The 57,671-nt window shown below is 63.1% G+C and carries 47 protein-coding genes and 3 rRNA genes (2 of these 50 only partly in view); 13 read left to right on the top strand and 37 right to left on the bottom strand.

From position 1 onward, the window contains the following. From ACWA13_RS07465 to ACWA13_RS07435, 7 genes are all read right to left on the bottom strand, one after another. Positions 1 to 961, bottom strand: the 5' portion of a protein-coding gene (locus ACWA13_RS07465; protein WP_463937505.1) for a hypothetical protein. Its footprint begins 728 nt before the window's first position; 961 of the gene's 1,689 nt are visible here — the first part of the coding sequence; its start codon is at positions 959 to 961; the stop codon falls past the left edge of the window. 314 nt (positions 962 to 1,275) lie between these two features. After that, a 5S ribosomal RNA gene (gene rrf, locus ACWA13_RS07460) occupies positions 1,276 to 1,392 on the bottom strand. A gap of 207 nt (positions 1,393 to 1,599) precedes the next feature. Continuing rightward, positions 1,600 to 4,724: ribosomal RNA gene (locus ACWA13_RS07455) — 23S ribosomal RNA — on the bottom strand. Between the two features lie 543 nt (positions 4,725 to 5,267). Then, positions 5,268 to 6,791: ribosomal RNA gene (locus tag ACWA13_RS07450) — 16S ribosomal RNA — on the bottom strand. The 16S, 23S and 5S rRNA genes sit together here, the layout of an rRNA operon. A gap of 518 nt (positions 6,792 to 7,309) precedes the next feature. Continuing rightward, complete coding sequence (tyrS, locus tag ACWA13_RS07445) at positions 7,310 to 8,617, bottom strand: tyrosine--tRNA ligase (RefSeq protein WP_463937504.1); 1,308 nt, start codon at positions 8,615 to 8,617, stop codon at positions 7,310 to 7,312. Between the two features lie 36 nt (positions 8,618 to 8,653). Beyond that, a complete protein-coding gene (locus ACWA13_RS07440) occupies positions 8,654 to 10,882 on the bottom strand; it encodes a HelD family protein (RefSeq protein ID WP_463937503.1) in 2,229 nt (742 codons plus the stop codon). A 127-nt stretch (positions 10,883 to 11,009) separates the two neighbouring features. Then, positions 11,010 to 11,666, bottom strand: coding sequence for a DNA-3-methyladenine glycosylase (locus ACWA13_RS07435; RefSeq protein WP_463937502.1), 657 nt, complete (start codon positions 11,664 to 11,666; stop codon positions 11,010 to 11,012). A 91-nt stretch (positions 11,667 to 11,757) separates the two neighbouring features. Here ACWA13_RS07435 and ACWA13_RS07430 point away from each other — a divergent pair, with 91 nt between their 5' ends. Beyond that, the gene (locus ACWA13_RS07430) at positions 11,758 to 13,278 is read left to right on the top strand and encodes a DNA-3-methyladenine glycosylase 2 family protein (RefSeq protein WP_463937501.1); all 1,521 of its coding nucleotides are present in this window, start codon (positions 11,758 to 11,760) and stop codon (positions 13,276 to 13,278) included. Further along, entirely contained in the window at positions 13,275 to 13,769 is a 495-nt protein-coding gene (locus ACWA13_RS07425) for a methylated-DNA--[protein]-cysteine S-methyltransferase (RefSeq protein WP_463937500.1), read from the top strand. Before ACWA13_RS07430 ends, ACWA13_RS07425 begins: the two co-directional genes overlap by 4 nt. A 56-nt stretch (positions 13,770 to 13,825) precedes the next feature. On the opposite strand, the gene ACWA13_RS07420 is transcribed toward ACWA13_RS07425, so the two are convergent. The 9 genes from ACWA13_RS07420 to argC all read right to left on the bottom strand — a co-directional run bounded on the left by ACWA13_RS07420 (position 13,826) and on the right by argC (position 23,536). Then, on the bottom strand, positions 13,826 to 14,587 hold the full coding sequence (locus ACWA13_RS07420; RefSeq protein WP_463937499.1) for a maleylpyruvate isomerase family mycothiol-dependent enzyme: 762 nt from the start codon (positions 14,585 to 14,587) through the stop codon (positions 13,826 to 13,828). A 112-nt stretch (positions 14,588 to 14,699) separates the two neighbouring features. Continuing rightward, positions 14,700 to 16,154, bottom strand: coding sequence for an argininosuccinate lyase (gene argH / locus ACWA13_RS07415; protein WP_463937867.1), 1,455 nt, complete (start codon positions 16,152 to 16,154; stop codon positions 14,700 to 14,702). A gap of 40 nt (positions 16,155 to 16,194) precedes the next feature. Continuing rightward, complete coding sequence (locus ACWA13_RS07410) at positions 16,195 to 17,400, bottom strand: argininosuccinate synthase (RefSeq protein ID WP_463937498.1); 1,206 nt, start codon at positions 17,398 to 17,400, stop codon at positions 16,195 to 16,197. A 75-nt stretch (positions 17,401 to 17,475) separates the two neighbouring features. Next, positions 17,476 to 18,009 carry an arginine repressor gene (locus ACWA13_RS07405; RefSeq protein WP_463937497.1) on the bottom strand — a complete coding sequence of 178 codons (534 nt, stop codon included), beginning with the start codon at positions 18,007 to 18,009 and terminating at the stop codon, positions 17,476 to 17,478. Further along, positions 18,009 to 19,013, bottom strand: coding sequence for an ornithine carbamoyltransferase (gene argF / locus ACWA13_RS07400; protein ID WP_463937496.1), 1,005 nt, complete (start codon positions 19,011 to 19,013; stop codon positions 18,009 to 18,011). Before argF ends, ACWA13_RS07405 begins: the two co-directional genes overlap by 1 nt. Then, positions 19,010 to 20,353 carry an acetylornithine transaminase gene (locus ACWA13_RS07395; RefSeq protein WP_463937495.1) on the bottom strand — a complete coding sequence of 448 codons (1,344 nt, stop codon included), beginning with the start codon at positions 20,351 to 20,353 and terminating at the stop codon, positions 19,010 to 19,012. Before ACWA13_RS07395 ends, argF begins: the two co-directional genes overlap by 4 nt. Next, on the bottom strand, positions 20,350 to 21,303 hold the full coding sequence (gene argB, locus ACWA13_RS07390) for an acetylglutamate kinase (RefSeq protein WP_463937494.1): 954 nt from the start codon (positions 21,301 to 21,303) through the stop codon (positions 20,350 to 20,352). Before argB ends, ACWA13_RS07395 begins: the two co-directional genes overlap by 4 nt. Positions 21,304 to 21,329: 26 nt before the next feature. Next, the gene (gene argJ / locus ACWA13_RS07385; protein ID WP_463937493.1) at positions 21,330 to 22,496 is read right to left on the bottom strand and encodes a bifunctional glutamate N-acetyltransferase/amino-acid acetyltransferase ArgJ; all 1,167 of its coding nucleotides are present in this window, start codon (positions 22,494 to 22,496) and stop codon (positions 21,330 to 21,332) included. Beyond that, positions 22,493 to 23,536 carry an N-acetyl-gamma-glutamyl-phosphate reductase gene (argC, locus tag ACWA13_RS07380; RefSeq protein ID WP_463937492.1) on the bottom strand — a complete coding sequence of 348 codons (1,044 nt, stop codon included), beginning with the start codon at positions 23,534 to 23,536 and terminating at the stop codon, positions 22,493 to 22,495. Before argC ends, argJ begins: the two co-directional genes overlap by 4 nt. Before the next feature lie 187 nt (positions 23,537 to 23,723). Between argC and ACWA13_RS07375 the strand changes: the two genes are divergently transcribed. The 3 genes from ACWA13_RS07375 to ACWA13_RS07365 all read left to right on the top strand — a co-directional run bounded on the left by ACWA13_RS07375 (position 23,724) and on the right by ACWA13_RS07365 (position 30,266). After that, on the top strand, positions 23,724 to 24,689 hold the full coding sequence (locus ACWA13_RS07375; RefSeq protein WP_463937491.1) for a quinone oxidoreductase family protein: 966 nt from the start codon (positions 23,724 to 23,726) through the stop codon (positions 24,687 to 24,689). 173 nt (positions 24,690 to 24,862) lie between these two features. After that, entirely contained in the window at positions 24,863 to 28,798 is a 3,936-nt protein-coding gene (locus ACWA13_RS07370) for a Pls/PosA family non-ribosomal peptide synthetase (RefSeq protein WP_463937866.1), read from the top strand. A 46-nt stretch (positions 28,799 to 28,844) separates the two neighbouring features. Further along, the gene (locus ACWA13_RS07365; RefSeq protein ID WP_463937490.1) at positions 28,845 to 30,266 is read left to right on the top strand and encodes a M1 family metallopeptidase; all 1,422 of its coding nucleotides are present in this window, start codon (positions 28,845 to 28,847) and stop codon (positions 30,264 to 30,266) included. A gap of 6 nt (positions 30,267 to 30,272) precedes the next feature. Here the strand turns inward: ACWA13_RS07365 and ACWA13_RS07360 are convergent, their stop codons facing one another. Genes ACWA13_RS07360 through pheS form a run of 3 tightly spaced genes read right to left on the bottom strand, consistent with a single transcriptional unit; the run spans position 30,273 to position 34,583 of the window. Beyond that, positions 30,273 to 30,932, bottom strand: coding sequence for a 4'-phosphopantetheinyl transferase family protein (locus ACWA13_RS07360; RefSeq protein WP_463937489.1), 660 nt, complete (start codon positions 30,930 to 30,932; stop codon positions 30,273 to 30,275). Between the two features lie 43 nt (positions 30,933 to 30,975). Further along, positions 30,976 to 33,519, bottom strand: a complete 2,544-nt coding sequence (pheT, locus tag ACWA13_RS07355; protein ID WP_463937488.1) for a phenylalanine--tRNA ligase subunit beta — start codon at positions 33,517 to 33,519, stop codon at positions 30,976 to 30,978. 2 nt (positions 33,520 to 33,521) lie between these two features. After that, positions 33,522 to 34,583: a phenylalanine--tRNA ligase subunit alpha gene (pheS, locus tag ACWA13_RS07350; protein ID WP_463937487.1), complete on the bottom strand. Its 1,062-nt coding sequence runs from the start codon at positions 34,581 to 34,583 to the stop codon at positions 33,522 to 33,524. Positions 34,584 to 34,736: 153 nt separating this feature from the next. Here pheS and ACWA13_RS07345 point away from each other — a divergent pair, with 153 nt between their 5' ends. The 3 genes from ACWA13_RS07345 to ACWA13_RS07335 are packed head-to-tail and all read left to right on the top strand — an operon-like array spanning position 34,737 to position 37,052. Next, on the top strand, positions 34,737 to 35,225 hold the full coding sequence (locus ACWA13_RS07345; protein ID WP_463937486.1) for a hypothetical protein: 489 nt from the start codon (positions 34,737 to 34,739) through the stop codon (positions 35,223 to 35,225). Beyond that, a complete protein-coding gene (locus ACWA13_RS07340; protein ID WP_463937485.1) occupies positions 35,222 to 35,863 on the top strand; it encodes an SIMPL domain-containing protein in 642 nt (213 codons plus the stop codon). Before ACWA13_RS07345 ends, ACWA13_RS07340 begins: the two co-directional genes overlap by 4 nt. 49 nt (positions 35,864 to 35,912) lie before the next feature. Then, complete coding sequence (locus tag ACWA13_RS07335) at positions 35,913 to 37,052, top strand: Rv2578c family radical SAM protein (RefSeq protein ID WP_463937484.1); 1,140 nt, start codon at positions 35,913 to 35,915, stop codon at positions 37,050 to 37,052. Positions 37,053 to 37,129: 77 nt separating this feature from the next. Here the strand turns inward: ACWA13_RS07335 and ACWA13_RS07330 are convergent, their stop codons facing one another. The 4 genes from ACWA13_RS07330 to ACWA13_RS07315 form a co-directional block, all read right to left on the bottom strand. Then, positions 37,130 to 37,936 carry a MetQ/NlpA family ABC transporter substrate-binding protein gene (locus ACWA13_RS07330; RefSeq protein ID WP_463937483.1) on the bottom strand — a complete coding sequence of 269 codons (807 nt, stop codon included), beginning with the start codon at positions 37,934 to 37,936 and terminating at the stop codon, positions 37,130 to 37,132. Between the two features lie 82 nt (positions 37,937 to 38,018). Then, positions 38,019 to 38,720: a methionine ABC transporter permease gene (locus ACWA13_RS07325; protein WP_463937482.1), complete on the bottom strand. Its 702-nt coding sequence runs from the start codon at positions 38,718 to 38,720 to the stop codon at positions 38,019 to 38,021. Continuing rightward, the gene (locus ACWA13_RS07320) at positions 38,717 to 39,697 is read right to left on the bottom strand and encodes a methionine ABC transporter ATP-binding protein (protein ID WP_463937481.1); all 981 of its coding nucleotides are present in this window, start codon (positions 39,695 to 39,697) and stop codon (positions 38,717 to 38,719) included. The genes ACWA13_RS07325 and ACWA13_RS07320 overlap by 4 nt, the downstream gene beginning before the upstream one ends. 180 nt (positions 39,698 to 39,877) lie before the next feature. After that, positions 39,878 to 40,330, bottom strand: coding sequence for a (deoxy)nucleoside triphosphate pyrophosphohydrolase (locus tag ACWA13_RS07315; RefSeq protein WP_463937480.1), 453 nt, complete (start codon positions 40,328 to 40,330; stop codon positions 39,878 to 39,880). Positions 40,331 to 40,473: 143 nt separating this feature from the next. Here ACWA13_RS07315 and ACWA13_RS07310 point away from each other — a divergent pair, with 143 nt between their 5' ends. Further along, complete coding sequence (locus ACWA13_RS07310) at positions 40,474 to 41,682, top strand: MFS transporter (RefSeq protein ID WP_463937479.1); 1,209 nt, start codon at positions 40,474 to 40,476, stop codon at positions 41,680 to 41,682. A gap of 157 nt (positions 41,683 to 41,839) precedes the next feature. After that, positions 41,840 to 42,109, top strand: a complete 270-nt coding sequence (locus ACWA13_RS07305; RefSeq protein WP_330186976.1) for a GlsB/YeaQ/YmgE family stress response membrane protein — start codon at positions 41,840 to 41,842, stop codon at positions 42,107 to 42,109. Between the two features lie 127 nt (positions 42,110 to 42,236). Here ACWA13_RS07305 and ACWA13_RS07300 read toward each other — a convergent pair whose 3' ends face one another. The 4 genes from ACWA13_RS07300 to infC form a co-directional block, all read right to left on the bottom strand. Next, positions 42,237 to 43,136, bottom strand: coding sequence for a TrmH family RNA methyltransferase (locus ACWA13_RS07300; RefSeq protein WP_463937478.1), 900 nt, complete (start codon positions 43,134 to 43,136; stop codon positions 42,237 to 42,239). A 64-nt stretch (positions 43,137 to 43,200) separates the two neighbouring features. Continuing rightward, positions 43,201 to 43,650 (bottom strand): 50S ribosomal protein L20, encoded by a 450-nt coding sequence (rplT, locus tag ACWA13_RS07295; protein WP_463937477.1) that lies wholly within the window; start codon positions 43,648 to 43,650, stop codon positions 43,201 to 43,203. 115 nt (positions 43,651 to 43,765) lie between these two features. Further along, entirely contained in the window at positions 43,766 to 43,960 is a 195-nt protein-coding gene (gene rpmI / locus ACWA13_RS07290) for a 50S ribosomal protein L35 (RefSeq protein WP_003798720.1), read from the bottom strand. Between the two features lie 113 nt (positions 43,961 to 44,073). Next, positions 44,074 to 45,102, bottom strand: a complete 1,029-nt coding sequence (infC, locus tag ACWA13_RS07285; protein ID WP_463937476.1) for a translation initiation factor IF-3 — start codon at positions 45,100 to 45,102, stop codon at positions 44,074 to 44,076. Positions 45,103 to 45,484: 382 nt separating this feature from the next. Here infC and ACWA13_RS07280 point away from each other — a divergent pair, with 382 nt between their 5' ends. After that, complete coding sequence (locus ACWA13_RS07280) at positions 45,485 to 45,874, top strand: DUF1844 domain-containing protein (protein WP_463937475.1); 390 nt, start codon at positions 45,485 to 45,487, stop codon at positions 45,872 to 45,874. An 88-nt stretch (positions 45,875 to 45,962) separates the two neighbouring features. On the opposite strand, the gene ACWA13_RS07275 is transcribed toward ACWA13_RS07280, so the two are convergent. The 8 genes from ACWA13_RS07275 to ACWA13_RS07240 form a co-directional block, all read right to left on the bottom strand. Then, positions 45,963 to 47,267 carry an MFS transporter gene (locus tag ACWA13_RS07275; protein WP_463937474.1) on the bottom strand — a complete coding sequence of 435 codons (1,305 nt, stop codon included), beginning with the start codon at positions 47,265 to 47,267 and terminating at the stop codon, positions 45,963 to 45,965. 58 nt (positions 47,268 to 47,325) lie between these two features. Beyond that, the gene (locus tag ACWA13_RS07270) at positions 47,326 to 48,222 is read right to left on the bottom strand and encodes an SseB family protein (protein ID WP_463937473.1); all 897 of its coding nucleotides are present in this window, start codon (positions 48,220 to 48,222) and stop codon (positions 47,326 to 47,328) included. A gap of 31 nt (positions 48,223 to 48,253) precedes the next feature. After that, positions 48,254 to 49,000: a bifunctional 1-(5-phosphoribosyl)-5-((5-phosphoribosylamino)methylideneamino)imidazole-4-carboxamide isomerase/phosphoribosylanthranilate isomerase PriA gene (gene priA / locus ACWA13_RS07265; RefSeq protein ID WP_463937472.1), complete on the bottom strand. Its 747-nt coding sequence runs from the start codon at positions 48,998 to 49,000 to the stop codon at positions 48,254 to 48,256. A 59-nt stretch (positions 49,001 to 49,059) separates the two neighbouring features. Then, positions 49,060 to 49,218 (bottom strand): hypothetical protein, encoded by a 159-nt coding sequence (locus tag ACWA13_RS07260; protein WP_463937471.1) that lies wholly within the window; start codon positions 49,216 to 49,218, stop codon positions 49,060 to 49,062. Beyond that, positions 49,219 to 49,962 carry an imidazole glycerol phosphate synthase subunit HisH gene (gene hisH, locus ACWA13_RS07255; protein ID WP_463937470.1) on the bottom strand — a complete coding sequence of 248 codons (744 nt, stop codon included), beginning with the start codon at positions 49,960 to 49,962 and terminating at the stop codon, positions 49,219 to 49,221. It lies immediately after the preceding gene. Then, on the bottom strand, positions 49,959 to 50,585 hold the full coding sequence (hisB, locus tag ACWA13_RS07250; RefSeq protein ID WP_463937469.1) for an imidazoleglycerol-phosphate dehydratase HisB: 627 nt from the start codon (positions 50,583 to 50,585) through the stop codon (positions 49,959 to 49,961). The genes hisH and hisB overlap by 4 nt, the downstream gene beginning before the upstream one ends. A gap of 53 nt (positions 50,586 to 50,638) precedes the next feature. Next, complete coding sequence (locus ACWA13_RS07245; protein ID WP_463937468.1) at positions 50,639 to 51,757, bottom strand: histidinol-phosphate transaminase; 1,119 nt, start codon at positions 51,755 to 51,757, stop codon at positions 50,639 to 50,641. Positions 51,758 to 51,845: 88 nt separating this feature from the next. Then, a complete protein-coding gene (locus tag ACWA13_RS07240) occupies positions 51,846 to 52,208 on the bottom strand; it encodes a LysM peptidoglycan-binding domain-containing protein (RefSeq protein WP_463937865.1) in 363 nt (120 codons plus the stop codon). Between the two features lie 368 nt (positions 52,209 to 52,576). Between ACWA13_RS07240 and lexA the strand changes: the two genes are divergently transcribed. Further along, positions 52,577 to 53,320, top strand: coding sequence for a transcriptional repressor LexA (gene lexA / locus ACWA13_RS07235; protein WP_463937467.1), 744 nt, complete (start codon positions 52,577 to 52,579; stop codon positions 53,318 to 53,320). Between the two features lie 51 nt (positions 53,321 to 53,371). Here lexA and ACWA13_RS07230 read toward each other — a convergent pair whose 3' ends face one another. Both ACWA13_RS07230 and hflX read right to left on the bottom strand, forming a co-directional pair. After that, positions 53,372 to 55,435: an ATP-dependent DNA helicase gene (locus tag ACWA13_RS07230; protein WP_463937466.1), complete on the bottom strand. Its 2,064-nt coding sequence runs from the start codon at positions 55,433 to 55,435 to the stop codon at positions 53,372 to 53,374. Further along, the gene (hflX, locus tag ACWA13_RS07225; protein ID WP_463937465.1) at positions 55,428 to 56,999 is read right to left on the bottom strand and encodes a GTPase HflX; all 1,572 of its coding nucleotides are present in this window, start codon (positions 56,997 to 56,999) and stop codon (positions 55,428 to 55,430) included. The genes ACWA13_RS07230 and hflX overlap by 8 nt, the downstream gene beginning before the upstream one ends. A 500-nt stretch (positions 57,000 to 57,499) precedes the next feature. Here hflX and ACWA13_RS07220 point away from each other — a divergent pair, with 500 nt between their 5' ends. Continuing rightward, a protein-coding gene (locus tag ACWA13_RS07220; RefSeq protein WP_463937464.1) for a class I SAM-dependent methyltransferase crosses the window boundary here: on the top strand, positions 57,500 to 57,671 show its 5' portion. The gene runs 443 nt beyond the window's last position; the window shows 172 of its 615 coding nt (coding positions 1-172); the start codon lies at positions 57,500 to 57,502; its stop codon lies off the right edge, out of view.

The raw sequence follows: 57,671 nt of genomic DNA, 5'->3' as shown, positions 1-57,671 counted from the left end.
CGGCGTAAGCGGTCAGGCCAACGGCTTCGCGCACAACGGCCAGGCGGCCGCCACGACGGCTCGCAGCCAGTGCGTGCTGGAATGAGAGCTCGGGCTCGATGTCAATCAGGCGGCCGGCCATCACGAGGTGCCTGGCAACCCATTCGGCGCTGGTGCCTTCGAGTGTCTTAATCTGGTGCTGGGTGGCACGGTCAAGCTCCTTGCCCGTTACGTCCTCGTCGATCTCAGGAGAACGCTCGCGGTCCGGCCGGTTGGAACTGCGCAGATCCGCTGCGTTGGGGACCCGCATGGGACGCGATTCACTACGATCCGAACCGAACTGTCGCGGCCCACGGTCGTTGCGGTCGCCGCGGTTGTCCCTGTCACCAAAGGAACGACGTTCGCCATCACCTTCGCGACGGGGACGGTCGCCAAAAGGCCTGCGGTTGTCACGGCTGTCGCGGTCGCCGAAAGGCTTGCGGTCGCCGCCGCCCTCACGCTGCGGACGGTCACTGAAGGATCGGCGCTCACCGCCACGGCTGTCGCGGTCACCGAAAGATTTGCGGTCGCCGCCGCCTTCACGCTGGGGACGGTCGCCGTAAGGCTTGCGCTCACCGCGGTTGTCGCGGTCACCAAAAGGCTTACGCTCACCGCGGTTGTCGCGGTCACCAAAAGGCTTACGCTCCCCGCCGCCTTCACGCTGGGGACGATCACCGAAGGACTTACGCTCACCGCGGTTGTCGCGGTCGCCAAAAGGCTTACGCTCCCCGCCGCCCTCACGCTGGGGACGATCACCGAACGACTTACGCTCACCGTCACCTTCACGGCGCGGGCGTCCTGCCTGTCCGCCACCATCGCGGTCACGGTCACGGAATCCCCGCGGCTGTCCGCCGGAGTTGTTGGGACCTCGGAAGGCACCACCATGGGGCCGGCGCTCGTTCCCGGAATTCGCGCCTTTGTTGCCGCCGTCGTGCTCAGCCATGATGGATTCCTCCTGTTGTGAGCCGACCGCAGGCATCTGGTGCAGCCGTCCTCATCATTATGTTGTTATTCCTACTGGGCCTGGATCCAGCATTCTTTCACAGGCCCAAACGTCTCATTCAATTCTAGGCGAGAGCCCGTCAGGCCATCACCGTCCAACCCAGCCACCAGGCCTGTTATCCAGCGGCGTCGTGTGTTTTTGGGCACGGTGGTAGCGTCTGGCGTCTGGGCCTTGGGTTGTTTGTGTTTGCGGGTGTGGTGGTGTTAAAGGGGTCAGGCCCCGACACGTGGTGTCGGGGCCTGAGCCTAGTGTTTGTCCGGCGGTGACCTACTCTCCCACACCCTCCCGGGTGCAGTACCATCGGCGCTGTGGGTCTTAGCTTCCGGGTTCGGAATGGGACCGGGCGTTTCCCCCACGCTATGACCGCCGTAACCCTTGTACCCGTCACCCCTTGTTGGGGGTGTGGGAAGTCTGGTGTTACAACTTGTGGTGTTGTTATTTTGTTGTTGGTTCCTGTGCAACGTGCCCGTGGTGCGGGTTTGTTGTTTGGGAACCACATAGTGGACGCAAGCAGTCTTGATCTTTACGCAGTGCTTTGGTGTGAACGTCTTTTGAAGGTTTCGTTCACGCACTGGTGTGTGGTGTAAGTTATCGGCCTATTAGTACCGGTCAGCTTCACGGGTCTTTAGTCCCCGCTTCCACATCCGGCCTATCAACCCAGTGGTCTGGCTGGGGGCCTCTCACACACGAGGTGTATGGAAATCTCATCTTGAAGCGGGCTTCCCGCTTAGATGCTTTCAGCGGTTATCCCATCCGAACGTAGCTAATCAGCGGTGCACTTGGCAGTACAACTGACACACCAGAGGTTCGTCCGTCCCGGTCCTCTCGTACTAAGGACAGCCCTTCTCAAATTTCCTGCGCGCGCAGCGGATAGGGACCGAACTGTCTCACGACGTTCTAAACCCAGCTCGCGTACCGCTTTAATGGGCGAACAGCCCAACCCTTGGGACCTACTCCAGCCCCAGGATGCGACGAGCCGACATCGAGGTGCCAAACCATGCCGTCGATATGGACTCTTGGGCAAGATCAGCCTGTTATCCCCGAGGTACCTTTTATCCGTTGAGCGACGGCCATTCCACAATGTACCGCCGGATCACTAGTCCCGACTTTCGTCCCTGCTTGAGATGTCTCTCTCACAGTCAAGCTCCCTTGTGCACTTACACTCGACACCTGATTGCCAACCAGGCTGAGGGAACCTTTGGGCGCCTCCGTTACTCTTTAGGAGGCAACCGCCCCAGTTAAACTACCCATCAGGCACTGTCCCTGACCCGGATTACGGGCCGAAGTTAGATGTCCAAAGTGACCAGAGTGGTATTTCAACGATGACTCCACCCGAACTGGCGTCCGGGCTTCAACGTCTCCCACCTATCCTACACAAGCCACTCCGAACACCAATACCAAACTATAGTAAAGGTCTCGGGGTCTTTCCGTCCTGCTGCGCGTAACGAGCATCTTTACTCGTACTGCAATTTCGCCGAGTTTATGGTTGAGACAGCGGGGAAGTCGTTACTCCATTCGTGCAGGTCGGAACTTACCCGACAAGGAATTTCGCTACCTTAGGATGGTTATAGTTACCACCGCCGTTTACTGGGGCTTAAATTCTCAGCTTCGCCTTGCGGCTAACCGGTCCTCTTAACCTTCCAGCACCGGGCAGGAGTCAGTCCGTATACATCGTCTTGCGACTTCGCACGGACCTGTGTTTTTAGTAAACAGTCGCTTCCCCCTGGTCTCTGCGGCCCCGATCCCCTCCAGAACGCGTGGTTCTTTCAAGGTTGGGGCCCCCCTTCTCCCGAAGTTACGGGGGCATTTTGCCGAGTTCCTTAACCATAATTCTCTCGATCGCCTTAGTATTCTCTACCTGATCACCTGTGTCGGTTTGGGGTACGGGCGGCTAAAACCTCGCGTCGATGCTTTTCTCGGCAGCATAGGATCACCAAATCCCCCCATACGGGGGTCCCATCAGATCTCAGGCATCACGAACAGCGGATTTACCAACCATTCACCCTACATCCTTAGACCGGGACAACCATCGCCCGGCTTGGCTACCTTCCTGCGTCACACCTGTTAATACGCTTGCCTCCCAGGATCAGGTCCTGCGCTCCACCAAAACCCTCACACCACAAGGGCGATCGGGCAGGCTTCGGGCAGTTAGTATCCCCTGTTCAGCATGGGCGGTTTTTCGCCGGTACGGGAATATCAACCCGTTGTCCATCGACTACGCCTGTCGGCCTCGCCTTAGGTCCCGACTTACCCAGGGCAGATTAGCTTGACCCTGGAACCCTTGATCATTCGGCGGACGGGTTTCTCACCCGTCTTTCGCTACTCATGCCTGCATTCTCACTCGTGTAGGCTCCACCGCTGGTTTACACCGCGACTTCACTGCCCACACGACGCTCCCCTACCACTCCAGACGACTGAACCACGAAGGCTTGTCTACTATCTGAAATCCACAACTTCGGCGGTGTACTTGAGCCCCGCTACATTGTCGGCGCGGAATCACTTGACCAGTGAGCTATTACGCACTCTTTCAAGGATGGCTGCTTCTAAGCCAACCTCCTGGTTGTCTTCGCAACTCCACATCCTTTCCCACTTAGCACACGCTTAGGGGCCTTAGTTGGTGGTCTGGGCTGTTTCCCTCTCGACTATGAAGCTTATCCCCCACAGTCTCACTGCTGCGCTCTCACTTACCGGCATTCGGAGTTTGGCTGACGTCAGTAACCTTGTAGGGCCCATTAGCCATCCAGTAGCTCTACCTCCGGTAAGAAACACGCAACGCTGCACCTAAATGCATTTCGGGGAGAACCAGCTATCACGAAGTTTGATTGGCCTTTCACCCCTACCCACAGCTCATCCCCTCCATTTTCAACTGAAGTGGGTTCGGTCCTCCACGACGTCTTACCGTCGCTTCAACCTGGCCATGGGTAGATCACTTCGCTTCGGGTCTAGATCACGCCACTGCAACGCCCTATTCAGACTCGCTTTCGCTACGGCTTCCCCCCACGGGTTAACCTCGCGACGTAACACTAACTCGCAGGCTCATTCTTCAAAAGGCACGCCGTCACAACTACAAGGTTGCTCCGACGGATTGTAAGCACACGGTTTCAGGTACTGTTTCACTCCCCTCCCGGGGTACTTTTCACCTTTCCCTCACGGTACTGGTCCGCTATCGGTCATTAGGGAGTATTTAGGCTTATCAGGTGGTCCTGACAGATTCACACGGGATTTCTCGGGCCCCGTGCTACTTGGGATACTCTCCAGGCGGCACCAAACATTACGGTTACGGGGCTCACACCCTCTACGGCCGGCCTTTCAAGACCGTTCACCTATGCCAGCACATCACACCTCACTGTCCCGGCAGAGACAGTACGGAAAGTCCCACAACCCCGACCATGCAACGCCCGCCGGCTATCACACATGGAACGGTTTAGCCTGATCCGCGTTCGCTCGCCACTACTGACGGAATCACTATTGTTTTCTCTTCCTGCGGGTACTGAGATGTTTCACTTCCCCGCGTTCCCTCCACGTACCCTATGTGTTCAGATACGGGTCACCAGGTAACTCGCGTTCCTGGCGGGGTTTCCCCATTCGGAGACCCTGGGATCAAAGTCCGGTTATCGACTCCCCCAGGCATATCGCAGATTCCCACGTCCTTCTTCGGCTCCTAATGCCAAGGCATTCACCGTGTGCCCTTAAAAACTTGACCACAAAGATCAATTCAAAACAGATTTTCGAGAGAACCACAGAAACCGTCCCCGCACACCCAAAGGCGCACGGAACCAGATCCAGGTTCATATTCTTGGAAATTGCTTCTTATAAAAGATGCTCGCGTCCACTATGTAGTTCTCAAACAACAACCCCAAACCACACACCCCACACAAGCCCCGCGAACGGGACCACCATGCGATCGATGCAGCCAGGAAACCAGAAACAAACAAACCCGCAAACACCCCCACCCACCCAAAAGAGCAGAAGAAAGCATCCACGGCCCTGTTGCCTCAGGACCCAACAGTGTGCCAAACACTAAACCACCCGCAAACCCCACCACATCGTTCCAAGCAACCACCAACCCCCGCAAAGAGGAAGAACAGTCACCGTACTGGACAAGCGAAACCACAGACAGCCGCTATTTATTGATATTCCACCCATGAGCACCCGCCGCAGAACTAGCGTCTGCGCAACGGGCATATACTCCTGACAAACCCCCACACCACATACGCGGCATGAACAATCTGTAGGTGCTCCTTAGAAAGGAGGTGATCCAGCCGCACCTTCCGGTACGGCTACCTTGTTACGACTTAGTCCCAATCGCCGGTCCCACCTTCGACAGCTCCCTCCCACAAGGGGTTAGGCCACCGGCTTCGGGTGTTACCAACTTTCGTGACTTGACGGGCGGTGTGTACAAGGCCCGGGAACGTATTCACCGCAGCGTTGCTGATCTGCGATTACTAGCGACTCCGACTTCATGGGGTCGAGTTGCAGACCCCAATCCGAACTGAGACCGGCTTTTTGGGATTAGCTCCACCTCACAGTATCGCAACCCTTTGTACCGGCCATTGTAGCATGCGTGAAGCCCAAGACATAAGGGGCATGATGATTTGACGTCGTCCCCACCTTCCTCCGAGTTGACCCCGGCAGTCTCCCATGAGTCCCCGCCATTACGCGCTGGCAACATGGAACGAGGGTTGCGCTCGTTGCGGGACTTAACCCAACATCTCACGACACGAGCTGACGACAACCATGCACCACCTGTAAACCGACCACAAGTGGGGCGCCTGTTTCCAGACGTTTCCGGTTCATGTCAAGCCTTGGTAAGGTTCTTCGCGTTGCATCGAATTAATCCGCATGCTCCGCCGCTTGTGCGGGCCCCCGTCAATTCCTTTGAGTTTTAGCCTTGCGGCCGTACTCCCCAGGCGGGGCACTTAATGCGTTAGCTACGGCGCGGAAAACGTGGAATGTCCCCCACACCTAGTGCCCAACGTTTACGGCATGGACTACCAGGGTATCTAATCCTGTTCGCTCCCCATGCTTTCGCTCCTCAGCGTCAGTTAATGCCCAGAGACCTGCCTTCGCCATCGGTGTTCCTCCTGATATCTGCGCATTTCACCGCTACACCAGGAATTCCAGTCTCCCCTACATCACTCTAGTCTGCCCGTACCCACCGCAGATCCGGAGTTGAGCCCCGGACTTTCACGGCAGACGCGACAAACCGCCTACGAGCTCTTTACGCCCAATAATTCCGGATAACGCTTGCGCCCTACGTATTACCGCGGCTGCTGGCACGTAGTTAGCCGGCGCTTCTTCTGCAGGTACCGTCACTTTCGCTTCTTCCCTACTGAAAGAGGTTTACAACCCGAAGGCCGTCATCCCTCACGCGGCGTCGCTGCATCAGGCTTTCGCCCATTGTGCAATATTCCCCACTGCTGCCTCCCGTAGGAGTCTGGGCCGTGTCTCAGTCCCAGTGTGGCCGGTCACCCTCTCAGGCCGGCTACCCGTCGTCGCCTTGGTGAGCCATTACCTCACCAACAAGCTGATAGGCCGCGAGTCCATCCAAAACCACAAAAAAGCTTTCCACCCCCCACCATGCGATGAGGAGTCATATCCGGTATTAGACCCAGTTTCCCAGGCTTATCCCAGAGTCAAGGGCAGGTTACTCACGTGTTACTCACCCGTTCGCCACTAATCCACCAGCAAGCTGGCATCATCGTTCGACTTGCATGTGTTAAGCACGCCGCCAGCGTTCATCCTGAGCCAGGATCAAACTCTCCGTTGAAGTAAAACAAAAACAGACACAACCACACCCACGGAAATAACGCAGGAAAATGGCTGCACAAAATTTGAAACCAGCTGAAAAAAACCAGACCCACACCACAGGGGCGGCACAGGCCCGGTCAAAAACAACCAATTCATATAAATAAATCGGTATCAATAAACTTGGCACACTATTGAGTTCTCAAACAACAGACACATTCGAATATTCCCGGAACTAATTCATTGCTGAATTTCTTTCCGTATTTCTTCGCTGCGATGTTTCAATCTTATTTCATATCTCTTCACTTTGCAAACCCGGGATATTTACCCGATATTCACTCTCTGAAAAGAATTTCCCCACCAGAATTCGAAGCAATTCTTCATTCCCACGCTTTGCGCGAGCCGAATTGCTTCGTAGTTGTTGGGGGTGGTCACCGCTCAACGGCGGCAACTCAGAAAACATTACACGCTCCCCCGCGGCCGTGCAAGTCGACCAAGGGGAGCGTGTAAATGGAAGTTCAGCGGCCGGAAGGGGCCTGATCAGGCGACCTGAACAGTGGCAAGGTTTTTCTTGCCTTTCCGCAGCAGCAGGTACTTCCCATGCAGGAGCTGGGCGGGGTCAACAACGGCATCCGGATCCGAGATTTTGGCGTTGTTCACGTAGGCACCGCCCTCCCCTACCGTCCGGCGGGCTGCAGACTTGCTTTCAGAAAGACCGGTGGCCACGAGGAGGTCAATGATCCCCAAGCCGGCCCGGTCAACGGCGGCCGAAGGAAGCTCGGACGTCGCTGCTGCCAGGGTGTCCTCGTCCAGCACAGTGAGGTCGCCGTTGCCGAACACCGCAGCGGAAGCAGCGATGACTTTTTCAGTGGCATCTACTCCATGCACCAGCGATGTCACCTCGTACGCGAGGCGGCGCTGGCCTTCACGCGCGAACGGCTTGTCTGCGACCTGCTGTGCCAACGCTTCGATTTCTGCCCGGGAAAGGAAGGTAAAGATCTTAAGTCGGTCAACGACGTCGGCATCAGAAGTGTTCACCCAGAACTGGTAGAAGGCGTAAGGGCTGCACATGGCCGAATCCAGCCAGATGGCATTGCCTTCGCTCTTACCGAACTTGGATCCATCCGCGTTGGTGATCAACGGCGTGCCCAGGGCGTGGACACTCTTTCCCTCAACCTTGCGGATGAGCTCCGTTCCGCTGGTGAGGTTGCCCCACTGATCCGATCCACCGGTCTGCAGGACACAGCCGTAATCACGGTACAGCTGCAGGTAGTCCATACCCTGCAGGATCTGGTAGCTGAACTCCGTGTAGCTGATGCCTTCATCGGAGTTCAGGCGCGACGCCACCGCGTCCTTGCGGAGCATGGTCCCCACGCGGAAGTGCTTGCCGATCTCGCGGAGAAAATCGATAGCGGACAGCGGAGCGGTCCAATCGAGATTGTTCACGATGCGCGCTGCGTTGCCCCCCTCGAAGCTGAGGAAGCGGCTCACCTGGCCCTGGAGGTAGCCGACCCACTCGGTGACGGTGTCCTTGGTGTTCAAGGTGCGTTCCGCCGTCGGACGCGGGTCTCCGATAAGTCCGGTGGAACCACCCACGAGGCCCAGCGGCTTGTGGCCTGCCAACTGCAGGCGGCGAAGCACCAGCAGCTGGACAAGGTTGCCCAGGTGCAGGCTCGGTGCCGTGGGGTCGAATCCGCAGTAATACGTAATGGGGTCACCGGAGAGCAGTTTTTCCAGCTCGGCTTCGTCGGTGGATACGTGGATCAGACCGCGCCATTTGAGTTCCTGCCAGATGTTGGCGAAGGAGGCGTCGTTCTGCTGGGATTCGAGGTTGTTGAGTTGCGGCACGATTCCTAAGTTAGCAGGAATCGTGCCGCCAGGGCCTCAGCGTTCGATGCCTGCCGGCACCTCGCCGGCCGCGATCAGCCGCAGCCGCTGCGTGGGCCGGGTCATGGCAACGTAGAGGTCGCCCACCCGTCCGTGTTCCTGGTTCAACAGCGCTGACGGCTCCAGGATGATGACGCCGTCGAACTCCAGGCCCTTTGCTTCCCTGGGACTGATCACCACAATGTCCTGTGCGTAGCTGCCGGCACCCGTGCCGACCCTGTTGCCATAGGCACTCCGAAGTGCGGAAGCCGCCTGTTGCAGCAGCTCACCCTCTGCGATAACCGCGAGGAGTCCGCCGTCGAGCGCTTCCAGTTCCTCCGGCAGGGCTGCCAGGAGGCTGTCCATCATGGCCTCCGGCGCAACGCGGTCGATGACCGGTGACCACTGGCCCTCGCGGACCGCCTTGGGAGCGGAGACCACCAGGCCGGCGGCGTTGGCCATACGCACGGCAGCTTCGGCAATCTGCGACGGCGTCCGGTAGTTAACCGTCAATTCCTCCATTTGCCAGCGGTCGCCAAAGAGCGGACCAAGTGCCGACTGCCATGAGTTGGCGCCCGCCACCGAGCTGGTCTGCGCGATGTCGCCAACGATCGTGAAGGATTTGAGCGGGCAACGGCGGACCAGGAGACGCCACTGCATGGGCGACAACTCCTGTGCCTCATCCACCACAATGTGGCCGAACGCCCAGGTCCTGTCGCTGGTGGCGCGCTCCGCCGCTGTCTGGCGGGTCTCACGCTCCTGGTTCTGGTCCATCAGCTCTTCGGCCGTCATCAACACGTTGTAGCCGGCCTCTTCCATGTTGACCAGGGTCTGCTTGGCGTTGGCCAGATCGCGGGCGCGGTCGTTCTCCTGCTGCGCCAGGCTGCGGCCGGCCGCAGGATCAAGTTCGCCAAGGAGCTCGGCGGCCTCATCCAGCAACGGAACGTCGGACTCGGTCCACGGTGCATCCACGGGGCGGGCCAGCAGGGCCCGTTCCGCAGGCGTCAAACGAGGAGTGCAGGCCTCGAGGATGGCCGGCTTGCTGAACAGTTCCGCAATGAGCTTGGTGGGCGTCATCGGCATCCAGCACAGGTTCAGGGCAATCCGGACATCCTTGGCGCTGCGAACATCCTCGGCCAAGTAGGAACGGTCAGCGTTGTTGCCCAGGCTGCCGGCCTCCACGAGCTCGGTGAGCTGTTCGGTCAGCTCACGGAGCAGGATCTTCACAAACGTGAGCCTGGCCTCGTTGTGCGGCTTCCCGGTGGAACGGGCGCGGTCGCGGGCCCGGCGGACCTGGCGCGGAGTGAGGACCAGGCGCCGGCCGTCAACTTCGAGGATCCGGTTTTCAGCAGGAATGCGCTGCCGGTTGGCAACAGCGTTGGCCACGACATCGGCCATGTCCAGCCGGCCCTTGAGCGCAGCAACTGATCCTTCCGGTTCAGCTTCCGCCTGAATGCCGGGCATCAGGCGGCCCAGGCTGGCCATGACCACGCCGGTCTCGCCGAGAGACGGCAGGACCCTTTCGATGTACTTCATAAACGACGACGATGGGCCCACTAGCAGCACGCCGGCGGTCTTCAGGCGTTCGCGGTGGGTATACAGCAAGTAGGCGGCGCGGTGCAGCGCAACAGCCGTCTTGCCCGTTCCGGGCCCGCCCTGGACAACAAGGGCACCCGAGATGGACGAGCGGATGATGCGGTCCTGTTCGGACTGGATGGTGCCGACAATGTCAGACATGCGTCCGGTGCGCTTGGAATTCAGGGCCGCAAGCAGGGCCCCCTCGCCCTGCAGCGAATCGGCATCGGAGAGCATGTCCGGATCCAGGACGTCGTCCTCAATGGCCTTCACTTCACGGCCTTGGAGAATCAGGTGGCGTCGGCGGCGCACGCCCTGCCGGTCGAAGGCCGTGGCCTGGTAGAAATGTCCGGCTTCGGGTGCACGCCAGTCCACCATGAGCCGCTGCAGGTCCTCCGTAGTCAGCCCGATCCTGCCGATGTACTGGGCTTCGCCCGAGTCCAGATCCAGGCGGCCGAAGACAAGCCGGTCGTCGACGGCGTCGAGCTGGGCGAGGCGGTCCTCGTACAGTGCTGCGAAGGCGTCACGTTCGGAAACGTTCTGCATGGTGCCCACACCGCCGGCGCGGCGCACCTTGGCCAGCTGGTCGCGTTTTTCCGCGCGCAATTCATCAAGCCGGGCATACAAACCGGCAACGTAGGTCCGTTCGTGGACCAAATCAGCGTCGAGCATCGAGGCGTTCCCCTATCGCAAAATACGGACCGTCCATTCTACAGCCATTTTGATTAACGCGGCGGAAACAGCACAGATTTTCCTCGGCGCCCCGAAACGCGTTCAGCATCGGCGCCACCGGCTCGAGCTACTGCACTGAGCGCGGCCGGGCAGCCTTGTACTTGGAGACTGAGGGATCGTCCGGCAACCAGTACCGCCATGGATAGCTGTCGGTTCCGCCATGGCCGGAGACCCCCACCCGCGGCCCGGTTTCCACCTCCGGTGCCGGCTGCGAGGGAAGTACCAGCTCGAAAGGGTACGCCAGGGCATCCCGGCCGCTGTCCGCCGTCGTTACTCCCAGAACAGTGGCCAGCCGCGCGGGCCCGCTGGCGAGGTCGGCATCGCGCTTTGACGCAGGGCGGCGGGCGCGCGCCAGCTCCAGACCCTCCACCACGGTCCCGGCGCGCAGAAGAACTCCCGACGCGGCGCCTTCAGGACCGCAAACGAGGTTGGCACAGTGATGCATCCCGTACGTGAAGTAGACGTACAGGTGGCCGGGAGGGCCGAACATGGGCGCATTGCGCGGCGTTTGGCCCCGGTAGGTATGAGAGCCCGGATCGGGGAACTCCGAATCATGCGGGCCAAGGTAAGCCTCCACCTCGGACAAACGGACTGACACAGTTCCTGCACGGCCATGATGGGTCAGGACAGCACCCAACAGCCGGGCAGCCACCTCCCGGGCGTCTCCGGACAACACGCTCCGCAGCGCCTCAGGTGTGCTGCACTTGCCTTGCGTTTCACTCATCCTCCGACTCTAACCGGCACCGCGATCACCGTTACAGCAGTGTCCGATTTCCGCTAGCCCTGGGTGCTGGACGGCTGGCAGGATGGAACCCATGGACTTCTGGCAGCGCTACCGGGCAATTGATACCCGCGATACCCGTTTTGATGGCCAGTTCTTCACCGCAGTGCGGAGCACCGGCATCTATTGCCGTCCCTCCTGCCCCGCCCGGACGCCGAAAGCCGCAAACGTTACGTTTTACGAGACCTCGGCGGCAGCCCACGAGGCCGGCTACCGCGCCTGCAAGCGTTGCCTCCCCGAGGCCGTCCCGGGAACTCCGGCCTGGAACGTTCGGCAGGATATTGCCGGCCGGGCCATGCGCCTGATCAATGACGGCGTCATCAACCGCGACGGCGTCGAAGGCCTCGCGGCCCGGCTTGGCTATTCCGCCCGGCAGCTGAACCGGATATTGAGCCAGGAACTCGGCGCAGGACCCCTCTCGCTGGCGCGCGCCAGCCGGGCGCAGACGGCGCGCACACTGCTGGTGTCGACGCCGATGAGGATCGTGGACGTCGCCTTCGCGGCGGGATTCAGCAGCGTCCGGCAGTTCAACGAGACCATCGGCGAGGTGTTTGCCATGACGCCCACGGCGTTACGGGCAACCGCACGCCACCCACGGGCCTCTGCGGAGATTGCCACCACCACAGCCCTGACGCTAAACCTGCCCGTCCGGAAACCGTTCGACCCCGGGATCTTCAGCTTCCTGGCGGTCCGCGCCATTGCGCGAATCGAGTCGGGAAGCGAAACCGGCTACGCGAGAACCCTACGGCTCCCGCACGGTGACGCCGCCTTCCACGTGGAGTATGACGGCGGCATGCGGCCGGCCGGTGACAGCCAACTGACGCTGACGGTGGACGCCGTAGACCTACGCGACCTGGCAGCCCTGCTCAGCCGCGTCCGCAGGCTGTTCGACCTGGACGCCGATCCGCAGGCAGTGGATGCCGTACTGGCCACAGACCACCGCCTGGCAGCGTCCGTAGCCGCCTTTCCCGGGATGCGGATGCCCGGCGCCGTAGACCCGCAGGAACTGCTGGTCCGGGCCATGATCGGCCAGCAGATTACAGTTGCAGCAGCAAGGACGGCACTCACGGAACTCTCGGCCGTTGGCAGTGCCAGCCAGGCACCGTCCGAAGGACTGGACCGGTTGTTCCCCACAGCGGCGGAGATCGCCGCGAACGGACGCGGCGCCCTGCGGGGACCGCAACGACGGATCGATTCCCTTATTACCGCCGCCGAACGGATGGCTTCCGGCGAACTGGACTTCGGCTACGGTGATGACCTCCCAGGGCTCCAGGCAAAGCTCCTGCCGCTTCCCGGCGTCGGGCCCTGGACAGTTGGCTATGCCGCCATGCGGATCCTCGGTTCGCCTGACATTTTCCTGGCCAACGACGCCGCCGTCCGGAACGGCGTGCGGCGGCTGGCAGGAACCGCAGGAACCGCAGGAACCGAAGGATCATCAGCAAGCACCGGGCTCTCCCCCGATTTCCTGGAAGTCAGCCCCTGGCGCTCCTACGCAACAATGCACTTGTGGCGTGCCGCGATCAAGACTCCCCCAACCACGAAGGTAAAACCATGACCGCACAGCTCCTCACCATGAACACCACGGACGGACCGTTCACGATCATCGCCCGTGACGGCATAGTGCTGTCCTCGGGCTGGACGGCCGATCCCGCACAACTGATGGGCCAGATCCACCCGAACCTGCTGCCTGCGGAACTGAAGGCCGTGGGCTCGCTGGGCGATATATCGGAGGCCGTCGAGGCCTTTTACGCCGGCGATCCCGTTCCGGCCATGCGGGTGCCCGTACTGCAGAAATCCGGCCCGTTCCGCAGCAATGCCTGGGACATCCTGCGAACCGTCCGCCCCGGGAAGCCGGTGACTTACACCGAATATGCTGCCCTGGCCGGTAACGCCAAGGCGGTCCGGGCAGCCGCCAGCGCCTGTGCCTTCAACGCAGCAGCGCTGTTCGTGCCCTGCCACAGGGTGATCCGCACCGACGGGTCACTGGGCGGCTTCCGCTGGGGCCTCGCCGTGAAGGAAAGCCTGCTGGCCCGCGAGGCAGCGTAGGGCGGGCCCGAACAAGCTCGACGACCGGCCTGTTCCCTGCTTGCTGCTGCTTCCTGCTATTGAGCTGCCGGAGTACCGGCCGGCCACGGCAGCAGTCCCGGAAGTTCGACGCCGTCCGCTGCAGCCTGTGCCCTCAGGCTGCCAAGGCTCGGTTCCCGTCCTGCCAGCCACGCCGCAATATCCGTGATCATGCCGCCGACAACGGTGGTGCGGCCTCCGCTGCCAATACTTACCGGTGGCAGGCCCAGGGGCTGGAGCACCACCTTGTCCTCAGGCTGGATCCGCGCAGCCAGGAACTCAAACAGATGCTCGCAGAACGGCCGGCTCCAGGTTTCCGGGCCCCTTCCGGTGCCTAGATCCGAGCTGTGGATCACGAGTTCACGCCATAGTGCCAGGCCACCGTCCAGGACCACTCCGCCGCGGTAGGTGATGGGGGCCCACCAGCCGATGCGGTGGGCCGCGGAGTCCTTGACATCGGGAAGCGAATCAAAAGCCTTCAAGACCCGGCGCAGGGCGTTCTGGAGGTCTGCCACATGCTGGGCCGCATGATGGCCGGCGGCCAGCTCAATGGCTTTGGTGCGGCCTTCATAGCCGCCATCGTACAGCTCGATCTTTTCGCCCCTCGCGGCGTACTCGAGCTGCCTGGCCATGGCATTGCAGATGCCGGCGAGATGGGCAAGAACATGGCCGCGGGTCCAGTCCGGCAGGGCGGACGGGGCTGCTACCTCGTCATCCGTAAGCTTGGCGGCCGTGGTGACAGCGACGTCGGCGGCTTGGTGGAGTTCGGCGAGCAGTGCGTCCGGCGCGGGGGAAGTCATGGCGCTCATCCTAACCGGATCTCAGTCTCGGGTCTCGACAGGCTCGGTGTTCGGGTCTCGACAGGCTCGACCACCGGTGGTCGAGCCTGTCGAGACCCGAAGCCAGCGTTGTTCAGCCGGCGTAGCTGCGGACTTCCGCCAGCTCGGCTTCGAGGAACGCCAGTTGACGCTCGACGGCGGCCGGTGCCGTGCCGCCCTGGGAGTTGCGGCTGTTCAGCGACCCCTCGGTGGACAAGACCGTGCGGACCTCAGGCGTCAGGTAAGCGGAGATTGCCGCGTATTCATCGTCCGTCAGGTCCCACAGTTCCACTCCGCGGCCTTCGGCCTGCTTCACGGCCGCGCCGGAGAGCTCATGGGCTTCCCGGAACGGCACGCCCTGGCGGACAAGCCATTCGGCGATGTCCGTTGCCAGCGCGAAACCCTGCGGAGCCAGGGACTCCATGCGTTCGGTGTTGAACGTCAGGGTGGCAATCATGCCGGACACAGCCGGAAGCAGCAGCTCCAGCGTGTCGGCGGCGTCGAACACCGGCTCCTTGTCCTCCTGCAGATCGCGGTTGTACGCAAGCGGCAACCCCTTGAGCGTGGCCAACAGGCCCGTCAGGTTGCCGATCAGCCGTCCGGCCTTGCCGCGGGCCAACTCGGCAACATCCGGGTTCTTCTTCTGCGGCATGATCGAAGATCCTGTGGAATACGAATCGTGCAGGGTGACGAAGGAGAACTCCTTGGTAGCCCAGAGAATGACCTCCTCGGAAATCCGGGACAGGTCCACGCCGATCATGGCGCACACCCAGGCGAACTCGGCGAAGACGTCGCGGGAAGCGGTGCCGTCGATTGAGTTGTGCGAAGCGGAAAAGAAGCCAAGGTCTGCGGCGACAGCCTCAGGGTCCAGGCCGAGTGAGGAACCCGCCAGGGCCCCGGAACCATAAGGTGACACCCCTGCCCGCTTGTCCCAGTCCTGGAGCCGCTGCACATCGCGGAGCAAGGCCCAGGCGTGGGCCAGGAGGTGGTGGCTGAGCAGGACCGGCTGGGCGTGTTGCAGGTGCGTACGGCCTGGCATCGCAACGCCGTGGTGGGCCTTCGCCTGGTCAACCAGGGCGTCAACCGTAGCCAATAGGCCGCCGGCAATGATCCGGGCGTGGTCCCGCAGGAACATCCTGCCCAGCGTGGCCACCTGATCATTGCGGGACCGGCCAGCGCGAAGCTTGCCGCCTAATTGGGTGCCCGCCCGTTCGATCAACCCGCGTTCCAGGGAACCGTGCACGTCCTCGTCGGACTCGGCCGGCAAGTATGCGCCGGAAGCTACGTCCTCGTCCAGCTGCGTCAGCGCCGCCAGCATGCCGTCAAGCTCGGCGTCATCCAGCAGGCCGGCCTTATGCAGCACACGGGCATGCGCCTTGGAACCGGCGATGTCGTAGCGGGCCAGCCGCCAGTCGAAATGCGTGGACTTGCTGAGCGCAGCCAGGGCATCCGCGGGGCCGCCGGCGAACCGGCCGCCCCACAGTGCGCCGGTATTTGTTGAGCTGGTGGTTGAGCTTGTCGAAACCTGGGTCTCGACAAGCTCAACCACCGGGTCCTGGCCCGGAGACGAATTCTGCTCAGCCAACGGCTTACTTTCCTGCAACCCGGATGTCGCGCCCCGCAGCTACCTTGGAAGACATGCCGAACAGCTCGATGAAGCCCTTGGCCTGGGACTGATCGAAGGTGTCCCCGGTGTCGTAGGTGGCCAGGGAGAAGTCGTACAGCGAGGTCTCGGAGCGGCGGCCGTTGACGATCGCCTGGCCGCCGTGGAGCACCATCCGGATATCTCCGGAGACGTACTTCTGGGTGTCCTCGATAAACGCATCCAGCGAACGCTTCAGCGGGGAGAACCACTGGCCGTCATACACCAACTCGGCCCAGCGCTGCCCGACCGTTGCCTTGAACCGGGCCTGCTCGCGCTCGATGGTGATGTCCTCGAGGTGCTTGTGAGCGGTAATCAGGGCCATTGCGCCCGGAGCTTCGTAGATCTCGCGGGACTTGATGCCCACCAACCGGTCCTCGACGACGTCGATACGACCCACGCCCTGGGCGCCGGCCCGGCGGTTCAGTTCCTTGATGGCCTGCAGCGGGGTGACCCGGATGCCGTCGATCGCCACCGGCACGCCGGCTTCGAAGGAGATGGTGACCTCATCGGGCGCCGGCGGGAATTCCGGCGTGGCGGTGTAGTCGTAGATGTCCTTGGTGGGCGCGTTCCAGATGTCTTCGAGGTAGCCGGTTTCGACGGCGCGTCCCCAGACGTTCTGGTCGATCGAGTACGGATTCTTCTTGGTGGTCTCGATCGGCAGTCCCTTCTCCTCGGCGAAGGCAATGGCCTTGTCGCGGGTCAGAGCCAGGTCGCGGACCGGGGCGATGCACTTCAGGTCCGGTCCCAGGGACTGGATGCCGACTTCAAACCGGACCTGGTCGTTGCCCTTGCCGGTGCAGCCGTGGGCCACGGTGGTGGCGCCGAATTCGCGGGCTGCCTTGACCAGGTGCTTGACGATCACGGGACGGGAAATGGCAGACACCAGAGGGTAGTGGCCCTGGTAAAGCGCGTTGGCCTTCAGCGTCGGGACGCAATACTCGTTGGCGAACTCGTCGGACGCGTCAGCCACGTACGCCTCGACGGCGCCGCAGCCAAGGGCACGCTGGCGGATGGTCTCCAGGGATTCGCCGCCCTGCCCGACGTCTACCGCCACGGCGATGACCTCGGCACCGGTGGCTTCACCGATCCAGCCAATTGCTACGGAAGTATCCAGGCCACCGGAGTAGGCCAGAACAATACGTTCAGTCACGTCAAATTCTCCTTATATTGTTGATGCAGTACTCGTCTGAAAGTCTTAGGAAAAGCCTGTCACACCGGCAGGCGTTTAGCCTGTGCCGGCTTCCTCTGCCAGCTGCAGGAACCTCGCAGCAAGCTCGGCGCCGCCCATCGGATCCCGGGAGACCAGCAGCACGGTGTCGTCCCCGGCGATGGTGCCAAGGATGGACGGCATCACCGAATGGTCGATCGCCAGGGCCAGGAAGTTAGCAGCTCCAGGCGGGGTGCGGAGCACGGCGATGTTGGCGGAAGCCTCGGCGGTGACCAGCAGTTCCCCGCACAGCCGGGCCAGTCTGGCGTCCAGGATCTCCTGGCTGACACCGCTTTTGGCCGCCCTTTCACCGCCTTCGCCGGGAACCGCATACACCAGGACGCCTTCCTTGCCGCGTACGCGCACTGCCCCCAGTTCCACCAGGTCCCGCGACAGGGTGGCCTGGGTGACCTGGACGCCGTCGTCAGCCAACAGGGCCGCGAGCTCCGCCTGCGACCGCACCGACTCACCGGTGAGGATGGCCGTGATCCTGGCCTGGCGCGCGGTTTTGGTGGCGGGGCTGGCGCCCGGGGACGCCGGCTGGGCGGACACTAGTTGCCTGCCTCGCCCGCTGCCGCAGGGACGGGTTCCAGTCCCTCAACCACGGCAAGTCCGGACTGGTGCATCAGCCACGCCATCAGCGCCTTTTGGGCATGCAGGCGGTTTTCCGCCTCGTCCCAAACGATCGACTGAGGCCCGTCGATGACGCCCGCGGAAATCTCGTAGCCGCGATACGCAGGCAGGCAATGAAGCACGACGGCGTCATCCGCCGCGAGTGCCATGGCCGCCTCGTCCACGGAGTACTCCCGGAAAAGCTCCAGGCGGGCTTCCTTCTCCGCTTCCTGCCCCATGGAGACCCAGGTGTCTGTGGCAACGACGTCGGCACCCTTGAGTGCCTCGGCGGCGTCGGTGGTGATCAGCACGGAGCCGCCGGTCAGGGCCGCACGTTCCTGCGCTGCGGCAACAATTCCGGCCTCCGGCAGGTAACCCTCCGGGCCGGCGATGCGGACGTGCATTCCGGCTGTGACGCCGGCGAGCAGGTAGGAGTTGGCCATGTTGTTGGCGGCGTCGCCCAGATAGCTCATGGTGAGCCCCTGCAGCGACCCCTTGTGTTCCTTGACCGCCAGGAGATCGGCAAGAAGCTGGCAGGGGTGGTAGTCATCGCACAAGGCATTGATCACAGGAACGCTGGAGTTCTCTGCCATGGCCACAAGTCCTGCGTGCGGCCCGGTCCGCCACACGATCGTGGAGACCATGCGTTCCAACACTTTGGCCGTGTCCTCCACGGACTCCTTGTGGCCGATCTGGGCTTCGCCCGGGTTAATGATCAGCGCGCTGCCGCCCATGTCCGCCACACCGGTGGCGAAGGAAACACGGGTACGGGTGGAGGTCTTGTCGAAGATGATGGCCACGGTCTTCCGGCCGCTGCCATCCGCGGCGTACGGCTGCACGCTGTACGGCGCAGCCTTCATGCGGGCTGCGAGGTCAAGGACTTCCGCCTGTTCCCCTGGGCTAAGGTCGGTGTCCTTGAGGAAGTGCCTGATTTTTTTGCTCACTGGGCATCCTTTGCGCTCTGGAGTATTGCCGGGAAGGCGGCAAGGAAGGTATCGGCTTGGTCAACGGTAAGAATCAGTGGGGGTGCCAGCCGGACCGTACGCGGTCCCGGCGCGTTGATGATGAAGCCGGCCGCGAGGCCGGCCGCCACAGCGGCGGCGGCGACGTCGGCATCCAGATCGAAGCCAATCAGCAGGCCAACGCCGCGGACTTCGGTGACGCCGTCGAGAGCGGACAGGCCGGAGCGGATGTGCTCCCCCACCTTGACCGCATTTTGCAGCACCTGCTGGGTTTCCAGGACATGCAAGGTTGCCAGCGCCGCAGCGGTGGCCACCGGATTCCCGCCGAAGGTGGTGCCGTGCTGGCCGGCGGTCAGCAGCTTCGAGGTGGATTCGCCGAAGGTGATCATGGCGCCGATCGGGAAGCCGCCGCCGAGCCCCTTGGCGAGCGTGACGGCATCGGGAACAATCCCGGCGGTGGAACTGGCCAGCCAGTTGCCCGTCCGGCCCATCCCGGTCTGGACCTCATCCAGGATGAGGAGCGCGCCGGCGTCGGACGTGATCTGACGGGCGGCCTGCAGGTATCCGGGCGGCAGCGGGCGGACGCCTGCTTCGCCCTGGATGGGTTCCAGGAAAACGGCAGCAACGGAACTGTCGACGGCGGCACGCAGTGCCTCGACGTCGCCGAACGGAATGTGTGTGACCCCGCCGGGCAGCGGCGCGAACGGTGTCCGGTAAGCTTCCTTCGCGGTCAGCGCAAGGGCTCCCATGGTCCGGCCGTGGAAGGCACCCTCAAGGGCGATGATCCGGGTGCGCGGACCATTAGCGCTCCCGTCAGCAGCGCCGTTGTTGCGGCGGGCCAGCTTGAACGCCGCCTCGTTCGCCTCGGTGCCGGAATTGGTGAAAAAGACTTTGGAACCGGCGGGCGCCTCGGTCAACTCCAGGAGCTTCTCGGCCAAAGCCACCTGGGTGGGGCTGGTGAAGAAGTTGGAGACATGGCCAAGGGTGGCCAGCTGGCTGGAAATCACCGAGGTCACGAAGGGGTGGGCGTGGCCCAACGCATTAACGGCGATGCCGCCCAGAAGGTCCAGGTACTCCCGGCCGTCCGCATCCCAGACCACACACCCGGAACCCCGGATCAGGACACGCTGTGGTGTACCGAAGACGCCCATCAGCGACGACGAATAGCGGGTGAGCCAATCGGCGCCCGTAGGCCGGCCTTCGGTTTCCTCTGATGATCGAGCCTGTCGGGATCCCTGGGTTTCGACAAGCTCAACCACCGGACTTTCGGTTTCGACAGGCTCAGTTTCGACAGGCTCTACCACCGAATGCTCCTTGTTCATGCCAACACGTCCTCGTCCGGAATGACCTGGGTGCCAATACCCGCCGTTGTAAAAGTTTCCAGAAGCATCGAATGCGCCAGCCTGCCGTCAACGATGTGCGCCCGCTCCACTCCGCCCTGGACAGCTTTGAGGCAGGCTTCCATCTTGGGGATCATGCCCGATTCCAGGGACGGCAGCAATTCCTTGAGGTCCGACGCCGGGATGGACGAGATCAGCGAGCTCCGGTCAGGCCAGTTCGCGAAGAGGCCTTCGACGTCGGTCAGGATCACCAGCTTGGAGGCGCCCAGTGCTTCGGCCAGGGCGGCCGCTGCGGTATCGGCATTGACGTTAAGCACCTGGCCGGTGGTCTGGTGGTTGCCGGCCGGGTTGTCCATACCGCCCTCGATCTCCGGTGCAACGGTGGAGATCACCGGAATCCGGCCCGCGGCGATGAGGTCCATGATGCCGTCAGGGTTGACGCCCACCACCTCACCTACCAGGCCCAGGTCCACTTCTTCGCCATCGATGACGGTGCCGGTGCGGACGGCGCGGAGCAGCCCGCCGTCCTCGCCGGACATCCCCACGGCGTAGGGGCCGTGCGAATTGATCAGGCCGACCAATTCGCGGCCCACCTGGCCGGTCAAGACCATCCGGACCACGTCCATGGCTTCCGGAGTTGTGACGCGGAGCCCGCCCTTGAACTCGGACTCAATGTCCAGCCGGCTGAGCATGGCGTTGATCTGCGGCCCGCCTCCGTGGACCACCACAGGATGGATCCCTACGTGGTGAAGGAAGACGATGTCCTCGGCGAAGGCACGGCGCAGCTCATCATTGACCATGGCGTTGCCGCCATACTTGATCACCATGGTGGTGCCGGCAAAACGCTGGATCCAGGGCAGCGCCTCGATCAGTGTTGCCGCCTTGTCCTGGGCATCGCGCATGGACGTGTTTGCACGGGTTTGGGCGTTCATGGGTGTCTCTTCCGGAAGGTCCGCTGCTAGCTTGAGTAGGCGCTGTTCTCGTGGACGTAGTCGTGCGTCAGGTCATTGGTCCAAATGGTTGCCTCGGCATCGCCGGACTGGAGATCGATCTCAACGTGCACTTCACGGGGTTCAAGGTCCACGAGACCGCGGTCGTCACCGATGCTGCCGTTGCGGCAGATCTGGACGCCGTTCATGGACACGTTCAACTGGTCCGGATCAAAGACGGCGTTGGTGGTCCCCACAGCGGACAGCACACGGCCCCAGTTGGGGTCCTTGCCGAAGATCGCGGCCTTGAAGAGGTTGGAGCGGGCCACGGCGCGGCTGACGATTTCCGCGTCGGCCTCGCTGGCGGCGTTAAACGTGCGGATCGCGATGTCGTGGCTGGCGCCCTCGGCGTCTCCGATCAGCTTCCGGGCCAGCTCAGCGCACACGGTCGTGAGCCCCTCCCCCAGCTCGTTCGCGGACGGGACGGCGCCTGAGGCGCCGGAGGCCATCAGGACCACGGTATCGTTCGTGGACATGCAGCCGTCGGAGTCCGCGCGGCCGAAGGTGACGCGCGTGGCATCCCGCAGGACGACGTCGAGCAGTTCCGGGGCGACGTCGGCATCCGTGGTGAGTACCACCAGCATGGTGGCAAGTCCGGGGGCCAACATTCCGGCACCCTTGGCCATCCCACCGATGGAGAACTCAACGCCACTGGAATCAGTGCCGATGAACAGGGCCACTTTGGATACGGTGTCCGTGGTCATGATGGCCGTTGCGGCGGCGGCCCCGCCGTCAACGCTGAGGCCTGCTGCCGCTGCTTCCACCCCTGGCAGGATCTTATCCATGGGCAGTTGCTCGCCGATCAGGCCGGTGGAACACACCACAACATCGGTGGCGGAGATGCCAAGGACGTCTGCGGTTTTCTCCGCCGTAGCATGGGTGTTCTGGAAACCCAGCGGGCCGGTGCAGGCATTGGCTCCTCCCGAGTTCAGGATTACCGCGTCAACACGACCATCGGCAACCACCTGCCGGGACCAGTGCACGGGGGCTGCAGCCACCCGGTTGGTGGTGAAAACGGCGGCAGCGGCCTTCTTGGGGCCATCGTTGACCACCAGCGCGAGGTCCGGCTTGCCGGAGGCCTTCAGGCCTGCGGTGATTCCGGCGGCCCGAAATCCGAGAGGGGCAGTAACGGTCACGGGGCGACTCCCTGGAGATTGAGGCCAGCCGTTTCCGGGAGGCCAAGCGCAATATTCATGGACTGCACGGCTCCGCCGGCGGTGCCCTTGGTGAGGTTGTCGATGACGCAGGTCACGATGACCCGGTTGGCGTGCTGATCGTACGCAAGCTGCATCACGGCGTGGTTGGTTCCCTGGACCGACTTGGTGGCCGGCCACTGCCCTTCCGGCAGCAGATGGACGAACGGTTCGTCGTCGTACGCGTCAGCCCAGGCCTGGCGCAACTGCTCTGCAGTAGTACTCCCCTCTGCCTGCGGCTTTACCTTCGCCGTCGCGGTGGTGAGGATGCCCCGGCTCATGGGTGCAAGCGTAGGGGTGAAGGAAACGGTGACCTGCGCTCCGGCGGCCAGAGACAGTCCCTGCTCAATCTCAGGCGTGTGCCGATGCCCGCCACCGACGCCATAGGGGTTCATCGAGCCCATCACTTCGGAACCGATCAGGTTGACTTTGGCTGCCTTGCCCGCGCCGGAGGTTCCGGAGGCTGAAACGATCACGACGTCGTCGAGCTCCAACAAACCGGCAGCAAAGCCGGGCGTCAGGGCCAGCAGCGAGGACGTGGGGTAGCAACCGGGCACCGCGATCCGGTGCGCGTCCCGAAGTTTTTCACGGTGTCCGGGGAGTTCCGGAAGCCCGTACGGCCAGCTGCCGGCATGTGCGGAGCCGTAGAACTTCTCCCACGCCATCGGGTCGGTGAGGCGGTGGTCCGCACCGGCGTCGATGACCAGCGTGCCCTCCGGCAGCTGTGCAGCCAGCGCGGCAGAAGCACCGTGCGGGAGGGCCAGGAAGACTACATCGTGGCCGGAGAGATTCTCCACCGTAGTTTCTTCCAGGATGCGGTTGGCCAGTGAGTGAAGGTGCGGTTGCACTTCGCCCAGTCGTGACCCAGCGCTGCTGTGCGCTGTAATGGCACCGATAGTGACGTCCGGATGGCCGGCAAGAAGGCGCAGTACCTCGCCACCGGCGTAACCGCTGGCGCCGGAGACGGCAACTGAAATAGTCATAACTCCAACCGTACAGCAAGAATATGCATTAGTCCCGATATTTATACATGAGCCATGCCGGGCCTATCTTCGTGGACTCCTCCCGGCGCAGCGCCGATGGCCCCATATGCCGGCGGCAGCGGCGGTACTCAATATGATGGCTTACGGGTCCGGGTGGGGAAAGTCCCGGCCGGAGAAGGAGAATTCCATGACTCATGCAATTAATGCCCGGCAGTCAGGCGGCCCGGAGGTCCTTGAATACGTTTCCGTCGACCAGCCGGTGCCCGGCCCGGGCCAGCTCCTGGTCAAGGTGGCAGCGGTCGGCGTGAATTTCATTGACACGTACCAGCGCAGCGGTATCTACAAGGTGGACTACCCCTTCACCCCCGGCTCGGAGATGGCTGGAACTGTCGAAGCCCTGGGCGCGGGCGTCGAACTCTTCGCGGTTGGAGACCGCGTGGCCACGGCTGAAGGCACCGGTTGCTATGCGGGCTACACCGTCCTTGATGAAGCCAAAGCACTGCCCGTCCCCGACGGCCTTGACGACCGCAGCGCCGCAGCCCTGCCGCTACAGGGGATGACGGCGCATTACCTGATGAACTCCACCTTCCGGGTGGAGCCTGGCCAGACCGTTCTCATGCATGCCGGCGCCGGCGGAGTAGGCCTGCTGCTCATCCAGTTGCTTAAAGCGCGCGGGGCCCGGGTCATCACCACGGTGTCCACGGAAGAGAAAGAAAGGCTGGCCCGGGGAGCGGGCGCGGATGAAGTTCTGCGTTACGAAGGTTTCGCGGAGAACGTCCGGGAACTCACCAACGGCACCGGAGCTGACGTGGTGTATGACGGCGTCGGAAAAAACACCTTCGACGACTCGCTGGCGTCACTGCGCACCCGCGGAACCCTGGTGTTGTTCGGCGCGGCCTCCGGACCGGTGCCGCCCTTTGATCCGCAGCGCCTCAATGCTGCCGGTGGCCTGTACCTCACCAGGCCCTCACTGGCGCACTACCTGCTCAACCCGACCGAACGACGCTGGCGGTCCAAAGAAATTTTCGACGCCGCCGCTGGGGGCGACCTTAAGGTCCACATCGGCGCGGAGTACCCGCTGTCCGCGGCGGCAGAGGCCCATAAGTCCCTTGAAGGGCGGCAGACCACCGGAAAGCTGGTCCTTATTCCGTGAAAGGGGCCCTGAAGGACGACAACAGGCAACGCCGACATGAACGATCCAGGAACGGGCAGTAGCCGTGAAGCAAACTTCGACACCTTTTGTTCATCTGTGAACGGGACACTTTCCCAGTGATCGAGAACCTCGCAGACACCAATCCTCCTGAGCCGAAGGTGTACCAGCCGCAGATGCCCGGCGGAAGCGCCGCCCCGGCGCCGCGCACCCTGGTAGACATCCTCGAGCAAACCGCGGCGGCCCACCCGGAGGCGTCCGCGCTGGATGATGGCACAACCTCGCTGAGCTACACCCAACTGCTGGCCGAAGTCCGGGCCATGGGCAGGCGCCTTCACCATGCCGGGCTCGGCGCGGGAGACAAGATTGGCGTCCGGATTCCTTCGGGTACCAACGAGCTCTACATCGCCATCCTGGCCATCCTGCTGGTGGGAGCTGCCTATGTCCCCGTTGATGCCGACGATCCCGAGGAGCGCGCGCGGCTGGTTTTCGGTGAAGCCAAAGTGGCGGCCGTGATTGGCGCTGGGTCCAACATCGCCCTGGCGGTTGACCGCCCCCGGCCATTCCCGGCACCGCGCAAGGCCGTGGCCGACGACGACGCCTGGGTGATTTTCACCTCCGGTTCCACAGGAACGCCCAAGGGAGTTGCGGTCCAGCACCGTTCGGCCGCGGCCTTCGTGGATGCAGAAGCCAGGATCTTCCTCAAATCCGAGCCCCTCGGTCCGCAGGACCGCGTGCTGGCCGGGTTGTCGGTTGCTTTCGACGCATCCTGCGAGGAAATGTGGCTCGCCTGGCGCAACGGCGCCTGCCTTGTACCCGCTCCCCGGGCCCTGGTGCGCACCGGAATGGACCTTGGTCCCTGGCTGATCAACCACGGCATCAGCGCAGTGTCCACGGTGCCCACGCTTGCCGCCCTGTGGCCGGCCGAATCCCTCGAGAACGTCAGGCTGCTGATTTTCGGCGGCGAAGCATGCCCGCCTGAACTAGCCCAGCGGCTGGCCGTTGAAGGCCGTGAAGTCTGGAACACCTACGGCCCCACCGAGGCTACCGTGGTGGCATGCGCCGCTCCCCTGGGGGGTACCGGTCCGGTGCGGATCGGCCTGCCTCTGGATGGCTGGGACCTGGCCGTCGTTGATGGCAACGGTGTCCCCGTGCCCGAAGGTGCCATCGGCGAACTGATTATTGGCGGAGTCGGGTTGGCCCGCTACCTCGATCCTGCGAAGGACGCTGAGAAATACGCACCCATGCCCTCGCTCGGCTGGGAACGTGCTTACCGGTCAGGAGACCTGGTCCGCTTTGATACTGTTGGCCTGATCTTTATGGGCCGCGCCGACGAACAAGTTAAACTGGGCGGTCGGCGGATCGAGCTGGGCGAAATTGATTCCGCCCTGCAATCCCTGCCGGGTGTTGGCGGAGCGGCAGCGGCGGTGCAAACTACTGCTGCCGGAAACCAGATCCTGGTGGGTTACCTGGCCCCCGCCGGACCTGACGGACTTGACCTCACGGAAGCCCGCGCCCTGCTGGCCGCCACTCTTCCGGCGGCGCTGATCCCGCTGTTGACCATGGTGGAATCGCTGCCCACCAAAACCAGCGGCAAGGTGGACCGCCACGCCCTGCCCTGGCCGCTGGCCGGTGCCGCGGCAGCAGATGCCGATGCTGCACCGTTGAACCTTCCGGAAGATGCGCACTGGATTGTGGAGCAGTGGTCGGCCGTGTTGGGCAGCCCGGTGACTACCCTCGATGCGGACTTCTTTGCCTACGGCGGCGGATCCCTGGCTGCAGCCCAGCTGGTCTCGGCCCTGCGCGTACGCTACCCCACCATTACCGTAGCGGACATCTATGCGACACCGCGGATCGGTGCCTTGATCGACACCGCACGGCAATCACTGCCTGAAGGAATTACGGCTGCCCCCGCCACACAACGCTCCGTGCGGCCCACAGCTTTCAAGTCGCAACTGTTCCAGACGTTGATGGGTATTCCGCTGCACATCCTGGTGGGCATGCGCTGGCTGACCTACCTGATGGTGGCGAACAACCTGCTGGCAGCCTTCGCCGGGTTCACAGAAGCTCCCACTGTTTCCTGGTGGTGGGTGGCTGTTTCCTGGCTGGTCTTCGTAAGCCCGGCCGGGCGGATGGCCATTTCCATAGCCGCGGCGCGCATCCTGCTCCGGGGTGTTGTTCCCGGCCGCTACCCCCGGTCCGGGAAGATCCACCTCCGGCTATGGCTTGCCGAGCAGATCCAGGACCTGGCCGGAGCCGTCAGCCTTGCCAGCGCACCGTGGGTTCCTTCCTATGCCCGCGCACTCGGCGCCAAGATCGGCAACGACGTCCAACTCCATTCGCTGCCGCCCGTCACCGGATTCCTGTCCCTGGGCAACGGTGCCAACATCGAACCGGAGGTGGATCTCTCTGGGTGGTGGATCGACGGCGACCACGTTCACATCGGCCGCGTGCACGTAGGCGCGGGGGCCACCGTTGGTGCCCGCAGCACGCTGATGCCCGGCGCCTCCATCGGAGCAAGGGCCAGCGTCGATGCCGGCTCGGCGGTTTTGGGCAAGGTGAAAGCCGGCCAGGCAGTTGCTGGTTCCCCCGCACAACGCCGCGGCAAAGCGAAGCGGGAATGGCCTGAGGCTCCCCCGGTAAGGAAAGCCACGGGCCGCGTCTGGTTTGCGGCATTTGCGGCAGCATCCGCTGTCCTGTCGCTGATCCCTTATCTTTCCGCGGCCGCGGCCGCGGCCGTTGTGTTCCTGTTTATTCGCGGGAGCAGCTCACTGGCAGATGCCACCCCACAGGTCCTGGCTTCCCTGCCGTTGGCCGCCCTGGCCTGGTTCCTGGCCAACATGCTGCTGGTCCTGGGCACCACCCGGCTGCTCAGCATCGGGCTGGCCCCCGGGTACTACAGGGTCCGGAGCCGCATTGGCTGGCAGGTCTGGGCCACGGAACGGGTGCTGGACCTGGCCCGGGACCTCCTGTTTCCCATTTATGCCAGCCTTTTCACGCCCGTGTGGCTGAGGCTGCTGGGAGCCAAGATCGGCAAGAACGTGGAGGCCTCCACAGTCCTCCTGCTGCCCAGCATGACCACCGTGGGTGAGGGCGCCTTCCTGGCCGACGACACCATGGTGGCTTCGTATGAACTGGGCGGTGGCTGGCTGAAGATCGCGCCGGCCAAAATCGGCAAACGTTCCTTCCTGGGCAACTCCGGGATGACCGCCGCCGGCCGCAGTGTTCCCAAGAACTCACTGGTGGCCGTACTGTCAGCCACGCCGAGCAAAGCCAAGTCCGGCACTTCGTGGCTGGGCAGCCCGCCTGTGCGGTTGCGCCGAACGGCAGTAGCCTCCGACTCCAGCCTGACCTACAAGCCGCCCACGAGGCTGAAAGTGGCTCGCTCCCTCTGGGAGCTGTGCCGGTTCATACCGGTGGTCCTCACGGTTGGCATCGCAGCCGGAATCATGCTTGCGGCCGATGCCATCGCCGCAGCGGCCGGATACTGGGCAGCAGCCGCCGTGGGCGGCATCGTAATGCTCGTGGCCGGTGGTGTTGCCGCAGCCAGCGCGGTAGCTGCAAAGTGGCTCCTGGTGGGCCGGATCCGGGCCGGAGAACATCCCCTATGGAGCCAGTTCATCTGGCGGAACGAAGTGGTGGACACCTTCATCGAGATGGTCAGTGCCCCTTGGTTTGCCCGCGCGGCAGCAGGCACCCCTGCCCTGGTCTGGTGGCTGCGCGCCCTGGGAGCCAAGATCGGCAGTGGGGCGTGGTGTGAAAGTTACTGGCTGCCCGAGGCCGACCTGGTGACCCTGGGCAAGAACTCCACTGTAAACAGGGGCTGCGTTGTCCAGACCCACCTGTTCCATGACAGGATCATGAGCCTGGATACTGTCCAACTCGAAGATGGCGCGACCATGGGTCCGCACGGCGTCATCCTCCCCCAGGCATCGATAGGCAGCGGCGGAACTGTAGGGCCAGCGTCGCTGGTCATGCGCGGCGAGCATGTTCCAGCCGGAACGTACTGGATGGGGAATCCCGTCAGTCCCTGGAAGGGTCCGGTCAATCCGGCCGATTCCAAGCCTGCCGGCAGCCGTGAGCCCCTACCCGTACCCATCCCCGTCCCATAGGTGTGACATCCTGACATCCTCCCTCGTTCCTGACATTAAGGCTTTGATGAGTTTCCCCCACGTCCCAGGACCAGCTGCCGCAATGCCGGATGCGCACCCGTGGCCTGATCCGTACATGCCGGAGCAGGGCACTGACGCCTTCCACGTTGGGCTCTACGAACTGGACCTGGATTACCGGCTGGCCAGCAACAAGCTCACTGCACGTGCCCTGCTCCACGCAACCGCCCTGCGGGCCTCATCTGCGATCGTGCTGGATTTCACCGGGCTGCGCGCCGTGAAGGTGCTGTTCAATGGCAAGAAAGCCGGCAGTTTCAGCCAGCGTGCCGAACAGCTGGTGATTGTTCCAGCGGACCCGCTGGCCGAAAACGAAGAGTTCACCCTGGACATCCGGTACCAGGGCAACCCGGCTCCCCGTCGCGGACTGTGGGGCGAGGTGGGCTGGGAGGAGCTGACCGACGGCGTGCTGGTGGCGGGGCAACCCAACGGAGCACCTTCCTGGTTTCCATGCAACGACCATCCGCGCCACAAGTCCCAATTCCGGATCAGCGTTACCACGGACGAGAACTACCGCGCGGTCAGCAACGGCCGGCTGGTAGGGCGGAACCGCAAGTCCAGCCGGGAAACGTGGACTTATGAGCAGCTCGATCCCATGGCTACGTACCTCGCCACGGTACAGATTGGCCGCTACGCGCTGCTCCCTCTGGTGGTTGCCGCGCCGGCTGCAGTGCCGGCCGCTTCACCCGCCGCCGATTCACCCGCCGCACCCCGGAACACATCCCAAACCCCGGTGGTGCAAAACGTGGCGGTTAGCCCGGAACTTTCCCGCCAGGCCCGCGAAGGGCTGGCCCGCCAGAACGACATGATGCAGACCTTTGTGCGCTGCTTCGGCCCCTACCCGTTCCCGGAATACACGGTAGTGGTAGCTGACGACGAGCTCGAGATCCCATTGGAGGCGCAGTCGTTGTCAATCCTCGGCCGGAACCATCTGGGCCAGGACTGGGAATCACAACGATTGATTGCCCACGAACTGGCACATCAGTGGTTCGGCAATTCCCTCACGTTGGCGTCCTGGCACGACATCTGGCTGCATGAGGGCTTCGCCTGCTACGCGGAGTGGATCTGGTCCGAGGAGAGCGGCGGTCCCGGCATCGGGGAGCGCGCCTACGCCGCGTGGCGGAAGCTCAGCAGCGGCGTCCAGGACCTGATGATCGGCGATCCTGGCCCTGAGCTGATGTTCGATGACCGGGTGTACAAGCGCGGCGCCTTGGCGCTCCACGCCCTCCGGGTTCGCTGCGGAGACATGGCTTTCTTCGCCCTGATGCATGAATGGACACGAAGCAACGCCCACGGTTCGGTGACGACTGCAGACTTCATCCTGGCTGCTGACCACGCAACCGGGCTGGACTGCGAACAGCTGCTGCACCCTTGGCTGCTGGAGGAAAAGCTGCCCGCCTTCCCCCGCGCCTGACGGCATTTATCCCACTGCTACCGCCGCCGCAAGGTGCTGCGGCATTCCAGCTTCCCCCCGTGGGAGATCCCGGAGTCCTGGCAAACAGAGGACGTCGACGGCGCCCGGTGACGTCCGCAGCCCCCCGCCCTGCATTTTCAGCCATGCTTCTTTGCGTGCCCATAGGCGCGCCCGTGCCTGGTTGCGGACTTCCGCCGGCTCCCTGGCGACTACCGCCGCTTCGGCGGCTGTGAGCACCGTGGCGTCAAAACCGGCAAAGACGACGGCGGCGGGATCCTCAACGTCCACCCCGAGTCGAAGCCCGGCGGCGGGTTCCGGAAGGCTGGCCAGCAGGACCCAACTGCCGGTCCTGGCCAGGCTCAGGAGTAACGGGAGCGTACGGCCGTTGTGTGAATACCCTGGTCGGCCGTGGGCCCTGTCCCCTTCCCCCGCGCATTGCGGGCAGGTGTAGTCCAGAGCAAGTTCTGATCCCGGGATGTCCATCAACTCAGCTGCGAACTGCCGCAGGGCTATCCGTCCTGCGCGGAAGCGTCCGGAAGACAGAGGTTCCATGGCGGCGGCACGCCGCTCTTCTGCGGGGTCCAGCCGAACCCTTTCCCCTGTCCGGGCATCTGCAATTGGCGGTGCAGCAACATGAAAGGCGCGGAACACCACGTCTGATGACATTGGTTCCGCGCCTTCCTGTCTTAGTCCTGCACGTCAGTTGCGCCTAACGCTGGACTGCACCAAACCGATCGGCTGCCAAGGCCACGGCTGCTTCACGGGCCGCAGAAGCCTCATCAGCAGTAAGCGTCCGGTCGTCGGCGCGGAAGCGCAGGCCAAACGCCAGCGATTTGCTGCCCTCTGGGATGCCCTTGCCTGCATAGACATCGAACAAGGCCACGTCCTCCAGCAGTTCGCCCGCACCTTCGCGAAGGGCGGCCAGAACCTCTGCAGCAGGAATATCCTGCGGAACCACCAGGGCAACGTCCTGGGTGGCAACCGGGAAACCGGAAATTGGCTTGGCCACGATGACGTCTGCCGCTGCCTGGAAAAGCAGCTCCGCGTTCAGTTCCACCGCGGCTGCCCTGGCAGGCATGTCATGGGATGCCAGGAGTTTCGGGTGCAGCTCGCCGGCGTAGCCCACTACGTCACCGGACCGGAGGGCCAGCTGCGCCGTCCGGCCCGGGTGGAAGGCCTGGTGCGCACCCTGGCTGACTACAAGGTCCACGCCCAGCACATCGCCGGCAAGCCGGGCAACATCCAAGGCATCCGCCCAGTCCCAAAGCCGGGGCGTGTGGCCGGCCGCGGCCGGTGAGTCATGCCCTGTGAAAACAGCGGCGACGTGCAGAGGCTGGTGCGGGACGCCGTCGTACAGTCCGTCAAGAACCTCGTCCGACGGGCGGGCGCCCAGCGGCGGGATGGACGCCGTTCCCAGCGTCCCGTCCGGCAGGAAGACCGAACCCGACTCGAAGAGCGCAAGGTCCCGGAAACCACGCGAAAGGTTCCGCCGGGCTACTTCAAAGAGGCCGGGCAGAATGGAAGTCCGCAGGTAACCCTGTTCCTCGCTGATCGGGTTGGCCAGCTTGAGGGCCTTGCGTTCCGCGCCCTGTTCTGCGATGCCGAAGGTGTCGTTGGCCGCCTTGGAGACAAACGGGTAGGAGAGCACCTCGGTCAGGCCGGCGTCGGCAAATGCCTGCACCAGACGCCGCCGCTGCTGCTGGGTGCGGGTCAGCCCGCGGCCGGGCGGAGCAACCGGAAGCGTGGCGGGAATCTGGTCGTAGCCAACCAGACGTGCGATTTCCTCGGTGAGGTCGTCCCTGGTCTCAAGGTCGTGGCGCCAGCTAGGCGCGCTGACCCGGTATCCGTCAACTGTCTTGTCCACGGTGCCGCCCAGGTCCTGCAGTGCGGTGGTGATCTGTTCCTCGGTAAAGTCGATCCCAATCCGCGCCGCCGCGTAACCCTCCGGCAGTTCAATCACGACGGCGTCGGGTGCTGTTCCGACGTCGGTCCCGGTTTCCTGGGCGGTGCCGCCGGCGAGTTCCACCAGGAGGTCCACGGCCCGCTGCGCAGCGACATCGGCAATGTGCCAGTCAACGCCGCGTTCGAAGCGCTTGGAGGCCTCTGACGGCAGCTTGTGCCGGCGGCGCGAACGGGCGATCGAAACCTCTTCGAAGTGTGCCGCCTCAATAAGGACTGTCGACGTCGAATCCGTCACTTCGGTCGCTGCGCCGCCCATGACTCCGGCGATGCCGATGACGGCCGAAGCGTCGGTGATCAGGAGGTCCTCAGCGTCGAGAGTTCGTTCCTTGCCGTCCAGGGTGGCGAGCTTTTCACCGGCGTCGGCGCGGCGCACCACAATCTCGCCGGACAGCTTGTCCTGGTCGTAGAAATGCAGCGGCTGGCCGAGCTCCAGCATCACGTAGTTGGAAATATCCACGGGCAGCGAAATTGAGCGGATGCCTGCCAGCCGGAGCCGCGATGACATCCAGGCCGGTGTGGGCAGCGTGGCGTCGACGCCGGTGACGGTGCGGGCCACAAAGCGGTCGCAGCCCGGCTTGCCGTAAATGGGCGCTGCATCGTTGATCTTGACCGGGTAGCCGGCAGCCAGCGGTGCGGCAACTGCCACCTTTGATGCCGGATCGGTGAAGGCGGTTCCCGTGGCGTGGGCATACTCGCGGGCAACGCCGCGGATGGAGAACGCGTAGCCGCGGTCCGGAGTGACGTTGATTTCCGCAGCCTGGTCGTAGAGGCCCAGCAACTCCATGGCGTCGGTGCCGATTTCCGGGTCCAGGCCGATCCTGGAAAGCACCAGGATGCCGTCGTGGTCTTCGCCGATACCCAGCTCGCGCACGGAGGCGATCATGCCTGCCGACAGGTGGCCGTAGGTCTTGCGGGCTGAAATCCGGAAGTCACCGGGCAGGACCGCACCGGGCAGGGTGACAACCACTTTGTCGCCCTCAACGAAGTTATGGGCGCCGCAAATAATGCCCTGGACACCGGACGGATCAATGCCTTCGCCGGTCAGGGTCTGTTCCTGCCCCTCAGGAACAACACGGACCTGGCACCAGTTGATGGTCTTGCCGTTGGACTGCGGTTCCTTGACCAGGCTCAGTACCTGGCCCACCACGATGGGTCCTTGCAGGGTGTCGGTGGGACGGTGGACGTCCTCTTCCTCGAAGCCGACCTTGACCAGGTCCGCCATGACATGTTCGGCCGTTGCATCGGCCGGTACCTGCGCGAATTCACGCAGCCAGGAAAGTGGGATACGCACTGTTAGATCTCCATCCCGAAGTGCTCGCTGAAACGTACATCGCCTTCGATCATGTCCCGCATGTCCCCAACTTCGTTGCGGAACATCAGGGCACGCTCAATGCCCATGCCGAAGGCAAAACCTGAATAAACGTCCGGATCGATGCCGGCCGCGCGAAGCACGTTGGCATTGACCATGCCGCACCCGCCCCATTCAATCCAGCGCGGACCACCTTTGGCCCCGGGGTGCCAGATGTCCAGCTCCGCAGACGGTTCGGTGAACGGGAAGTAGTTGGGGCGCAGCCGGACGGAGGCATCGTCGCCAAACATCTGCCGGGTGAAGTGCTCCAGGGTGCCCAGCAGATCGGCCATGCTGAGGTTCTTGTCGATGGCCAGGCCCTCGAACTGGTGGAACACCGGGGTGTGTGTGGCATCGAGTTCGTCGGTCCGGAAGACCTTGCCCGGGCACAGCACGTAAATGGGCAGGTCCCGTTCCAGCATGGACCGCACCTGTACGGGCGACGTGTGGGTGCGCATCACAAGGTGGGCCTCGGGAGGCTCGACGAAGAAGGTGTCCTGCATTTCACGGGCCGGGTGGTCAGGCTTGAAGTTCAAGGCATCGAAGTTGAACCATTCCGATTCAACCTCCGGGCCTTCGGCGATTTCCCATCCCATGCCCACGAAGATGTCGCAGACCCGGTCCTGCAGGGTGGACAAAGGGTGGCGCGCACCGGCACGGCGGCGACGCGGGGCCGCCGTGACGTCAACTGTTTCCTCAACCAGGATGCGGGCATCGTTTTCCGCTTCCAGCTCAACCGTACGGGCAGCGAGTGCCTGGTTAACGCGGCCGCGCGAGGATCCCATCAGCTTGCCGGCGGCGGCCTTGTCTTCCTTGGACAGCTTGCCGATGCCACGGTTGGCCATGCTGAGCGGCGACTTCTCGCCGGTGTGGGCGAGCCTGACCGTCTTGAGGTCCTCAAGTGACGTGGCGGCGGCAATAGCCTCCAGCGCCCGCTCCACGGCGGCTGTGATGGCGGCTTCGTCCAGGGGGTTCGGGGCGTCTGCGCCCGGCAGAGTTTCAGTCATCTACTGTTCTTAGCTACGAGTCGGTGGGCCGGCGACATCCACCGGCATGCTAGCGGGACAATGACAATACAGTCACAATGCAGTCCAGGCCCGTCGGAGTACCGGCGGCCACTAGCGTCCAGTCTAGTAGAACCCGCCAGCTACGATGTCCCCATGACAACGGCGAAGATCCCGTTGACGCGGCCCCAACGCCTTCGGCAGGTGGCGAACGTGATCAACGGAAGCACTGCCTTGGGGCTCCTGCTCGCCAGCGCCGCGGGATTGAGGGTGGTTCCCGGTCCGCATGGCCTGCTGCTGGCGGCCGGTTACCGGTGGCGGCTGCCTGTTGCCGGCGCCTTTACCATCGGTAACGTCGTCATTTTTCGAACCCGGGGAACCGGTCCCGTCCCCGATCCCCGCCAGGCGGATCCGGGGCTCCTGAGACATGAAGCACACCACGCCAGCCAGTACGCAGCGTTCCTTGGCCCGTTCTTCCTGCCGTTCTATTTCGTTGCCGCCACCTGGTCCTGGCTTCGGACGGGCAACACGGGTTCCGGGAACATCTTTGAACGCCAGGCCGGCCTGGAAGCCGGCGGTTACCCTGTGCGTGGGAACGGACGGAAAATGCGAGGGAGGAAGCCATGGAAAAGGATCAGCCCATGAACACCATCACCGTGACGGGAACGGGGACGGCCGAGGCCGTACCGGACCTGCTCTCACTCTCCCTGGCGCTCGAATGCCGCCGGGACAGTGTTGCCGAAGCCTATGAAGGCCTTGGCGGGGCGGTCCGCGCAGTGACGGTCAGCCTGCGCGGCAACGGGGTTCAGGACCAGGACATTTCCACCGCCGGCATCAACGTCAGGGCGGACATAACCTGGCGGGAGGGGGAAGGCCAGATTGTGACCGGCTACCTCGCAGGCAGTGCCCTGGATGTCCGGCTCCGCATGCCTGATGCCGCGAAGGTGATCTCCGACGCCGTGACGGCCGGCGGGAATGACGTCCGCCTCAATGGAACGGTCCCCGGCTTTACCAATGAAACCGCGATCATGGCTGAAGCCAGGAGATACGCTTGGCACGACGCCGAGGCTGCGGCGTCCCAACTGGCACGGCTGGCCGGAGCCAGCTTGGGCAAAGCGGAGTCGGTTCAGGAACACCCGCCGACACAGAACGTAGTCCCGCTTTCCGGAATGCAGCGGGCTGCGTCGGTTGAACCTGTACCGGTGGAACGCGGGACAACCGCGGCCAGTTGCGCCTTGACCATCACTTGGTCCCTCAGCTATTCGGACGCCACCGCAGTGTGAAGAGCCCCGGATGCTTGACTTAACTTCGAACATATATTCGAATTAGGTCATGAGATGGGACGCACAAGCACTGGAATCACCTGCCCTGCCTATGGCGGATGCCAGCGCAGTGGCAGCACCTGCCCTCATCCCCCTCGCCGGCTTGGTCCGTTCAGTCACCACGCCCGAGTTCTCCGGCATCACCTTCCATGAGGTCACTGCCAAATCGGTGCTCAACAAGGTGGTTGCCGGTTCACGAATGCCGTTCGAATGGACCATCAACCCGTACCGCGGCTGCAGTCACGCCTGCGTGTACTGCTTTGCACGGAAGAGCCATACGTATTTGGACTTCGATTCAGGACTGGACTTCGACAGCCAGGTTGTGGTCAAGGTGAACGCCGCGGAGGTTCTCCGGAAAGAACTCGCCAGGCCGTCCTGGGCGCGCCATCAGGTCGCCCTGGGCACCAATACGGATCCGTACCAGCGTGCAGAAGGCCGCTACAAACTAATGCCGGGCATCATCACCGCCCTGGCTGATTCCGGCACTCCGCTGTCCATCCTCACCAAAGGGACACTCCTGGCCCGGGACATTCCGCTCCTGAAGAGCGTTGCCACGCAGGTACCTGTCGGCGTCGGAATTTCCCTGGCGATGACGGACGAGGCCCTCTCCGAAGCCGTGGAGCCTGGCACGCCCGGCCCCAGGGCCAGACTGAAACTCATCTCCCGGCTGCGGGAAGCAGGGCTGCCGTGCGGGGTAATGGCCATGCCTATCCTTCCGTGGCTGTCGGACAGTGATGAGGCCCTTGACGCTCTGTTCGCTTCCCTGGCCGCTGCCGGAGCCACGGGCGTTACCGCGGGCGCCCTGTACCTGAAGCCAGGCACCAGGGAATGGTTCATGCAGTGGATCGCGGCGAAGCATCCTGAGCTTGCAGGCCGGTACCGGCGGCTGTACGGCACTGGTTCCTATGCTTCCAAGGAGTACCGGTCATGGCTTTCCGCCAAAGTCCGCTATTTCAAGGAACGGCATGGCTTCCCCGGTTCCCAGGGCTTTAGCCACCGGGACCTGGACGATGATCCGCGCGAAGAAGAGGCGCAGTATCCTGCCGGTATCATCCCTTCCGCGAGCACCCCTGCTGCTAATGGCAAACGACCGGCTGGAGACCTCCAGCCGGTCGTTACGGGGCAGCGTCAGCAGCCCACCCTGTTCTAGCTACAGTTCAGCAGCAGCTGTTGTCCAGCCTCGTTTCGCCGTTCTGCAGCGCAGTCACCGTTAATGACCGGGTGTAACTAGGGGGCCGGGATGACCAGGCCCTTGTACTCCTCCTGGAGGAAGTCCTTCATCTCCTGAGAGGTAAGGATCTTGTAGAGCTTTTGGACGCGCGGATCGTCCTTGTGCTCGGCCTTCACAGCGAGGACGTTGTAGTACTCGCTGTCCTTGCCTTCAACCAGGAGCTGCTTGTCGGCGCTGAGTCCGGCCGGCAGTGCGAACGCCAGGGTGACAATGGCCGCATCCTTGTCATTAAGGGCCTGCGGAAGGCTGGCGTTCTCGATCTCGGTGAACTCAAAGTTCTTCGGATTTGCCGTGACGTCCTTGAGGGTGATGGGATTCTCCGTCACCTCGATGAGTCCTTCGGAGGCCAGCAGTTTGAGCGCACGTGACTCGTTGGTGGGATCGTTGGGGATGGCAATGCTGGCACCGTCCGGGAGGCCGGCGAGATCGGCGATGTTGTTGGAGTACAGGGCCATGGGCGGCAGGTAGACCTTGCCCACGCTGACCAGGTCCTTTCCTGAGGCCTTGTTGTAGGTCTCCAGGAAGGTGGTGTTCTGGAAGAGGTTGGCGTCGATGTCACCGTCGCTGACTGCGGGGTTCGGCGTGTTGTAATCGCTGAACTCCTTGTACTCAACGGTGAGCCCCTCCTTTTCCGCGAGCTCGCGCTGGACATGCTTGAGCATGTCACCAGCGGGAACTGCCAGTGCGCCGACCTTGATGGTGCTGGAGGCATCCGAGGAGCCTCCGCCTGCACCGCAGGCAGACAGCGTGAGGATGGCGGCGATTCCCGCCGCGGCGGCTTTCAGGACATGTGTACGGATCATCGGATCCCTTTCAGGGTGGTGCTGTTATTGAGGGGAATGGATCGGGCGCCGACGGAGTGAAACCTGGCCGGCAGCATCTGGATCAGCGGTGGGAAAGCCGGCGGGCGGCAAAGTTTCCCAACGTCTGGAAGACCTGGACTATCAGGATGAGCAGTATGACAACGGCGAACATGTACTCAGGGCTGTATCGCTGGTAGCCGTAGCGGAATGCCACGTCACCCAGTCCGCCGCCGCCCACTGCACCTACCATGGCCGAGTAGCCGATCAGGCCCACCACTGTGGTGGAAAGGCCCAGCGCCAGCGCAGGCACTGCCTCGGCGATCATCACCTTGGTAAGGATGGTCCAGCGGGTTGCCCCGAGGGACTGTGCTGCTTCCACCAGGCCCACTGGTACTTCGCGGATGCCGATCTCAACCAGCCTGGCGAAGAATGGAATGCCGGCAATGGTTAACGGAACGATGGCCGCAGTAGGTCCAATGAAGGACCCTGCGACGAGCCGCGTAAACGGGATGAGCAGGATCATCAGGATAATGAACGGAATCGACCGGCCAATATTGACCAGCAGGTCCAGCGCCCGGTTGGTGACCAGTCCCAGTGCCCGGCTTCCCAGCAGCTTGGAGAGGAGACCGCCGGATTCGGTAGTGACCAGCAGGACTCCCGCGGCCAGGCCGAACACAACAGTGAAGAGCAGGCTGACGCCAACGGTGTAGAACGTTTCGCCGGTGCCCTTGAGAATAGTGTCGAGCAAGTCCAGCCAGAAGTAGGGGTCGTTACGGTCGATCACTTGATGACCTCCACGAACAGCCCCTGCGAACGAAGGTCGGCGATGGCAGCTTGCACTTTCCGTTCCTCTCCCGGGAGTTCCAGCCTGGTCCGGCCGGTCTGGTGGCCATGAATGGTCTCCAGTGCCGCACCCAGGATTCCGACGTCGATGTCATGCTTACGCGCCAACTGGGCAATGACCGGCCTGTCGGCCGTCACGCCGGTGAAGGTTATTTCAACGATGGTGCTGGACGTCTCCGGGATCTCACCGAGGGGAAAGAGCGCGTGGCCCAACAGGGATCTTTCTGTAGTCAGCAGCTGCTCAACCCGCCCCTGCTCGAGGATCCGGCCCCGGCTCATAACGGCCGCCGAATCGCAGATCCTTTTGACGACGTCCATTTCGTGCGTAATCAGCAACACTGTTAGTCCAAGGTCTTTGCTGAGCTGGCGGATAAGGTCCAGGATTTGCCGGGTGGTTTCCGGATCAAGTGCCGACGTGGCCTCATCGCTGAGGAGTACGGACGGACTGGAGGCCAATGCACGGGCGATACCCACACGCTGCTTCTGGCCCCCGGACAGCTGGGCAGGGTAGGCATCGGCTTTGCCATGCAGCCCTACGAGTTCGAGGATCTCCAGGGCGCGGGTACGCCGGGAACTACGGCCGGCGCCGGTGATTTCAAGGGACAACTCCACATTCGCCCGCACGGTACGGCTGCTCAACAGATTGAAGTGCTGGAAAATCATGCCGATGTTGTGGCGGGCTGCGCGAAGATCGGCACCGGCCAGGGTGGTCATGTCACGGCCATCGACTGTGACCTTGCCGGAGTCCGGCCGTTCCAGTGAATTGATAGTGCGGATCAAGGTACTCTTCCCGGCACCACTCTGGCCGACGACCCCAAAGATCTCGCCAGGACGCACGGCCAGGGAGACATCAGAGAGTGCATCCACACGGGTGGTCCCGGAGCCGTAGCTCTTGCTGACGCGGTCTACGGAGATCAACGCTGTCCTTCCGAGGGGTCGGGGCTGAGGCAGTTTTCACCGGACATGGGGTCCCATTTGATTTGTCCGGCAAAAGGGGTCGCGGCGTACCACGTCCAAGCTAATTATTCTGCCAAGCCACCAGACGATGCCGAAAATCGAACTGCAGCACGCTATTCAGGTCGATGACCGTTCTAAAATTCAGCGCCCAGCAGTACGGGGTGCCGTTGCGTCCAGGTATTGCTGCAGCGCACGGACAATCGGGAGGTCAGCCGGAATCCAGGGAAGGGCGAGAGCTTCATCACCATCCAGGAGGCTGACCCAGCGCAGTTCATCGTGGTCTTCCAGCGGTTGCGGCTCACCCGAAGTGATCTGGGCAAACCACACGCGCATGACCGCCTTCTCATTCAGTGGCCAGCCCAGGGGGGCACCTGCGGGCAGTTCCGTCCCCAGCCGGACCTCGATACCCAGTTCTTCCTTCAACTCGCGGTGCAAGGCCTGCCGCGGCTCCTCGCCCTGCTCGACTTTGCCGCCTGGGAATTCCCACATCCCGGCAAAGCGTTCCGGTGCCGTCCGCCGGGCTACCAGCAGCCGGGTAGGTGCGTCCAGCGAATCCAGCACCGCCCCGCCCACTACATGTATAAGTTCAGTCACCGGCTCAGTGTACGCGGCGACTACGGGAAGGAATCCGGCTACGGGGTTGTTGCTGCCATAGGATCTAGGGGTGCCTGCCGGTCCATGGCTTCGGCGGCATCTCCTCTGGAACTCTTCCCTTACACACTTCGAAATGCAGGTTCATGACGCAGTCATTAAAGTCGGATACCCTTCGCCCGGCGCCATCCTTTAACCTTGCCTGGGCAATCCTGGCGCTGGCCATGGGAGGCGTCGGAATCGGCGTTACGGAATTCACCATGATGGGTTTGCTGACGGAGGTTGAGAAGGGCCTTCGGATCAGCACTCCCGAGGCAGGCCACCTGATCTCGGCGTATGCCTTGGGCGTGGTGGTCGGGGCGCCGCTGCTGGCCGCCGTCGGAGCGCGGATGCCGCGTAAGCATCTTGCACTCGGATTGATGATGGTCTTCACCATCGCCAACCTGTCCTCGTTCATCGCACCCGACTACGCCACCATGCTGATCTCGCGCTTCGTTTCGGGGCTTCCCCACGGGGCATTTTTCGGCGTTGCCGCGGTCATCGGCGCTTCACTGGTGGCGCCAAGCCGACGTGGCTGGGCGATCTCCATGGTCATGGCGGGCCTTTCCGTCTCCAACGTCGTCGGGGTGCCCCTCGCCACCTGGGTTGGGCAGACCTTTGGCTGGCGCTTGCTGTTCGTCATGGTCGCCTTCCTGGGGTTCGTCACGCTTGCCATGATCTGGAGGTTCGTCCCATTCCAGGAGGCACACCCGGATGCGAGTATCCGGCGGGAACTCGGCGCCTTGCGCCGCATCCAGGTCTGGCTGGCAATCCTCATAGGCGTTGTTGGCTTCGGCGGTTTCTTCGCCACCTATACCTATATCGCCCACACCATGACCCTGGTGGCCGGAATGCCATCAACCTGGATTCCGATCGTCGTAGCCCTGTACGGGCTTGGCATGGTGGCCGGCAACGTCGTCGGCGGCCGGCTGGCAGACAGATCGGTGATGGGGACCATTTACCGTGTCCTGCCAGGCATTGCCGTCGCTCTGGTGGTCTACGCGATCGCCGTCCACTGGCCCTGGAGCGCCTTCCTGATGGTCTTCGTGGTAGGCGCAGCGGGGTCGATGCTGGTGCCCGCGCTGCAGACCAGACTCCTGGACGCGTCCCCTGATGCGCCGTCGCTGGCATCCTCACTGAATCACGCGGCCCTCAACGTCGCTAATGCGCTTGGCGCTTTCCTGGGCGGCCTGGTTATTGCGTGGGGCTGGGGCTATGTGGCCCCGGCACTCGTTGGGGCGGTCCTGGCCGTCCTTGGCCTGGCAGTCGCCCTCTTCAGCGGCTACCTGGAACGGAAGAAGCCACTGGTGTCCTGACCAAGGACCAATCCGCTTGGCACCCGGACATACGCTTCCAGCAGGCGCCCGGGACACGCATCCGACGTACAATAAGTATGCTGACAATAGGGGTGCTGTGTGTTAGCTTGAAGCATCATCGGGAAGACACCATCCCGACGAACATGTAGGAGGAGATATGGGCTTTCTAGGCTGGATCATTCTCGGACTCATCGTTGGAGCCATCGTCAAGGCCGTCATGCCCGGCAGGGTGGGCGGCGGCTGGGTCACCAGCCTCGTGCTGGGCGTCGTCGGCGCCATCGTCGGCGGTTGGATCGGTGATCTTCTGTTCGGCGGCGGCCGGATGGAATTCTGGAACATCGGTTCCTGGCTTCTTGCTATTGTCGGCGGCTTGGTTGTAGCCGGCATCTATGGAGCCATCACCGGACGGAACAAAACCACAACCTAACCACTGCCGTTTCAAGAACAGTTGAAGGCTCCCACCCGTTCGGGTGGGAGCCTTCAACATCTTTAAGCTTCAGTTTCAGTTGGATACTTAGTGGCTCAGGCCACTGGCCTTGCCTACCCTACCCGGATCAACGGGCGGGCCGCTGTGACCGCGCGCTGGCGTAAAGGCAAACGGTGGCCGCAGTGCCCAGGTTCAGGCTCTCCGCAGCACCATATACCGGGACGGCCACCCGGTGGTCAGCCAGTGCGAGCTCTTCTTCCGAAAGACCTTGGGCCTCGTTGCCGAAGAACCAGGCCGTAGGCGATTCCAGGGGAAAATCGGAGGCCTTGCCGGCGGCGCCCAGCCGCCGTGCGGCATTTTCGTCCTGAAGCTGGTCCAGGTTCAGCGTGCCGTAGCCATCAGCGGCAAGGATCCCGATGCCGCGGTCCCGAAGCTTTCCGGCCAGCTCGGTAACGTCGGCGCCAAGCACCACGGGCAGGTGGAACAAAGAGCCGGCCGTTGAGCGGACGGCCTTCGGGTTATAAATATCTACGCTTGACCCGGTAAGGACTACCGCGTCAGCACCTGCAGCGTCCGCGGCACGGAGGACAGTTCCTGCATTGCCCGGATCCCGCACCTGGCAAAGAACCGCAATGAGGCGCGGACCGCCGTCGAGCACTGAGTCGAGGGTGACGTCAACGAACCGGCACACAGCCACGATCCCCTGGGGGTTGACGGTGTCTGCCATGGCGGAAAGGACTTCCTCTGTGGCAATCCTGGCGTCGGTTCCCGCGGCAAGCCCTTCAAACTCGGGAAACTTGTCCAGGCAGGCCTCGCTGGCGTAGACCTCGACCACCACACCCTCTCCCCCGGCCTTCAGCCTGGCCTGGTGCAACAGGAGCGCTTCCCGGACTGCCTGCGGACCCTCGGCAATAAAGCGGCCCCGCCTTAAACGGGCCGGGCGCCCTGCAAGCTTTGCCACTTCCCTCACCCGATCGGCTCGGGGATTGGAGAGTGGAAAGTCTTGCGGGCGCCCGGTTTCGTTCATACAAGAACTTTAGTTGCTGTTGCAGCAGGTTCTTGAACGGGCTAAATCTGGAGCTTGAGTCAGCTTACTCGGCAGCCGTCTTGGCGGCAGGCTTCTTGGCAGCTTTGGCCTTGGGAGCCGGGGCTGCTTCGACGGCCACGGCCGGAGCGGAAGTGTCCGCCGGCAGCGAGTCCTTGGCAACCTTGACCAGCGCAGCAAAGGCGTTGGCGTCGGAGACGGCCAGCTCTGCAAGCATGCGGCGGTCAACCTCGACCTCAGCGGCCTTGAGGCCCTGGATCAGTCGGTTGTAGGTCAGGCCGTTAGCGCGGGATGCAGCATTGATACGCTGGATCCACAGGCGACGGAAGTCACCCTTCTTCTTCTTGCGGTCGCCGTAGCTGTACACAAACGAGTGCAGCAGCTGCTCTTTGGCCTTGCGGTACAGGCGCGAACGCTGACCGCGGTAGCCTTTGGCCCGCTCAAGGATAACCCGGCGCTTCTTGTGGGCGTTTACCGCCCTCTTCACACGTGCCACGTGCGTACTCCTTCAAAAATTCATATCCCAAGCATCTACTGCCGGTCTCCCGGCGGCCTGAGAAGGCTGTTTGGTAGTTGACAACTGCCAGGTGGCAGAGTCAGGAACTTGGAACTTAGATGCCGAGCATCTTCCGGATGACCTTGGCGTCGCCCTTGAAGACGATCTTGTCACCGGCCAGGCGGCGGGTAAGCCGGCTGGACTTGTGCTCGAGGTAGTGGCGGCGGTTGGCCTGCTGGCGGCGCAGCTTGCCGGTACCGGTCAGCTTGAAGCGCTTCTTGGCGCCGCTGTGGGTCTTCATCTTCGGCATGGGAACCGATCTCCTTACGTGTCCGCAGACGAGGTCTGCAGTTCAATCGCGCAGCCTCCCCTGGAGGAGGCGTGCTGGTTGCTGACTGACCGGGCGGAACCCGGTCAGCTTGACTAGTTGGTCTTCTTGCCAGCCGGCTTGGGCGCTGCGGGCCTTGCCGCGGGCTTAGGAACCCCAGGCTTGGCAACAGGCCTAGGCATGGGCGCAGGAACTGCCGGCTTAGGGGCCGGAGCCGGGGCAGCCTTCGGAGCTTCGGCCTTGGGGGCAGCCTTCGGAGCCTCAGCCTTGGGCGCAGCCTTCGGAGCCTCAGCCTTGGGCGCAGCCTTCGGAGCTTCAGCCTTCGGAGCAGCCTTCGGAGCTTCAGCCTTCGGAGCAGCCTTCGGAGCTTCAGCCTTGGGCGCAGCCTTCGGAGCTTCCGCCGGAGCAGCCTCCTGGGCTTCCTCTGCACGCGGCTCGGCAGCAGCTTCCGCCGCGGCCGGCTGCACTGCTTCCTCAGCGGGAGCCTCGGGCTCGGAATTGACCGTGAAGCCCTCCGGCAAAAGATCTGCCAACGACTGCGTCAGCGGTGCACTGTCATCACCCGAGACGTCCACGCGGCCGGAGGCCTTGGCTTCGTTCTGGGCCTTGGCTTCTGCACGCTGCGTAGCGCGGCGGGCCTCTGCCTTGGCTTCGGCCTTGTTCTTCAACGGGCCGACCACCATCACCATGTTGCGGCCGTCGATGCGGGGGCTGGATTCCACAACGCCCACTTCTGCAACATCTTCAGCGAAACGCTGAAGCAGGCGGATGCCCATCTCCGGACGCTGCTGTTCGCGGCCGCGGAACTGGATCATGGCCTTGACCTTGTCTCCGGCGCCGAGGAAGCGCAGGGCGTGGCCGCGCTTGGTCTCATAGTCGTGAGTGTCGATCTTCAGGCGGAAGCGGATTTCCTTCAGGACCGTGTTGGTCTGGTTCTTCCGGGCTTCACGTGCCTTGACGGCGGCCTCGTACTTGTACTTGCCGAAGTCCATCAGCTTGCACACCGGAGGCTTCGCCTGAGGTGCTACTTCAACGAGATCAAGGTCGGACTCGGCAGCCAAACGCAGGGCATCCTCAATACGGACGATTCCTACCTGTTCACCTGCAGGGCCGACCAGCCGCACCTCGGGGACGCGGATACGCTCATTGATTCTTGGCTCGCTAATGTTAAAGCTCCTGTGTTCGTTGTTGGTATTCCACCGGCAAACAGAGAAGGCCTCCAATTGCCGGAGCAATCGAAGGCCTCGAAGATCGGAACTGCTGAAACTGAGAGCTAAGCCCAAAGCACCAACCAATCTAACGGCTGTACCGATAGACGCCGACCTGTACCCGGCAACCTTGCGCCCCTGGAACGGATCCTGGAACAACGGCTGACGCGGGTGGGAGAGAACTCCGCTTGCAAACTGATGATCATTCACAAATAAAGGATCCCGGGGCACATAGCGGTCCGGGTTCCGTTCATCGCAAAATAACGACATTCAGTCGGTCTGTGACAAGCTTACCAGTATGACCACCCCAGACAGTAATTCACACATTTACCAAGCCCCGGAAGAGACAACTACCGGCGTCGCGCAGCAGATCCGGGACATTGCGGAAGTCCCCGCCATCGAGGTTATTACGACGGCGGCGGTCCACCTTATGAGCGCATCGGCAGTGAAACTTGGCCTCGCCGAGGAAGAGAACGCAGCTGAGCTCAAGGATCTTGACGAAGCGCGCAAGCTGATCACGGCACTCGCCGGACTGGTCACCGCCGCGGCTCCCGAAATCGGCTCCCAGCACGCCGGCCCGTTGCGCGACGGCCTGCGTTCCCTGCAGCTTGCGTTCCGTGAGGAATCCATTATTCCGGACGCACCCGGCAAGGGCCCTGGTGAGAAGTTCACCGGACCGGTTAACTGATACTTACTGAAGCAGTACCAGCGACGGCGGCATGTCCCCTTTCCGGGACATGCCGCCGTCGTTATTTCCTGATGTAGTGGTGATCGCCTCACACCGGAAGCCGGCGGCGACGCAATGCTTGGAGCAGCAGCCCGACCATGCAGACTAGAACGCCGGCCGTTCCCACGGCTACGAAACCTCCCGAGGGACCAATGGAGTCGATGAAGACCCCTGCCAGCGGTGCCCCCAGCGCGACGCCCGACGTCAGCGCTGAGCCATACCAGCCCATGGCTTCTCCCCTGCGGTCTTCGGCCACAAGTTCCGCTACCTTTTCCGATGCTGCGGACAACACCGGAGCGCACAAAAGCCCCGGCGCAATGGACAGCAGGGCCAGATCCCAGGTGCCCTGCGCAAAGCCCATGGGGATACTCAGGGCAGCCATGCCCAGCAACAGCAGAATGGGCGAGACCGGCCGGTGCATGGCGCCGTAAAGCACGCCACCGACGACAGAGGCAGCGCACCAAAAAAGAAAGACAATCCCGATCTCACCCTGCCGGTCCGTGAGTTCCAGTGCTGCCACGATCCCGACGTCGGTGCCACTGAGCACCATCCCGGTCCCGGCCGCCACAGCGAAGACTGCGCCGACGCTGGCTGTGAACCAGGTGAAGTTCCGCGCCATCCGGGACCTCAACCCCGGGGAGGTGCCTTCGGTGGTGTGCCGTGCTGCCGGAGCAATCTCCGCAGCGGCTTCGGGCAGGTGCGCCGGCGCGGCCGACACCGCCGCCACTTCCGCTGCATGAAGCTGTTCCTCCGCCATGGCCGGCAGGGGTGCGATGCTGCGTGTAGGCGGGTTGAACCACATGAGGAACAGACCCGCGAGGGAGGTGGAGACGCCAACAATGGTCAGGCCGATAACACTGTTGCCGGTCGTGGCGATGATGGCACCCACCGCGGGGCCGATCATGAAGACCACCTCGGTGGTGATGGAATCCAACGCAAAAGCGGTCCGGCGCTGGTCGCCGTCGGCGAGAACTCCCAGCGACTGTCGCACCACGCTGAAGATCGGCAGGGTCAGCAGGCCTCCGACGAAGACCAGCGGGAGCAGCCACTGGTAGCTCACGTGCGGAACGATGGACCAGATCACCGTCTCGGACACCACGGAAGGGACCAGCGCACGGCGAAGCCCAACGGTATCGACCCGACGGCCCCGCCAGGGTGCACCCACTGCTATGCCGATGGTCATGACCGCCGCTGCTGCTCCGGCGGCTGCATAACCTTCGCCCAAAGTCAGCACAATGTGCAGGGTCAGCAGCACCCCTGCTGCAGAGTGTGGTATCCGGGCAACCATGCCGACCAGCAGCAGCCGCCGAATGGCCCTGATGGCCAGCAGTTCACGGTAGAGGGCGAAGTTCACCAGTGTGTCCTTTTGGTCTGCTCCCGGGCAGCACGAGGATCACCCCACTGACCGAAAGCTATTGCGAAGCGCGCCTGATCTTGATCTCGATTGAATCAACGCGCTCTGCAAACAATACATTCTGAGCCCACCCTGCGTGGAGGTTTGACACCAGTGCTTGCAGTGCAGCTGCGTCGAGACCGTCCTCCAGGTACAGGACAGCCCGGAGCTCAGGTCCGGCACCGCCTCCCGGGACTGTGGTTCCGTCCGCAGCGGCAGTGGCGACTCCTCCGCCGGGAAGGATCTCCAGGCGGCGGACTGCATCGTGGCCGGCCAAAGTTCCGGCCATGGCTTCCACGACCTCAGCATCCGTGTAGGACGGCTGCCAGGGCTTCTGCTGCGCCAGGGACCAAACGGCCGGACGGCGCAGGACAAATGGCGCGGGACTGCCTGGGTCCAGGACCATCAGTTCGGCGCCTTCGGCTACAGCGGACAGCGCCGCCCGCGCAGCATAGACGGCAACGGGCCTGGCCTGGGGATGCCATTGCGCCAGGGCTTCGGAGCTGGTGAAGACCGGCAAGGCTTTCCGGCCGTCCGCAGCCTGCAACGTCACCAGGGCCATGTCGGCTTGCTTGTCCGCCACCAGGCCACCGGCACCGGTGGCTTCCTCGGCAACTGTTGCAACTATGGGAACGAAAACGCGCGCGGCAGCAAGGGCAGCAACGACGTCCTCTTCGCTGCCCGATCCGGCGTGCAGGGCTGCCTTTGCGGCCACGTAATCAGGGTTCGCGGCGCCGTCGTCGTCATCAAAGTTATGGATGCTGGCGTCATCGCCGGCAAGGCTCCTGCCCGCCCACGGCCGGCCGGCGGAATCGGTGGCACCTCCTGCGCCTGCCAGGGCGGCGGCAATGTGACCGGGCAAGTGCCTGGCGGGACCTTTGGCGGTGTTCAGAGAGTTGTCGTCCCCGCTGCTCATGCTGCTCTCCGGACTGTTAATCCGCGGCCGCTTAACGACGCCCTGCAACGTCGAGTGCTTCAGGGAGCGTAAACGCGGGGGCGTACAGCGCCTTGCCCACGATCGCCCCTTCCACTCCCAGTGGAACCAGCGCACGAAGGGCGGCGAGGTCGGCCAGGCTGGAAATCCCGCCGGACGCGATCACGGGTTTGTTGGTCTTCTCCACCATCTGGCGCAACAGTTCCACGTTGGGTCCCTGCAAAGTGCCATCCTTGGTGACGTCGGTGACAACGTAGCGGGCGCAGCCGGCGTCCTCCAATCTGGCCAGCACCTCCCAGAGGTCACCGCCCTCCCTGGTCCAGCCACGCCCCGCCAGCGTCGTTCCGCGGACATCCAGTCCGACGGCGATCCGGTCGCCAAAGCGCTCGATAACGCGCCGGGTCCATTCCGGGTTCTCCAGGGCGGCGGTGCCAAGGTTCACGCGGGCGACGCCCAGATCCAGTGCTGCTTCGAGGGAGGCGTCATCACGGAGACCGCCGGAGAGTTCCACCTTGATGTCCAGGCGGCCAACCACTTCCCGGAGCAGCTCAGCATTGGAACCCCGTCCAAAGGCTGCGTCCAAATCCACCAGATGCACCCACTCGGCACCCTGCTCCTGCCAGTTCAGGGCCGCTTCGAGGGGCGTCCCGTAGCTGGTTTCGCTGCCGGCCTCGCCCTGGACAAGCCGGACGGTCTGGCCGTTAACGACGTCGACGGCCGGAAGCAGTTCCAGCACGGGCAGATCTGTTGCAGTGGTCATCTCAGTCCTCAGTTAGTTTGTGCAGCCGGGTCTGCAGCAGCCCGGTTCAAAAGTTCAGCTCAGGCGGCCGGCAGTGTCAGCAGGTAGGCAGCCAGGAGCGCCATTCCTGCCAGTACGAAGAACGAAACCTGAGTCCATAACGGCTTACCCTGCTGGCGGAAGGACAATGCCCCGCCAACCAGCAGGCCACCGAGGCCCATCAGGACAATCGACCACATTCAGGACGCCCCGCCGGCGGGTTGTTCCCTTGACGGACGGCGCAGTCCGTCAACCCAGTTGCGCAGCAGGCGGGCACCGGCATCGCCGGACTTCTCCGGGTGGAACTGCGTGGCGCACAACGGCCCGTTCTCTACGGCGGCAATAAACGGACCGCCGTGCTCGGACCAGGTGACCAACGGCGCTGCCATCCTCGGCTGGATGACATCGAAGTTCCACTCCTGGACGCCATAGGAGTGCACAAAGTAGAAGCGTTCATCCTCGACGCCGGAAAACAGCCGCGATCCTTCCGGCACCTTGACGGTGTTCCAGCCCATGTGCGGGACCACTTCTGCCCGAAGAGCCTCAACCTTGCCGGGCCATTCGCCCATGCCCGGCGCTTCTGTGCCGTGCTCGACTCCCGCTTCGAAGAGAACCTGTAGCCCCACACAGATGGCGAGGACCGGCCGCCCGCCGGCAACGCGGCGGCCGATCAGCCGGATAGCGTTCACTGCCTGGAGTTCGTTCATCACGGTCTCAAAAGCACCCACACCCGGTACCACGAGGCCATCGGCATTGAGAACGTCCTCCGGCTTGGAGCTCAGCAGCACGTGGGCACCGGCGCGTTCCAGGGCGCGGACGGCTGAACGGACGTTACCCGAACCGTAGTCCAGGACGGTAACCGTAGGTTTCCCATCAGGGGACTCCGGCTTGCGGCTTGCCGAAGGATCGGTCACAGCCCCATTACGAAGGACTTGGCCGCTCATAATGCCCCCTTGGTGGAAGGAATACCGTCTACGCGTGGATCGGATTCAACAGCGGCCCGGAGCGCTCGGGCAAAGGCCTTGAATTGGGCCTCGACGATGTGATGAGGGTCCCGGCCCGCGAGTACGTTCATGTGCAGGCATATCCCGGCATGCAGGGTCATGGCCTCAAAGACATGGCGGGTCAGGGACCCGGTGAAGTGGCCGCCAATCAGGTGGTACTCCTGGCCTGCCGGTTCGCCGCCATGGACGAGATAGGGCCGGCCGGAAACATCCACCACCGCGTGGGCAAGGGCTTCGTCCAACGGAACTGTAGCCTCACCGAAACGCCGGATACCCGCCTTGGAGCCAAGGGCTTCGCGCAGCACTTCGCCGAAAGTAATAGCAACGTCCTCGACGGTGTGGTGGACGTCGATGTGGGTGTCACCTGTTGCTTTAACAGTCATGTCGATCAACGAGTGCTTGGACAGTGCCGTCAGCATGTGGTCGTAGAACGGGACCGAGGTGCTGATATCCGAAACTCCGGTGCCATCGAGGTTAATCTCCACCAGGACGGACGATTCGCTGGTGGCACGCTCGAGGCGTGCGGTCCGGGCCTGGACGGCGTTGGAACCGGCATTGCTCATGGTGAAGTGTCCTTTAGGGATGGTAATAAAGGCGTGAACTGGCTTATTCCAGTTTATGCCGGAAGCCGGGCGGCTCCGGCCAGGATTTCTTCAAGAGAAGTCAGGAAGGCTGTGGTTTCGCTCTCAGTTCCGGCGGTGACCCGAAGGTGGCCCGCAATGCCGACGTCCCGGATCAGCACTCCGGCATCCAGGAGTCCCTGCCATACCTCGTGCGGGTTCTCCAGACCGCCAAAGAAGACGTAGTTGGAGTCCGACGCGGCCGGCTTGAGGCCCAGCCGCAGCAGACCCTCCACGATCCTGTCCCGCTGGCGTTTGATGTCCTCAACGTCAGCCATCAGCGCCTCGCGGTGTTCCAGGGCCGCCAAGGCCGTTGCCTGCGTGATAGCGGACAGGTGGTAGGGCAGCCGCACCAGCCGCAAAGCATCGGTGACCTCCGGAGCGGCCGCCATGTAACCAAGCCGGGCACCGGCCAGGGCAAAGGCCTTGCTCATGGTGCGGGAGACAATCAGCCGTTCCCGTCCCGGGAGCAGTGTCAGGGCGCTCGGCGTTCCGTCGTGGGCGAACTCGTGGTAAGCCTCATCCACGATCACAATTGTCTGACTGTCCTCACCGGCATCGTAGACAGCTTCCACGACGTCCAGCCCCAGCCCCGTGCCGGTTGGATTGTTGGGTGAGCAGAGGAAGACGATGCCGGGCCGCAGCTCGCGGACCTGCCGCGCGGCCGACTCCGCGCTGAGGCCGTAGTCATCAGTACGCTGCCCCCTCAGGTACGCGGTGTCCGTGCCGCTGGCCAGGAGGGGATACATGGAATACGTGGGAGGAAATCCCAGGGCGGACCGGCCCGGCCCACCGAAGGCCTGGAGAATCTGCTGCAGAACCTCATTCGAGCCGTTGGCTGCCCAGATATTGTCTGCAGTAAGACCGTGCCCCAGATACTCGGCCAGCTTGCTCCGGAGCTCGGTGAATTCACGGTCCGGATACCTGTTGAGGCCAGCGGCAGCGGCGGTGACTGCCTCCGCGATAGCGGCCTGCACTTCCAGGGGAACGCCGTGCGTGTTCTCATTCACGTTCAGGAGGATGGGAACATCCAACTGCGGCGCTCCATACGGAGAAAGCCCGCGGAGGTTATTCCGCAAGGGAAGTCGATTTAGGCGCTCAAACTTTTCACTCACCGTACAAGCTTAAGTCTGCCCGGCCTGGGCGCGGAAACTGTGACGGTATGCCAGCTCAAGTTGGCTGCCATGCGTCAGGGACGAGGGGTCAGTCCTTGCCTGTCGGCACAAACAGCTGCTGTCCGGGGACCACGGTTCCACCGGCGAGATTGTTCAGCTGGACGATCTCTGCCACAACGTCCCGCGGGTCCCGGTCCGGAGCTACAGCGGACGCAATCCCCCAAAGGGAAGAACCGGGCTGGACGACGACAGTGACTGTCGGCGTTACCGAAAGGTCCTGGGCTGAATCCGATGCCTTCGCCGGGGAAAGCAGAAATCCGGCCAGACTCAGCAACAATGCGGCCAGGACCAGCAGAGGTACCCCCATCAATACCACCTGGCCGCGCCGGGTAAGGCGCAAGGGTGCGTTCCCCGGGCTTTGCTGGGAACGCATCCTTGACGTCTGGCGCATGAAGTGGCGGCCGGGCGCGGTGGAAATCCGGCTGCGGAAACCTCCGTCGTGAATAACAGTTACAGCTGACATGGACTGAGCCCTCCTGGACCTGCGATGCTGCCCGACATATACCGTCCCTGCTGGGCCGGCCATCTGCGCCCCGACCGCCGTTCGAACAAAGAACCGAACCAGGCGACGCGACTCGAATACATATTCGAAGATTGCTTTGTTCAGTTTTAGCACCTATGAACGAACATTGTCGAGACTCGCTAGAACAAATGTTTGAAAAAACTGTGTGGCTGGCCTACGTTGGGTGAAGAGAAACAACCACCACTGCAGTCCATCAGCGGGGTGTGACATTTTGGCTGGAAAGGCACGGGTACCACATGGCAACACAGGCCACGGGAGGCAAGCCGACGTCCCGGAACGTACCGGCTGCCCGCGCCTCAAAGGGCCTCACGGCCCGACAGAAGAAAATTCTCGAGACGATTCAGCGTTCTGTTAACGACAATGGTTATCCGCCGTCCATGCGCGAAATCGGAGATACCGTGGGGCTGGCCAGCCTGTCCAGCGTCACGCACCAGCTTTCCCAGTTGGAGAAGCTCGGTTACCTCCGGCGGGATCCCAAGCGGCCCCGGGCAATGGAAGTGCTGATGCCGCTGACCCTGGACGGTGGAAACGGAAAGGGAGCAGCAGCCACGCCGGAGCATGGCGCAGCCCCTGCCGCCACTGTCACACAGTTGCCCACGGCCGTCGATACCGCCATGGTTCCGCTGGTGGGCCGTATCGCCGCCGGCGGGCCCATTCTCGCGGACCAGCTGGTGGAAGACGTCATGCCGCTGCCCCGCCAGCTGGTTGGCCAGGGCGAATTGTTTATGCTTCGGGTCGCCGGAGATTCAATGATCGATGCAGCCATCTGTGACGGTGACTGGGTAGTGGTCCGACGGCAAAGTGATGCCAGCAACGGCGATATAGTGGCTGCCCTGCTCGATGACGAAGCCACCGTTAAGACTTTTCGCCAACGCGATGGCCACACATGGCTGCTGCCGCAGAATACACAGTACGAGCCCATTCTGGGCGACCACGCCAGCATCATGGGCAAGGTCGTTTCGGTCCTGCGTTCGCTGTAGTTGCTGCGCTTCCCAAACGCGAGGGGTTCCCCGGCTCAGTCCGGGGAACCCTTACTTTCCCTCAGCCAGCCTCGCCAGCGCCGCATAGGCGATCTTCGCATCACGCGTGGGCCAGAACGGCGGCAGCGCTGATCGCAGGAAGTTTCCGTAGCGTTCGGTAGAAAGCCGCGAGTCCAGAACGGCCACTACTCCCCGGTCCCGTGTGGAGCGGATCAAGCGTCCGGCTCCCTGTGCGAGCCGGACGGCCGCATGCGTGGCGGACACTGCCATGAAGCCGTTGCCGCCTGCCTGGGCAACTGAACGCGACCGTGCAGTCATCAGTGGATCATCGGGACGCGGGAACGGTATGCGGTCAATGACAACGAGCCGGCACGAATCTCCAGGGACATCGACGCCCTGCCACAAGGACATGGTGCCGAACAGGCAGGTATCCCTTTCGTCGCCGAACTGCTTAACCAGGCCAGTCATGGTGGACTCCCCCTGGCAGAGAATTTTCACGCCCAGCCTGCCACGCATGGCCTCGGCGGCCTCTTCCGCTGCCCGTCGCGAGGAGAACAGGCACAGGGCCCCGCCGGCGGACGCCTTGATGAGGGCTTCAAGCTCATCCAGGGCCTCCGGCGAGGTACCCCTGCCCGGTTTGGGCAGGTGGCCTGCAACGTACAGGATCCCCTGCTTGGGGTAATCGAAGGGCGAGCCTACATCAATGCCCGTCCACGCCGGGGCGCCTTCCCCCACCAGCCCAAGGCCGCCGGCAGTAGGTTCGAACGCCGAACCAATCGCAAGGGTGGCTGAAGTGAGCACCACGGTATGGCCGGCAAACAACCCCTCCCGCAACTTGCCTGCCACACTCAGCGGCGCAATGTTGATCAGCGCCGGCGCGGAGTCATCAGGCTGCCCGTAGCCCTGCTGCGGATCGAAGGAACTGGCGCGGGATATCCACACCACTTCGCGGTTCTCACGCGCCAGCAACAGCCGCTCACAAAGCTCCAGGATCACCAACAGCCGCGATCGCGCGAGCTGCCGTCCGCCGTCGGCAGTTGCCGAACTGTCCCCTTTGGAGTCCGAAAGCGCGCCGCGGCAGGCCTCACGCACCTGGTCCACGCAGTCCAACTGCTCCTCGTTGAGCCCATTGGGAAGGAGTCCATTGGCGGCCCCGACGAGGGAGAGTTCGAGGTTGGCCGCCGCGGCGTTGAGGGCGTCGACCGTGATGGCCGTATGTTTCCGGGCACCAGCTGCTGCAGCATGAACCATCGCCACCGAGAGCTGGCCTGAGACGGCGCCGGTCACCCGGTCCTGGAGTTCATGCGCTTCATCCACGACCACAACGTCATACTCCGGCAGCACCGCCAGACCTTCGAAAGCACTGACAGCGAGCATGGCATGGTTGGTCACCACAACGTCGGCGTCCGCGGCATCCTGGCGGGCCAGCTCACTGAAGCATTCCTCGGCAAGCGGGCACTTCTGGGCGCCGAGGCATTCCATTGACGTCACGGAAACCTGCCGCCAGGCACGGTCCGTTACGCCAGGCAGGAGCTCGTCCCGGTCTCCGGTGGCGGTCTTCCCGGCCCATTCGCGGAGCCTGACGACTTCCTTGCCAAGGGCAGAAGAAGGCCCGCCAACCGCCGCGGCGAAGTGCGGAACGCTGGTGTCCTCGCCGAGCGAGAAGAGCTGCCCTTCAGACGGCTCCTCGGAAGGGAACCCGCCTTCGAGCTTATGCCGGCAAACGTAGTTGGCGCGGCCTTTCACGAGCGCCACCTTGACAGGCCGCTCCAGTGCCGGAGTGAGGGTTTTCAGAAGCCTCGGCAGGTCCCTGCCCACGATCTGCGTCTGCAGCGCAAGCGTGGCGGTGGAAACCAGCGTTGGCTTATTACTGACCAGCGAATGCGCAATGAGCGGGATGAGGTAAGCCAGGGACTTACCCGTTCCAGTGCCGGCCTGCACCAGCAGGTGTTCGCCGGTTTCGATGGCGCGGGCTACCTCGCGCGCCATCTGATGCTGGCCGGCGCGGCTCTGGCCGCCCATCCCGTCAACAGCCCTGTCGAGCAGTTCCAGGACGAACTGCTCGACAGCGCTCTTAACGGGACGTTGCGTTTCGCTGGCCGCCACCTCAGTCATTGCTGATGAACGGTTCCAGCTCCGCGGCGAGTCCTTCGCGCACCTTCACGAGGGCACGGGTACCTGTTTCCTCGTGCTCCATGCTGAGGATCTCAACGTCCGAGTCGTGCAACTTGCTGACCAGGTCACCGCGGTCATAGGGGATCAGCAGTTCCAGCTTGACACCGGGCCGAGGAATGGATTCGCTGATGGCGCGCAGCAACTCCGGAACTCCTTCGCCGGTCCGGGCTGATACCACCACGTGCCGCGGCTCGCGCTGCTTGAGCCGCTCCACGACAAAGGGATCGGCGGCGTCGGCCTTGTTGAGGACGATGATCTCGGGCACCTTGCGCGCATCCACCTCGCTGAAGACCTTGCGGACGGCAGCGATCTGGCCTTCCGGATCCGGATGCGAAACGTCAACGACATGCAGGATCAGGTCAGAATCTGCCACCTCCTCCAGCGTCGAACGGAAGGCCTCCACCAGCTGGGTAGGCAGCGACCGGACGAATCCAACGGTGTCTGCCAGCGTGTAGTTCAACCCGTCTGCGGTCTCTGCCTTGCGCACGGTGGGGTCCAGGGTGGCGAAGAGGGCGTTTTCCACCAGGACACCGGCATCCGTAAGGCGGTTAAGCAGTGACGACTTGCCTGCGTTGGTGTATCCGGCGATAGCAACGGACGGAACGGAATTCCGACGGCGGTTGGCCCGCTTGGTTTCCCGTGCCGGCTTCATTGCAGCAATCTCGCGGCGGAGTTTGGCCATCCGGGTGCGGATACGCCGGCGGTCCAGCTCAATCTTGGTTTCACCAGGACCACGCGAGCCCATGCCGGCACCGGCCCCGCCGATTTGTCCGCCGGCCTGACGGGACATTGACTCACCCCAGCCACGCAGGCGCGGCAACAGGTATTCGAGCTGGGCCAGTTCCACCTGGGCCTTGCCCTCGCGGCTCTTCGCATGCTGGGCGAAAATATCCAGAATCAGGGCGGTTCGGTCAATGACCTTGACCTTGACGATGTCCTCAAGCCCACGGCGCTGGGATGGAGCAAGTTCAGCATCCACCACGACAGTATCTGCGCCCGTGGCCATCACGATGTCCTTGAGTTCCTGCGCCTTGCCCGAGCCCAGGAAGGTCCCGGGATCAGGTTTGCTGCGCCGCTGGACGAGCCCGTCAAGGACTTCCGAGCCCGCAGTTTCGGCCAGGGCTGCAAGTTCACGCAGCGAGTTTTCTGCGTCAGCCAAGGTACCTTCAGTCCACAGCCCTGCAAGTACTACCCGTTCCAGCCGTAGCTGGCGGTATTCGACCTCGGTGACGTCTTCGAGTTCCGTTGACAAGCCCGCGGTACGACGCAGTGCGCGGCGGTCCTGCAGATCCTGCTGGTCGCCGTCGTACTCGCTGTGTTCCCCATCTTGCCGTGAAATGGCCTGCGCCCTGCCAAAGACGCCGTCTTCCGACTCCCGGCCGGCGGCGTCAGTGCCGCGGGCAGGAACATCCTTTGACAGGATCCGGTCGATGACCGCCTGGATTTCCGCAGGACTGAGGTCCTGGGCTGACGGATCGGGTCCGGTACTCTGCTGTGTGCTCATGGTCTCCTTTAGGGGTGTGACACTTCCAGAATAGTGCCGATTGGGTTGTTGTGGCACGGAATTCGCGCTGGGCTGACGGGATTGGCTCATGGGGTTCTCCTGTTTGCCGCGCCCTCCAGGAGCAAAGCTCATTCCTGATGAGGAGTGGCGGTTCTTAGGTGGCCGGAGCAGCCAACGAAGGGACGCCCGCGACATCCGCAAAACGCGTCTCCAGGGCTAAAAGTTTCTTGATTCTCCGGCCAAGGCGGTATTAGGTCCGCTCATGGATTGCTGGGAAAGTCGCCGGAAAAGGATCACGACGACGACGGCGGAAAGCCGGTCGAGGCCTGCATCGCCACTGAAGGGAAAGCCTCAGCTACTGGAAAATCAAAATCATGGTTCCAATCCTAGCAGAGTGGAAGCAGAGGCTCCGGTAGCGGAAGGCGCATGGGCTTGTCCGGCAGGAATGCCTGCAGCCCACGATTCGTATTCGGCCATGGCCGATACTAGTCTGGCCCATTATGGAGTCTGCACACTATTTCACGGCATCGCCCGCCGGGCCCTTCCAGCGCAAGCCGCTCACCGTCGAGCTCGCAGGGCACACGCGCCATCTGCAGACCTCCACAGGTATCTTCAGCCCGGACGGAGTCGACAAGGGCACGGCCATCCTGCTCTCCGAGGTTCCGCCGCCCG

This window comes from Pseudarthrobacter sp. TRD_SC_9, from assembly GCF_055361265.1.
Note: the sequence above shows the minus strand (reverse complement) of the source record. Positions and strands in the feature narration are given on the sequence as shown.

Excerpts from the sequence above, each read along its gene's own strand:
- ACWA13_RS07440 (WP_463937503.1), bottom strand. The coding sequence starts at position 10,882 with ATGCTCGACGCTGATTTGGTCCACGAACGGACCTACGTTGCCGGTTTG.
- ACWA13_RS07435 (WP_463937502.1), bottom strand. The coding sequence starts at position 11,666 with ATGAGTGAAACGCAAGGCAAGTGCAGCACACCTGAGGCGCTGCGGAGC.
- ACWA13_RS07430 (WP_463937501.1), top strand. The coding sequence starts at position 11,758 with ATGGACTTCTGGCAGCGCTACCGGGCAATTGATACCCGCGATACCCGT.
- ACWA13_RS07425 (WP_463937500.1), top strand. The coding sequence starts at position 13,275 with ATGACCGCACAGCTCCTCACCATGAACACCACGGACGGACCGTTCACG.
- ACWA13_RS07420 (WP_463937499.1), bottom strand. The coding sequence starts at position 14,587 with ATGACTTCCCCCGCGCCGGACGCACTGCTCGCCGAACTCCACCAAGCC.
- ACWA13_RS07395 (WP_463937495.1), bottom strand. The coding sequence starts at position 20,353 with ATGAACAAGGAGCATTCGGTGGTAGAGCCTGTCGAAACTGAGCCTGTC.
- argB (WP_463937494.1), bottom strand. The coding sequence starts at position 21,303 with ATGAACGCCCAAACCCGTGCAAACACGTCCATGCGCGATGCCCAGGAC.
- argC (WP_463937492.1), bottom strand. The coding sequence starts at position 23,536 with ATGACTATTTCAGTTGCCGTCTCCGGCGCCAGCGGTTACGCCGGTGGC.
- ACWA13_RS07375 (WP_463937491.1), top strand. The coding sequence starts at position 23,724 with ATGACTCATGCAATTAATGCCCGGCAGTCAGGCGGCCCGGAGGTCCTT.
- ACWA13_RS07370 (WP_463937866.1), top strand. The coding sequence starts at position 24,863 with ATGCCCGGCGGAAGCGCCGCCCCGGCGCCGCGCACCCTGGTAGACATC.
- ACWA13_RS07365 (WP_463937490.1), top strand. The coding sequence starts at position 28,845 with ATGAGTTTCCCCCACGTCCCAGGACCAGCTGCCGCAATGCCGGATGCG.
- ACWA13_RS07360 (WP_463937489.1), bottom strand. The coding sequence starts at position 30,932 with ATGTCATCAGACGTGGTGTTCCGCGCCTTTCATGTTGCTGCACCGCCA.
- pheS (WP_463937487.1), bottom strand. The coding sequence starts at position 34,583 with ATGACTGAAACTCTGCCGGGCGCAGACGCCCCGAACCCCCTGGACGAA.
- ACWA13_RS07345 (WP_463937486.1), top strand. The coding sequence starts at position 34,737 with ATGACAACGGCGAAGATCCCGTTGACGCGGCCCCAACGCCTTCGGCAG.
- ACWA13_RS07340 (WP_463937485.1), top strand. The coding sequence starts at position 35,222 with ATGAACACCATCACCGTGACGGGAACGGGGACGGCCGAGGCCGTACCG.
- ACWA13_RS07335 (WP_463937484.1), top strand. The coding sequence starts at position 35,913 with ATGAGATGGGACGCACAAGCACTGGAATCACCTGCCCTGCCTATGGCG.
- ACWA13_RS07330 (WP_463937483.1), bottom strand. The coding sequence starts at position 37,936 with ATGATCCGTACACATGTCCTGAAAGCCGCCGCGGCGGGAATCGCCGCC.
- ACWA13_RS07310 (WP_463937479.1), top strand. The coding sequence starts at position 40,474 with ATGACGCAGTCATTAAAGTCGGATACCCTTCGCCCGGCGCCATCCTTT.
- ACWA13_RS07305 (WP_330186976.1), top strand. The coding sequence starts at position 41,840 with ATGGGCTTTCTAGGCTGGATCATTCTCGGACTCATCGTTGGAGCCATC.
- ACWA13_RS07300 (WP_463937478.1), bottom strand. The coding sequence starts at position 43,136 with ATGAACGAAACCGGGCGCCCGCAAGACTTTCCACTCTCCAATCCCCGA.
- rpmI (WP_003798720.1), bottom strand. The coding sequence starts at position 43,960 with ATGCCGAAGATGAAGACCCACAGCGGCGCCAAGAAGCGCTTCAAGCTG.
- ACWA13_RS07280 (WP_463937475.1), top strand. The coding sequence starts at position 45,485 with ATGACCACCCCAGACAGTAATTCACACATTTACCAAGCCCCGGAAGAG.
- ACWA13_RS07270 (WP_463937473.1), bottom strand. The coding sequence starts at position 48,222 with ATGAGCAGCGGGGACGACAACTCTCTGAACACCGCCAAAGGTCCCGCC.
- priA (WP_463937472.1), bottom strand. The coding sequence starts at position 49,000 with ATGACCACTGCAACAGATCTGCCCGTGCTGGAACTGCTTCCGGCCGTC.
- ACWA13_RS07260 (WP_463937471.1), bottom strand. The coding sequence starts at position 49,218 with ATGTGGTCGATTGTCCTGATGGGCCTCGGTGGCCTGCTGGTTGGCGGG.
- hisH (WP_463937470.1), bottom strand. The coding sequence starts at position 49,962 with ATGAGCGGCCAAGTCCTTCGTAATGGGGCTGTGACCGATCCTTCGGCA.
- hisB (WP_463937469.1), bottom strand. The coding sequence starts at position 50,585 with ATGAGCAATGCCGGTTCCAACGCCGTCCAGGCCCGGACCGCACGCCTC.
- ACWA13_RS07240 (WP_463937865.1), bottom strand. The coding sequence starts at position 52,208 with ATGCGCCAGACGTCAAGGATGCGTTCCCAGCAAAGCCCGGGGAACGCA.
- lexA (WP_463937467.1), top strand. The coding sequence starts at position 52,577 with ATGGCAACACAGGCCACGGGAGGCAAGCCGACGTCCCGGAACGTACCG.
- ACWA13_RS07230 (WP_463937466.1), bottom strand. The coding sequence starts at position 55,435 with ATGACTGAGGTGGCGGCCAGCGAAACGCAACGTCCCGTTAAGAGCGCT.
- hflX (WP_463937465.1), bottom strand. The coding sequence starts at position 56,999 with ATGAGCACACAGCAGAGTACCGGACCCGATCCGTCAGCCCAGGACCTC.